Source organism: Prevotella sp. E9-3, assembly GCF_022024015.1.
Lineage (GTDB): Bacteria > Bacteroidota > Bacteroidia > Bacteroidales > Bacteroidaceae > Prevotella.
The window spans coordinates 1903156-1960826 of record NZ_CP091786.1; the positions used below are offsets into that span (position 1 = coordinate 1903156).

47 protein-coding genes and 1 tRNA gene (2 of these 48 only partly in view) are annotated in these 57671 nt (G+C 42.8%); 16 read left to right on the plus strand and 32 right to left on the minus strand.

Annotation, left to right across the window (positions count from 1 at the left end; all coding sequences use genetic code 11):
- The 12 genes from L6475_RS06965 to mazG form a co-directional block, all read right to left on the minus strand.
- Nucleotides 1-443, minus strand: partial view of a right-handed parallel beta-helix repeat-containing protein gene (locus L6475_RS06965; protein ID WP_237818477.1) — the 5' end (the start) only. Its footprint begins 787 nt before the window's first position; the window shows 443 of its 1230 coding nt (coding positions 1-443); it begins with the start codon at nt 441-443; the stop codon falls past the left edge of the window.
- A gap of 198 nt (nt 444-641) precedes the next feature.
- Nucleotides 642-1202 carry an NADH peroxidase gene (locus L6475_RS06970; protein WP_237818479.1) on the minus strand — a complete coding sequence of 187 codons (561 nt, stop codon included), beginning with the start codon at nt 1200-1202 and terminating at the stop codon, nt 642-644.
- Nucleotides 1203-1369: 167 nt separating this feature from the next.
- Nucleotides 1370-3796: an ATP-dependent helicase gene (locus L6475_RS06975; RefSeq protein WP_237818481.1), complete on the minus strand. Its 2427-nt coding sequence runs from the start codon at nt 3794-3796 to the stop codon at nt 1370-1372.
- A gap of 116 nt (nt 3797-3912) precedes the next feature.
- Nucleotides 3913-4596 carry a DUF554 domain-containing protein gene (locus L6475_RS06980; RefSeq protein ID WP_237818483.1) on the minus strand — a complete coding sequence of 228 codons (684 nt, stop codon included), beginning with the start codon at nt 4594-4596 and terminating at the stop codon, nt 3913-3915.
- 61 nt (nt 4597-4657) lie between these two features.
- Complete coding sequence (gene rho, locus L6475_RS06985) at nt 4658-6571, minus strand: transcription termination factor Rho (protein ID WP_237818485.1); 1914 nt, start codon at nt 6569-6571, stop codon at nt 4658-4660.
- A 256-nt stretch (nt 6572-6827) separates the two neighbouring features.
- A complete protein-coding gene (locus tag L6475_RS06990; protein ID WP_237818487.1) occupies nt 6828-7958 on the minus strand; it encodes a hybrid sensor histidine kinase/response regulator in 1131 nt (376 codons plus the stop codon).
- A 173-nt stretch (nt 7959-8131) separates the two neighbouring features.
- Entirely contained in the window at nt 8132-10603 is a 2472-nt protein-coding gene (feoB, locus tag L6475_RS06995; RefSeq protein ID WP_237818489.1) for a ferrous iron transport protein B, read from the minus strand.
- Between the two features lie 16 nt (nt 10604-10619).
- Entirely contained in the window at nt 10620-11597 is a 978-nt protein-coding gene (pfkA, locus tag L6475_RS07000; RefSeq protein ID WP_237818491.1) for a 6-phosphofructokinase, read from the minus strand.
- Between the two features lie 60 nt (nt 11598-11657).
- Complete coding sequence (gene nhaD, locus L6475_RS07005) at nt 11658-13028, minus strand: sodium:proton antiporter NhaD (RefSeq protein ID WP_237818493.1); 1371 nt, start codon at nt 13026-13028, stop codon at nt 11658-11660.
- A 40-nt stretch (nt 13029-13068) separates the two neighbouring features.
- Complete coding sequence (locus tag L6475_RS07010) at nt 13069-13983, minus strand: ribonuclease Z (RefSeq protein ID WP_237818495.1); 915 nt, start codon at nt 13981-13983, stop codon at nt 13069-13071.
- A 33-nt stretch (nt 13984-14016) separates the two neighbouring features.
- Nucleotides 14017-14688, minus strand: a complete 672-nt coding sequence (locus L6475_RS07015) for a lipocalin family protein (RefSeq protein WP_237818497.1) — start codon at nt 14686-14688, stop codon at nt 14017-14019.
- A 59-nt stretch (nt 14689-14747) separates the two neighbouring features.
- Nucleotides 14748-15677, minus strand: a complete 930-nt coding sequence (mazG, locus tag L6475_RS07020) for a nucleoside triphosphate pyrophosphohydrolase (RefSeq protein WP_237818499.1) — start codon at nt 15675-15677, stop codon at nt 14748-14750.
- A gap of 771 nt (nt 15678-16448) precedes the next feature.
- Here mazG and L6475_RS07025 point away from each other — a divergent pair.
- The 5 genes from L6475_RS07025 (at nt 16449) to L6475_RS07045 (ending at nt 23684) form a co-directional block, all read left to right on the plus strand.
- The gene (locus L6475_RS07025) at nt 16449-19154 is read left to right on the plus strand and encodes a valine--tRNA ligase (protein WP_237818501.1); all 2706 of its coding nucleotides are present in this window, start codon (nt 16449-16451) and stop codon (nt 19152-19154) included.
- Between the two features lie 18 nt (nt 19155-19172).
- Complete coding sequence (locus tag L6475_RS07030; protein WP_237818503.1) at nt 19173-20849, plus strand: putative transporter; 1677 nt, start codon at nt 19173-19175, stop codon at nt 20847-20849.
- Between the two features lie 156 nt (nt 20850-21005).
- Nucleotides 21006-22028, plus strand: a complete 1023-nt coding sequence (locus tag L6475_RS07035) for an OadG family transporter subunit (RefSeq protein ID WP_237818505.1) — start codon at nt 21006-21008, stop codon at nt 22026-22028.
- Between the two features lie 3 nt (nt 22029-22031).
- Nucleotides 22032-22499, plus strand: a complete 468-nt coding sequence (locus L6475_RS07040) for a biotin/lipoyl-containing protein (RefSeq protein WP_237818508.1) — start codon at nt 22032-22034, stop codon at nt 22497-22499.
- A 33-nt stretch (nt 22500-22532) separates the two neighbouring features.
- Complete coding sequence (locus L6475_RS07045; protein ID WP_237818510.1) at nt 22533-23684, plus strand: sodium ion-translocating decarboxylase subunit beta; 1152 nt, start codon at nt 22533-22535, stop codon at nt 23682-23684.
- A gap of 109 nt (nt 23685-23793) precedes the next feature.
- Here L6475_RS07045 and L6475_RS07050 read toward each other — a convergent pair whose 3' ends face one another.
- Both L6475_RS07050 and L6475_RS07055 read right to left on the minus strand, forming a co-directional pair.
- Nucleotides 23794-24492 (minus strand): response regulator transcription factor, encoded by a 699-nt coding sequence (locus L6475_RS07050; protein ID WP_237818512.1) that lies wholly within the window; start codon nt 24490-24492, stop codon nt 23794-23796.
- A gap of 118 nt (nt 24493-24610) precedes the next feature.
- On the minus strand, nt 24611-26173 hold the full coding sequence (locus L6475_RS07055) for a sensor histidine kinase KdpD (protein WP_237818514.1): 1563 nt from the start codon (nt 26171-26173) through the stop codon (nt 24611-24613).
- 340 nt (nt 26174-26513) lie between these two features.
- Here L6475_RS07055 and L6475_RS07060 point away from each other — a divergent pair, with 340 nt between their 5' ends.
- Nucleotides 26514-27785 carry a Na+/H+ antiporter NhaC family protein gene (locus L6475_RS07060; RefSeq protein ID WP_237818516.1) on the plus strand — a complete coding sequence of 424 codons (1272 nt, stop codon included), beginning with the start codon at nt 26514-26516 and terminating at the stop codon, nt 27783-27785.
- A 20-nt stretch (nt 27786-27805) separates the two neighbouring features.
- Nucleotides 27806-28915: a nucleotidyltransferase family protein gene (locus L6475_RS07065; protein ID WP_237818518.1), complete on the plus strand. Its 1110-nt coding sequence runs from the start codon at nt 27806-27808 to the stop codon at nt 28913-28915.
- A 98-nt stretch (nt 28916-29013) separates the two neighbouring features.
- Here L6475_RS07065 and glmS read toward each other — a convergent pair whose 3' ends face one another.
- The 6 genes from glmS to L6475_RS07095 form a co-directional block, all read right to left on the minus strand.
- Nucleotides 29014-30858, minus strand: a complete 1845-nt coding sequence (glmS, locus tag L6475_RS07070) for a glutamine--fructose-6-phosphate transaminase (isomerizing) (protein WP_237818520.1) — start codon at nt 30856-30858, stop codon at nt 29014-29016.
- Between the two features lie 83 nt (nt 30859-30941).
- Entirely contained in the window at nt 30942-31739 is a 798-nt protein-coding gene (locus L6475_RS07075) for a polysaccharide biosynthesis/export family protein (RefSeq protein WP_237818522.1), read from the minus strand.
- Nucleotides 31740-31885: 146 nt separating this feature from the next.
- Nucleotides 31886-33295, minus strand: coding sequence for a glucuronate isomerase (gene uxaC, locus L6475_RS07080; RefSeq protein WP_237818524.1), 1410 nt, complete (start codon nt 33293-33295; stop codon nt 31886-31888).
- Between the two features lie 107 nt (nt 33296-33402).
- On the minus strand, nt 33403-34557 hold the full coding sequence (locus L6475_RS07085) for an MFS transporter (RefSeq protein WP_237818526.1): 1155 nt from the start codon (nt 34555-34557) through the stop codon (nt 33403-33405).
- 17 nt (nt 34558-34574) lie between these two features.
- Entirely contained in the window at nt 34575-35396 is an 822-nt protein-coding gene (gene panB, locus L6475_RS07090) for a 3-methyl-2-oxobutanoate hydroxymethyltransferase (protein WP_237818528.1), read from the minus strand.
- The gene (locus tag L6475_RS07095) at nt 35381-36034 is read right to left on the minus strand and encodes an HAD family phosphatase (protein WP_237818530.1); all 654 of its coding nucleotides are present in this window, start codon (nt 36032-36034) and stop codon (nt 35381-35383) included. The genes panB and L6475_RS07095 overlap by 16 nt, the downstream gene beginning before the upstream one ends.
- 114 nt (nt 36035-36148) lie before the next feature.
- On the opposite strand from L6475_RS07095, the gene L6475_RS07100 reads away from it, so the two are divergent.
- Together L6475_RS07100 and nudC are read left to right on the plus strand one after the other, a co-directional pair.
- Nucleotides 36149-37915 (plus strand): bifunctional UDP-sugar hydrolase/5'-nucleotidase, encoded by a 1767-nt coding sequence (locus L6475_RS07100; RefSeq protein WP_237818532.1) that lies wholly within the window; start codon nt 36149-36151, stop codon nt 37913-37915.
- 71 nt (nt 37916-37986) lie between these two features.
- The gene (gene nudC / locus L6475_RS07105) at nt 37987-38754 is read left to right on the plus strand and encodes an NAD(+) diphosphatase (RefSeq protein ID WP_237818534.1); all 768 of its coding nucleotides are present in this window, start codon (nt 37987-37989) and stop codon (nt 38752-38754) included.
- A 109-nt stretch (nt 38755-38863) separates the two neighbouring features.
- Here nudC and L6475_RS07110 read toward each other — a convergent pair whose 3' ends face one another.
- Both L6475_RS07110 and rfbC read right to left on the minus strand, forming a co-directional pair.
- Entirely contained in the window at nt 38864-40180 is a 1317-nt protein-coding gene (locus L6475_RS07110; protein WP_237818536.1) for a UDP-glucose/GDP-mannose dehydrogenase family protein, read from the minus strand.
- A gap of 26 nt (nt 40181-40206) precedes the next feature.
- Complete coding sequence (rfbC, locus tag L6475_RS07115) at nt 40207-40752, minus strand: dTDP-4-dehydrorhamnose 3,5-epimerase (protein ID WP_237818538.1); 546 nt, start codon at nt 40750-40752, stop codon at nt 40207-40209.
- Between the two features lie 136 nt (nt 40753-40888).
- On the opposite strand from rfbC, the gene L6475_RS07120 reads away from it, so the two are divergent.
- The 6 genes from L6475_RS07120 to L6475_RS07145 all read left to right on the plus strand — a co-directional run bounded on the left by L6475_RS07120 (nt 40889) and on the right by L6475_RS07145 (nt 48864).
- Nucleotides 40889-41950 carry an SPOR domain-containing protein gene (locus L6475_RS07120; protein ID WP_237818540.1) on the plus strand — a complete coding sequence of 354 codons (1062 nt, stop codon included), beginning with the start codon at nt 40889-40891 and terminating at the stop codon, nt 41948-41950.
- A gap of 14 nt (nt 41951-41964) precedes the next feature.
- Nucleotides 41965-42510: an FHA domain-containing protein gene (locus L6475_RS07125; protein ID WP_237818542.1), complete on the plus strand. Its 546-nt coding sequence runs from the start codon at nt 41965-41967 to the stop codon at nt 42508-42510.
- An 81-nt stretch (nt 42511-42591) separates the two neighbouring features.
- The gene (locus tag L6475_RS07130; protein WP_237818544.1) at nt 42592-43797 is read left to right on the plus strand and encodes a pyridoxal phosphate-dependent aminotransferase; all 1206 of its coding nucleotides are present in this window, start codon (nt 42592-42594) and stop codon (nt 43795-43797) included.
- A 6-nt stretch (nt 43798-43803) separates the two neighbouring features.
- On the plus strand, nt 43804-45078 hold the full coding sequence (locus tag L6475_RS07135) for an FtsX-like permease family protein (protein ID WP_237818546.1): 1275 nt from the start codon (nt 43804-43806) through the stop codon (nt 45076-45078).
- A gap of 155 nt (nt 45079-45233) precedes the next feature.
- Nucleotides 45234-46955, plus strand: a complete 1722-nt coding sequence (gene recJ / locus L6475_RS07140) for a single-stranded-DNA-specific exonuclease RecJ (RefSeq protein ID WP_237818548.1) — start codon at nt 45234-45236, stop codon at nt 46953-46955.
- Nucleotides 46945-48864, plus strand: a complete 1920-nt coding sequence (locus tag L6475_RS07145; protein WP_237818550.1) for an ATP-dependent DNA helicase RecQ — start codon at nt 46945-46947, stop codon at nt 48862-48864. The genes recJ and L6475_RS07145 overlap by 11 nt, the downstream gene beginning before the upstream one ends.
- Here L6475_RS07145 and L6475_RS07150 read toward each other — a convergent pair.
- The 4 genes from L6475_RS07150 to rpsF all read right to left on the minus strand — a co-directional run bounded on the left by L6475_RS07150 (nt 48830) and on the right by rpsF (nt 50736).
- The gene (locus L6475_RS07150; protein ID WP_237818552.1) at nt 48830-49453 is read right to left on the minus strand and encodes a hypothetical protein; all 624 of its coding nucleotides are present in this window, start codon (nt 49451-49453) and stop codon (nt 48830-48832) included. The genes L6475_RS07145 and L6475_RS07150 overlap by 35 nt on opposite strands.
- A 108-nt stretch (nt 49454-49561) precedes the next feature.
- Nucleotides 49562-50098 (minus strand): 50S ribosomal protein L9, encoded by a 537-nt coding sequence (gene rplI / locus L6475_RS07155; RefSeq protein WP_237818554.1) that lies wholly within the window; start codon nt 50096-50098, stop codon nt 49562-49564.
- Nucleotides 50099-50118: 20 nt separating this feature from the next.
- Nucleotides 50119-50385, minus strand: coding sequence for a 30S ribosomal protein S18 (gene rpsR / locus L6475_RS07160; protein ID WP_237818556.1), 267 nt, complete (start codon nt 50383-50385; stop codon nt 50119-50121).
- A 3-nt stretch (nt 50386-50388) separates the two neighbouring features.
- Nucleotides 50389-50736: a 30S ribosomal protein S6 gene (gene rpsF / locus L6475_RS07165; RefSeq protein ID WP_237818558.1), complete on the minus strand. Its 348-nt coding sequence runs from the start codon at nt 50734-50736 to the stop codon at nt 50389-50391.
- Between the two features lie 187 nt (nt 50737-50923).
- Between rpsF and L6475_RS07170 the strand changes: the two genes are divergently transcribed.
- Nucleotides 50924-51011, plus strand: a tRNA-Ser gene (locus tag L6475_RS07170).
- Between the two features lie 166 nt (nt 51012-51177).
- Here the strand turns inward: L6475_RS07170 and L6475_RS07175 are convergent.
- The 6 genes in view from L6475_RS07175 to L6475_RS07200 are tightly spaced (at most 25 nt apart) and all read right to left on the minus strand, a layout consistent with a single transcriptional unit that may run on beyond the window.
- On the minus strand, nt 51178-52644 hold the full coding sequence (locus L6475_RS07175) for an ATP-binding protein (RefSeq protein WP_237818559.1): 1467 nt from the start codon (nt 52642-52644) through the stop codon (nt 51178-51180).
- Between the two features lie 25 nt (nt 52645-52669).
- The gene (locus L6475_RS07180) at nt 52670-52978 is read right to left on the minus strand and encodes a hypothetical protein (protein WP_237818561.1); all 309 of its coding nucleotides are present in this window, start codon (nt 52976-52978) and stop codon (nt 52670-52672) included.
- An 11-nt stretch (nt 52979-52989) separates the two neighbouring features.
- On the minus strand, nt 52990-53433 hold the full coding sequence (locus L6475_RS07185) for an ASCH domain-containing protein (protein WP_237818563.1): 444 nt from the start codon (nt 53431-53433) through the stop codon (nt 52990-52992).
- On the minus strand, nt 53415-55463 hold the full coding sequence (locus tag L6475_RS07190) for a GNAT family N-acetyltransferase (protein ID WP_237818564.1): 2049 nt from the start codon (nt 55461-55463) through the stop codon (nt 53415-53417). The genes L6475_RS07185 and L6475_RS07190 overlap by 19 nt, the downstream gene beginning before the upstream one ends.
- The gene (locus L6475_RS07195) at nt 55444-56340 is read right to left on the minus strand and encodes an HNH endonuclease (protein ID WP_237818567.1); all 897 of its coding nucleotides are present in this window, start codon (nt 56338-56340) and stop codon (nt 55444-55446) included. The genes L6475_RS07190 and L6475_RS07195 overlap by 20 nt, the downstream gene beginning before the upstream one ends.
- Nucleotides 56337-57671: the 3' portion of an AAA family ATPase gene (locus L6475_RS07200; RefSeq protein WP_237818569.1), read on the minus strand. 597 nt of this gene lie beyond the right edge of the window; 1335 of the gene's 1932 nt are visible here — the last part of the coding sequence; its start codon lies off the right edge, out of view; its stop codon occupies nt 56337-56339. The genes L6475_RS07195 and L6475_RS07200 overlap by 4 nt, the downstream gene beginning before the upstream one ends.

The following is a 57671-nucleotide window of genomic DNA, read 5'->3' on the forward strand; positions in this document are numbered from 1 at the left end:
ATAATGAGCTTAGCGTTTTTTTCGACCTTGATACCACCATAAACGACAATAGGTCTTTTTGATTGGATTATGCTATCATGACTCACTACAATATCTCTCAGCATCACCGCATCCCACGCACAACCGTTGAGTACTACATTCTGCTCTACCCCACTTTCTAATGTAAACACCAGATGGTCAGTAATAATTCTAGCGATATCACTATCTCCTAACGGAGCAGTCTGTTCAATAAATATACGAATGCTATCACCTTTTCTAACTTCAAGGTCATTTGTTACGGAGCCTAAAGAATTATCCAAATAACTACCATCTACATTTACACGAAAACCCGTCTGATTACCATGTTTCAATCGAACAGATGAAATACGCAGACCATCAGATGCATTATTATATGCCCAAAGTGTATATGTTGAAGACCCCACAGTGGAAAACACTGTATCCATTATTACAGTGTCTTCTGAAAATGTTAGTTTTGCGGAAGGATTCGTTGTGAAGGAATCATTGTCCGAACATGCTAACAATAGAGTCGTTATAAGGAAATAGTAAATCCGTTTCATCGTAATGATAAAACGGATTTACTCTCTAATTATTGTGTATTCCAACCATGTTTCTTATTATCATAGTTGGGAAACTCTAGATTCTTACTTGCCAAAATAACGCTTCAGCAATCCTGCGAATCCAGCACCATGACGAGCCTCGTCTTTAGCTGCTTCGTGAACCATGTCGTGAATAGCATCAAAGCCCATAGCCTTAGCTTGTTTGGCCAGTTCAAACTTATCAGCGCAAGCACCTTCTTCAGCAGCAGCACGTTTCTCCAGATTGGTCTTAGTATCGAAAACGACCTCACCAAGCAGTTCAGCAAACTGAGCAGCATGCTTAGCCTCTTCAAGAGCATAACGGTTGAATGCTTCAGCGATTTCAGGATATCCCTCGCGATCGGCCTGACGAGCCATCGCAATATACATACCTACTTCACCGCACTCACCATTATAATTATTACGCAGTTCCTGAATCATTTCTTCAGGTACGCCTTCAATCTTTCCATCGCCTAAACGATGAACAGTTGCGTATGTAACATCACCTGCTTGTTCCTTTAGTTCTGAGAACTTTGAGGCTGGAGCTTTACAAATTGGACACTTTTCAGGAGCTGCATCACCTTCATACACGTAGCCACAAACAGCACAAATAAACTTCTTTTTCATAATTCTCAATTGTATTTTATTTAGTTATAAGGTAATTAGTTTTTGCAAATATAATGAGAAAAATGAATTTGCCCAAATAATTTACCTTATTTATTATTTATTTATATGAAGTCCATATAACTGTTTAAATTCGCTTTTACAATAAAATTCTACCTATCTATTGAAGATTATACAACATTGAATTTTGCAAATTTCAATAATAGCTGCTTGACTCCTGCATTGCGGAATTCCACAGTTGCTTTCTCGTTTTCGCCAGAGCCTTCTACTTTCAAAACTTTTCCTATACCAAAACGCTGATGTTCTATGGTCATTCCTTCGCGAAGAGAAATGGGTGAATTAGACAAGTTATTTGTTTGAGAATAGGCAGATGGTTGAGTCACTGCTTTTGATACAGGTTTGAATCTTCCGCCAGATGCTTGGTTTAGCTTTTGCCTGAATGAGCTACTAAATGGATCAACAGGAGTTTCTTCCTTTCGAGGTGGAACTTCACGTGGTAATGGATCTGCTCTGAATTGTGAAGATACAGGGCGTGGATTCTGCATCCATGCACTATTACTATGTGACGAACGTTGGTTCCATGGAAGCTGACTATCGCCAAAGTCATCATTCCTGTAGGATTTATTATCGCTAACAACATGAAGCAGACGAGCATCTATATCACGAATGAATCTCGATGGTGTATCATACTCCATACGGCCATATCGGAAACGATTCTGCGCACAAGTAAGTATGCAATGCTTCTCAGCACGAGTAATGGCGACATAAAGTAATCTGCGTTCCTCTTCCAATTCACGCAGCGAATTTATACACATCGGCGATGGGAATATATTCTCTTCAAGTCCAACAACAAATACTGTAGGAAATTCAAGTCCCTTAGCGCTATGAATCGTCATGAGCGATACTTTAGGCTGATTTTCAGCATCATCGCTATCCAAATCAGTAAGTAACGCAACCTCTTGGAGGAAATTGCCCAAATAGATTTGTTCCCCCATATCCTCTTCTTTTCTACTCTCTACAAAATCTTGCATTCCACCTAAGAATTCTTCAAGATTCTCCTGACGGGATATGTCTTCAGGATTTCTGCTACTATATATATCCTTTGAAATACCACTTTCCATCACGATAGAGTGCCCCAACTGGTAAGCATCCTCCTTATCGACCCGCATTCGCCAATTTTCAATAAGTTGACGAAAAGCTTCGATTTTTCCGGCTGTAGATTTTGCCATCTCGAGATGAAACAATACTGGCTGAGAGATAACTTGCCATAACGATACCCCATAAGCAGTAGCGGTATTCACTATTTTAGCCAAAGAAGTATCACCTATGCCACGAGTAGGATAGTTGATGATTCGTTTCAAAGCCTCTTCATCGTTAGGATTTGTAACTACACGATAATAGGCAATCACATCTTTAATTTCTTTTCGTTGATAGAATGACATTCCGCCAAAGATGCGATATGGTATATTCATTTTTCGCATCTGTTCCTCAAAAGAACGACTCTGCGAATTAGTTCGGTAAAGAATAGCAAAATCGTTATATTGAGCCTGTTCCATTCGTTTTATCCTAAGAATGTCATTACAAACGATAATTGCTTCCTCCTTATCGCTATAAGCTGGTTTCAGAGTAAGACGATCACCTTCGTCGTTCTTACTAAACACATCTTTTGGAATCTGTCGCTCGTTCTTCTTAATCAAGCTGTTGGCGGCTTCCACAATGAGTTGAGTAGAACGATAATTCTGCTCAAGTTTGAACAGTCGGGTATTGTCATATGCTTTCTGGAAATTCAGAATGTTATCGATATTGGCCCCACGAAAACTATAAATACTCTGTGCATCATCGCCTACTACACATACGCGCTGACGTTCTTTAGTCAATTGGAACAATATTTCCTGTTGTACGTGATTAGTATCCTGATACTCATCAACAAGAATATAATTATACTTCTCAACATACCTTCTTCTCACTTCTTCGTGATGAGCGAACAACAGATAGGTTTGAACCAACAGGTCGTCAAAGTCCATCGCATTAGCCTGACGACAACGTTCTATATAGCGGCTGTACACTTCGACAACTTTTGTTCGTTTGGGATTGAACAACGAGCTGTTTACGAATTGCTGTGGAAGAATCAAGTGGTTCTTTGCCATCGATATCTGATCGGCAACAGAGGATGGCTTATACTCTTTTTCATCCAGGCCTAACTCCTTACATATACTCTTTACTAAAGAACGGGCATCCGTCTGATCATAGATGGTGAAATTTGATGAAAAACCAATCTTCTCTGATTCAACTCTCAATATATGAGCAAAAACAGAGTGAAATGTGCCCATTTGCAGATATCGAGCCGTTTCTTCTCCAACTAACCGACCTATACGTTCTTTCATTTCACGAGCGGCTTTATTGGTAAAAGTCAGGGCAAGAATATTCCAAGGGTTCAACCCCTTTGACTGAAGCAGATAGGCAATTTTATAGGTCAATACACGAGTCTTTCCCGAGCCTGCACCAGCAATAACTAATGAGGCTCCTTCACAGTATTCTACAGCCTCGCGTTGGCTTTCGTTTAGTTGGTTTAATAATTGATGGGCTTGTTCGTTCATACAATGGAAAAAAGAAGAATCTTTTTTAATATCGATATTGTCTAACCTCAGGAAGTTCTTTATTTTAAGGATGAACTTACTCTATCAGAAAAAAAGTTCCTTAAATAGTGAGGATATTATGATATGAAATGAGAGATGATGAACCACACAATCGGAATACAAAGTGCTGGCAACAGATTGAGTGTTTTACAATCTTTGATACGCAACAATGACAGACCACTACCTGTAATCATCAGTCCACCGATAATCAACAACTCTGCCATTAAGGATTCACTCACTGCCTGACTTGAAATATGGGCTACCAGCCAAAACATTCCCTGCCAAAGGAACAATACAGGTGCAGCCAAAATCATACCGATACCATAGGTAGAGGCGAATATTGTACTGGAAACGAAATCGAGCGTTGCGTTTGTAAACAGAAAAGTGTGGTCGCCCTTCAGAGCTGAGATCACAGGTCCCAGCATTGATAGCGGTCCTATACAATAAAGAAGGATGGCCGTTGATAATCCATCGGCCAATCCTTTCTTAGCACTTCGTTGCTCTACGAGTCTGTGAAAATGTCCATCGATGTCTAGTTTTGTTCCCACTAATGTACCAATGGCCAGTGAAACTATAAACAAAACTGGATATTCGCTTTTGCTGAGATTCTGAATTGTTGCATTCAATCCGATTCCTAGCGAAGCCAAACCTAATGCATCATACAGTCCATTCTTATATTTTTCTTTAATACCCTTACTTAATATCGCACCCAGTATGCTACCGGCAATAATGGTACAAGTATTGACAATTGTTCCTATCACAATAATGATATATTAAGCGTTATCCGATATCATAGCATTTAACCGTCAAGGGAAAAACTACTTATCCATTCATTGAAAGCAGGAATTCCTCATTGTTGCGCGACTGTACCAATCTATCGCGAACCGTATTCATAGCTTCAATAGGATTCATCTCGGCAATGAACTTTCTGATGATCCACATACGGTTGAGTGTAGTAGCACTCTGCAGCAGATCGTCACGACGCGTACTCGACTGTACAAGATCAATAGCGGGGAATACTCGTTTATTAGACAGAGAACGTGAGAGCTGGATTTCAGAGTTACCTGTACCCTTGAATTCCTCAAAGATTACCTCATCCATCTTTGAACCAGTATCTACCAAAGCTGTAGCAATGATAGTGAGTGAGCCGCCACCTTCAATCTTTCGTGCAGCACCGAAGAAGCGCTTAGGCTTTTGCAGGGCATTAGCATCAACGCCACCAGTAAGAACCTTTCCGCTAGCAGGAGAAACAGTATTGTAGGCACGGGCCAATCGAGTAATAGAATCAAGAAAAATTACCACATCATGGCCACACTCTACCATTCGTTTTGCTTTTTCCAGCACAATGCCTGCAATCTTCACATGACGATCTGAAGGCTCGTCAAAGGTTGAGGCTATCACTTCTGCATTCACAGTACGACTCATGTCTGTCACCTCCTCAGGACGTTCGTCGATGAGCAGCATCATGATGTATGCTTCTGGATGGTTAGCCGCAATAGCATTGGCAATATCTTTCATCAAGATTGTCTTACCAGTCTTTGGCTGAGCTACAATTAGTGCACGCTGACCTTTACCTATAGGTGAAAAAAGGTCAACAATACGAGTAGAGGGATTGGTGGTTGAAGGATCGCCACACAACACGAATTTCTCTTCCGGAAAGAGAGGAGTAAGGTGTTCGAACGAAACACGATCACGCACTTCAGAAGGATTGCGCCCGTTAATCATGTTAACAGACGACATAGCAAAATATTTCTCACCATCGTGTGGAGGACGAACGGTACAATCTACTACATCACCTGTTTTCAAACCATATTTCTTAATCTGCTGTGGAGCCACATAGATATCATCGGGCGAAGACAGATAATTATAGTCACTGGAGCGAAGGAAGCCATAACCATCCTGCAGAATCTCCAAAACGCCATTTCCAGTGATAAAGTCCTCAAAGTCGTAGGCATTGTTTTGAGCAGCAACAATCGGAGTGTTTACGGGCTGGTATGCCTGTTCAGAATGCTGTATAACGGGGCGGTCGAAAATATCGAGGGTAGGAATAGCAGCCTGATCTTCTATAGGAAGGTCGATAATAGGAATAAAATCAGTACCATCACCTGGATCTCCTGCCCATACGCCGTCAGGATTAGCTTCGAAGTCAATTTCTTCTTCAATTGGTGCTGAAACCTGATATTGAGACATCTTCTCCTGCAATTGTTCCAGCATCTCAGAATTGGCCTGTTCATCTGAAGTCGGAAGTTCGAAATTCTCTTCTGCTTCAGGAATTACAGAATCAAGAGATACTTCTTCTACTGCTGGTTTGCTTTCACTTTCTGCATTCTTCATAGCTTCAGCTTCGGCGATTGCTGCCAGTTCGGCCTTTGATTTTCTACCGCGATGTTTAGGTAACGCAGGCGCGGGTTCAACAGTCTCGTTAGTTTCTACCGCTACTGGATTATCGCTAAAGAGTGATGGCTGTTCTATTTTATCGTTAGAAGTCTTAGAATCAAGATTCTCTCCTGACTTTCCATTAACACTATATACTTTGTCTGTATCTTTCTTAGCTATTCTGGTGCGTTTACGCTTGATGGCTGATGAGCCTGATGCACTGTCAATGGCAGCTTGATCCAGAATTGCATAAACAACTTTTTCAAGTTCGTCATCCTGAGACACTTCAACACCCAATTCGGCTGCAACACTTAGCAGCTGGGCAGGTTCCATCTGTTCTAATTGTTCTTTTGTATACATAGTATAACTTAAAAGCTTAATTACTTTCGGATAAAAAATTATTATTGGTTGTCTGCTCTTAAAATTGCCATTCTAATTGACTGAGCAGCACGTTTCCAAGAACAGGAAACGCTATTGAATATGTATTCGTATGCAAAGTTACAATTTAATTTGAATACAAAAAAATGAAGACGAAAGAAATCAACGCCAATTTACATTAATTAACTCTCGTCTTCTGCCTAATCATTTCAAAGTGAAATGAAACAAATAATCAATGTCAACTGATTAATGGTATAAGGACACTAAAGGTAGATCCTTCACCTAATGTAGATTCTACCATCACGTCGCCTCCTATCTTGCGTGAGAAATCGGCACACAACTGAAGTCCCAGTCCTGAACCTTCCTCACCACCTGTTCCATACGTTGTCTCACCTTTTCTAAATATATCCCCCAAACGCTCAGGCGCAATACCTACTCCGTGGTCTCTAATACTTACTTTTGCAAATTTGCCTTCTTTACTCAGGGATATATCAATAGTTGATTCTTCTGGGCTAAACTTTATAGCGTTCGACATGAAGTTTCTGACAATCGTCTTCAGCATATCATTGTCGGCACGCACCTTCATAGGTGTTCCCTGATACTGAAGTTTTATCTTCTTGGTCATGGCAATCATTTCGAATATATCAACAACACCAGGAATAATATCGTTGAGATCCAAATCCTGCAACACTACGGTGAGCCTTCCTGTCTGACTCTTTGTCCACTTCAGCAAGTTATCCAACAAGTCGTGACATTCTTCCGATTCGCGATTGGCTTTGTCAAGCAGATCAAACAACTCAGGACCTAACTGATCACGCGAAACAGCAGACACCACAAGGTTGAGAACCATTCTGATAGATGCCATTGGAGAGCGCAGATCATGAGCAATAACAGAATACATCTTATCACGGTTGCTAATAGTGGCACGCAACTCTTCGTTCTGTTTTTCAATCATTCGCTTGGCTGCTACCAATGCTATCTGGTGCATGACGCGCACTACAAGTTCTTCCTTATTAAATGGCTTTGTGAGGAAGTCATTTGCACCAACCTGGAATCCATGCACCAAATCGCTGGGATTATTTAGAGCGGTTAGGAAAATAATAGGAATTCCTGCTGTAGCAGGATCCTTTTTCAAGATAACAGCAGTATCAAAACCGCTAATATCTGGCATCATAACATCAAGAAGAATCAAATCTGGCTTTTCAGCTTTAGCCTGCTCTATACACATGTTACCGCAATTAGCAGTGCACACCTGAAACTTCTCGTTGGTAAGTAGAATTTTCAGAAGCAACACGTTACTAACAACGTCGTCAACAATCAATATTTTGTAGTCAGATCGGTTAATCTGAGATTCTAAGTTTTGTTCCATGTTAAGGACTTTACTTCATGGGGTTAGTCGATTATTAGCTGCAAAAATAGTGCAATTATTTGGATTCGCCAAACAAATATTCATTTTTTATTATGAAATTGTAACAATTATTACCTTTTTCAGCCATTATGTATAATAAATGAGTGTTCTACAATACTTTCAACCATCATTCCTTACAAGAAGAGACTTCCTATTTGATAAACCAAAGCAGAGACAACCCAAGCCGTGAGTGTAGTATAGCCTGCAGCGAAAAGTGCCCATCGCCATGAAGCCGTTTCATGCTTGATAGCCACGATAGTAGCTATGCAAGGGAAGTAGAGCAGTACAAACAGTAGATAACAATAGGCAGCAAGCGGTGTGACGCCATCGGCGAGCATCTGTTGGCGCAACACCATATACTTTAAATTGTCTTCGCTGAAACTGTCATCATCAGCAAAAGAGTCATCGCCGCTGTAAAGCACGCCTATGGTTGAAGCCACAATTTCCTTAGCCCCCACGCCGGCTATGAGACTCACATCAAGTTTCCAATTGAATCCCTGTGGTGTAAATACGGGTTCGATAGTTTTACCCATCCGTCCTATGAAGCTCTGCTCTTGCTGTTGCTGCTGAGTGAGCGATTCATCGTGGGGGAAGTATTCGAGTGCCCAAACCAGAACACTTGCCACAAGGATGATACCACCCATTTTTTTCAGGTATTCCTTACATTTCTCCCAGGTATGACGGGCTATAGCCTTAGCTGTGGGCCAACGGTATGGGGGCAGTTCCATTACAAAGGGGGTATCTTCGCCTTTAAACACAAATACCGAGAAGAGTTTGCTCATAATCACTGACACTACGATGCCGATGAAATAGAGCGACAACATCACCCATGAGCGTGCCTGAATGGAGAAGAATGTGCCAACGATCATGATATAAATGGGAAGACGAGCTGAGCACGACATAAAGGGCAATATGAGCATGGTGATGATGCGCGAGCGACGGCTTTCTATTGTTCGTGTAGCCATTACTGCGGGCACGTTACATCCGAATCCCATAATGAGCGGTATGAACGATTTTCCATGCAATCCCATTTTGTGCATCAGCCGGTCCATGATAAAAGCCGCCCTAGCCATATAGCCCGAATCCTCCATCAGCGAGATGAAGAAGTATAGTATCAGTATCTGGGGCATGAACACGATTACTGCACCCACACCAGCTATGGCTCCATCTACTACAAGCGAGCGCAGAGGGCCGTCAGACATAGTCTGCCCCACCCAATTACCCAGCATGTTGACCAGTTCGTCTATCCAGTCCATAGGATACTGTCCTAAGGCAAAGGTGGTTTGGAACATGACAAACAGGATGAGGAAGAAGATTGGGAATCCGAGATACTTATTCGACAGAATGCGATCCAGCAGGTGGGTAGTACGATATGTATCTTCCTTGGTACCTGTAATATATTCGGCTTCTGTAAGGGCTCCGTTGATGAAACCGTATTTAGCATCCATGATGGCCGTCTCAGCATCGTTACCGGTTTCTTCCAGCACTCGCTGGGCAGCTTGATTGCGCGCTATGAGCAGTTTTTTACGATCGTCAACGCGGTGTTCTTCGGCAAAGTGCTGATTAACATACTGTGTGGCGTGATCATCGTTTTCCAGCAGCTTGATAGCCAGATAGCGGGTTGAATAGCGCTGACGGATATGCTCGTCAGCCTTAAGATACTGCTGAATTTTGCTGATGCCGGCTTCTATTTCGTGCCCATAGTTGATGTGCAGATGGCGGGCTTTACTGCTGGCGCCTTCATACACCTGGATAACGGCCTTAAACAGTTCTTTCACTCCATCACCCGTTTTGAACGATGTAGGCACAATAGGCATACCGAAGAGCGTGGAAAGCGTGTCAAGGTTCACATTATCGCCTCTCCGCTGAAACTCGTCGTACATGTTCAGTGCGCCTACCATTCTCAAGTCCATGTCAACAAGCTGGGTGGTAAGATAGAGATTACGTTCCAGATTGCTGGAGTCAATCACATTGATTACCACATCGGGCATTTGTTCAATCAGGTATTTCCTGACATACAGCTCTTCTGGCGAATAACAAGAGAGCGAATAGGTTCCAGGCAAATCTATAAGGTTAAACTCATAGCCAAACATGGAAGCGTGAGCCTCAGATGCATCGACGGTTACGCCAGAATAATTTCCCACATGTCCATGAGCACCCGAAGCAAAGTTGAAAAGTGAGGTTTTTCCGCAGTTTGGATTTCCTATAAGAGCAACATTGATAGTACGGCGGCGTTCAAAGGCCACATGCTGCAAATAATCGTCCTTATGTAGTGAAGAATTCAGGTAATCATGCTTGTGTGATACTACATTAACAGGCTTTTCCGTCTCTGTATTTGAGTGATAGTCATTGCTTGCAGCAGTCATTTTGGCTGTTTGTTCGCTCACGGTCACCACCTCAATCATTTCGGCTTCTTGCCTACGCAGTGACACTTCATAGCCCAATACCTTATACTTCACGGGATCTTGTAAAGGAGCATTGAGCAGAACTTCCACCTGCTTGCCCTTTACAAAGCCCATCTCAATGATGCGTTTGCGGAATCCGCCGTGTCCTTGAACCTTGACAATGATACCGCTCTCGCCTGTTTTCAACTCTGAGAGTTTCATTTACCAATATTGATAGTTAGATGCTCAGTTCGTCGAGCACTTTGATTAGTTTTTTGTCGAATGGCTTATCGGTACGAATACATTCTGAGAACGGCACGTAAACAATCTCGTTGTTGCGTACACCCACCATCACGTTGCGCTGTCCCTGCATAATGGCCTCGATGGCTCCTACACCGGTACGACTCGCCAGAATTCGGTCGTGAGCTGAAGGAGAACCACCACGCTGCAGATGACCGAGGATTGACACACGCACGTCATAATCGGGAAATTCTTTCTTTACGCGATCGGCATAGTAAAGAGCGCCGCACTTAGGACTTTCCGACACGATGACGATGCACGATTTCTTTGACTTTCGGATACCGCGGTTCATAAACTGTGCCAACTGGTCAACATCTGTCATGTCCTCAGGAATAATGGCTGCTTCAGCACCGCTAGCAATTGCTGAGTTTTGGGCTAGGAAACCGGCATCACGGCCCATTACTTCAACAAAGAAGATGCGCTCGTGAGAATTTGCAGTATCGCGAATGCGGTCAACACACTCCATGATAGTGTTCATCGTGGTGTCATAGCCAATTGTTGAATCGGTACCATACAGGTCATTATCGATAGTTCCGGGAAGACCGATACAAGGGAAGTCATATTCCATTCCGAAATTCCGGGCACCAGTGAGCGAGCCGTTTCCACCTATCACCACAAGGGCGTCGATATTCTCGTTCTTACAGGTCTGGTATGCCTTGTCCATTCCCTCTTTGGTCATAAATTCTTTTGAGCGGGCAGTTTTCAGAATAGTGCCGCCACGAGTAATGATGCCTGATACGTTCTCGGTGGTAAGTGTCTCTACTTCGCCTTTTATCAGTCCGTCATAGCCACGATATATACCCTTTATCATAAAACCATTATATATACCTGCGCGCGTAACGGCACGTATGGCTGCATTCATACCAGGAGCGTCACCTCCTGAAGTCAAAATACCTACTGTTTTAATTTTTACCATTTTGTTTTGAATTATATATTATCCTTGAAAATTTTATAGTCAGTTATTTTAATTTCTTACTTACATGAATATCGTTTCAAGATAGAGCACCAACATGCCTGCCGCAAAGCCTAGCAATACTTTGGGAGTGAGATGACGCAGATACCATACGAAATGCATTCGCTCTGTGTTCATCAACGCCACGCCACTTGTAGAGCCTACAGGGAGCAGTGTACCACCTATGGCTGTCGAGAAGGCTATGATAAGCCAGTAAGGACCGTTTATATCGAAATGGCCACTGGCCACTGGGAAGAACGACACGTTGGTCATGGCTACCGTGAAGGTATCGACAACCGATGAGAGTACTCCTGAGCATAATCCAATAGCCCAGACATTGCCGTTGAGGAAATGAATGATCCAGTCGGCTATATCACCCAATACGCCCGATTCTGTGAGCACTCCCATAGCGAGCATGATACCCATGGTGAAGAGTATCTGCTGAATAGCCCCGTATTGCAAAGCACGTGGTATGCGTCGTTGTGCCATCTGGTCGGCTTGCATCAGTTTTCTGTTGAAGGCCTCGTTCACCACCCATAGCACCGATAGCACGCAGAGAGCGCCCAGAAATGGTGAAAGATGGGTAATGGTATGGAAGGTGGGGATAAACCACATGCCGCCTATGCCTACCACCAGCATGAGCAGTCGCTGCCAACGGTTCAGGCGGGTATCGTTGCCACGATAGGGAGCGCCTCCCCACTCTATATCAAGTCGCTCAGGCAACTGACGGTTCACAAGAGCCGTTGTCACCACCCATGCAGTGAGGGCAGGCAAAGCCAGATAGGCCGAGAACGTAGTAGGCGTCACCGCCCCATCTTCCCAGAGTATAAGTCCTATGGGATCGCCTATCACAGTAAACGAACCTCCTGCATTGGCAGCGAGGACAATAGCCGAGCCAATCAGCATACGCTGCTGACGACTGTTGACGATGCCTCGCATGATAACAAGCATAAGTGTGGCTGTAGTAAGGTTGTCAAGATTTGCCGAGATGAGAAATGTTGCCAGAGTGAGTGTCCATAGCAAACGCTTGGAGTTACGGGTGCGAATCCACTCGTTGATGAAATCGAAGCAGCCGTTGTTGTTCAGTATTTCCACTATGCTCATAGTGGCCACGAGAAACATGACAATAGAGGCAGCCTTTCCCACATATTTCAAGAAGATATTATCGTAGATAAAACTCTTCACATTGTCACTCGAATGTGTTGAATCTCCCAGCCAGGCAAGGTATTCCTCAGCATGAAGCTTCATCACAAAGTCGGTGCCCCAACCTATATAAACCACCCATCCCACAGTACCGATAAACATTGCAATGGCAGCCTTGTTTACTCCTGTTAGATGACCTGTGGCTATCAGCAGATAACCGAAGATGAGCAATAGAACAATTATGAGTGTCATACGATAACCTTTCTTTATTTATATAGTTAGCATATTCTGTTTAAACATCTATGCTGTCGTTCTCCTGCGTCAGTCGGGTGTTCTGAAATTCCGTCTGAGCCTCTCTCAGCAGCACCTTCTCGTCGTTATATCGCGAACTGTAGTGGCCTATGAGCAGTTGTTTTACCCCTGCCAGTCGGGCCATAACAGCAGCCTGTCGGGCTGTGGAATGGAAGTATTTTTCTGCCATCTGAAGCTGGTCGTCGCCATAGGTAGCCTCGTGGTATAGGGTTGTCACCCCTTGCAGCATGGGCGCCAGCTGTGGCTGATATTTCGTGTCGCTCATATAAGCATAGGCACGCGGTTCGTCGGCCTTGCTTACCAAGCGGTCATTGGCCACACGAGTGCCGTCATCCATCACGAAATCAGCCCCTTGCTTAATGTTCTGAATCTGCGACACAGGTATTTCATACATATCAATCATGTCGCGGCGTATGTGGGGCAGCGTGGGCTTTTCACGAAAAAGGTATCCGCAACAGGGCAATCTATGACACAAGGGGATGGTTTCGACTGTGAGTGAGCGGTCTTCGTAGATAACGGCATTCTGGGTGGTATCAACAACATGAAACTCTACCTTGTAGCCCAGATCCTGACAAAAAGCGTTCAGTTGGAAGTCGAGCACCTCACCCAGTCTCTGTTCTCCATATACATGGAGGGTGGCCGTGCGCCCCAAAAGTCCGAACGTACTCAGCATGCCTATCAATCCGAAACAATGGTCACCATGCAGATGAGATATAAAGATGTGGCCCAACTTGTTGAATGACAGTCCTGTGCGGCGCATCTGCAACTGTGCTCCCTCACCGCAGTCCACCATAAACAATTTGCCCCGACACTCTACTACCTGTGTGGTGGGAAAGTGTCGAAGCGTGGGGAGAGCGCTGGCGCAACCTAAAATATGTACTCTAAAAGGTTCCATTCAGTTTCCGGGGTGATTTTCAGGACATAGCCGTCAGATAACCATATCTTCAAAATTTTCGTCCTCTTCGTCAATTATCACGCCATCGTAGTTTTCCTCCACTACAGGGCGCACATAGTCGAATACTTCTTCGGTGCCTTGCAGCGACATGGAGTCGGCAGAAAGGTAGAGGAACTTGTAGGTCTCGTCTTCCACAAAGTCGCCGCCGCCTTCGCGCACACTGACCATCTGAAGGTTTCCATTGTTAATACGCCATGTTTTATAGACGATTGAAGTCTGGTTGATGCTTTCGGCTATACCGCCATCCTTGATGGTGAAGCCCATGTAGGAAGTGCCGTCAAGCGGATTAGGCATCACCCAGTCACCCAGCAGCGTATTCAGGTTGATCACAATAAGTGCCTGAGTATGCTTTTCGTTGGCAACAACGGCCATTCGGTCGCCATTGGCAAATTGCCCGAACATGCAGTTGCTTTCTTGAGCGGCCAGGGTGCTGAGAGTCAGCGTATCGCCATTGTCAGTCAGCATCTGAAGGGTGTTCATAGACGAACCATCGGTGCATGTTCCATAGATTGTAGAGTCGCGATACATGTATTCCAGGGCTTCGTCCAGCTCTTCCTGATTTGACTGTACTGCAGCTTTCTTCTCACCGCAAGATACAAAAACTACAACTATAACAGCAGCTAACGAAAACATTAACTTTTTCATAATAACTATTTGGTTTATATCACTTTATCGTTTAAATGATTATTGTAAGAAAACATTAATTACTTCTCCATTTTCTTTGCCTCGTTCCACAGGGCATCCATTTCTTCGAGGCTCATTTCCGTGAGCGGTTTGCCTACCCTGATACTATGTTCCTCGATGTAGGTGAAGCGACGAATAAACTTGGCGTTCGTCATTTCCAGAGCATTGTCGGGGTTCAGTTTGTAGAGCCTTGCCGCATTGATCAGCGAGAACAGATAGTCACCCAGTTCTCCTTCCTGCCTACTGCGAATAGCCATTTTCTCGGCATCGGTAGCATTTTCGGGTATTTCCTTCTTCAGTTCCTCCTCCAGTTCACCCAGTTCTTCGCGAACCTTCTGCCACACATCCTCACGCTTTTGCCAGTCAAAGCCCACATTACGTGCCTTGTCCTGAATGCGATAAGCCTTTATCACGGAAGGCAAAGCGGCTGGCACGCCCGAAAGCACACGTTTGTTGCCGTCTTTCTCCTTCAGTTTTATCTGCTCCCAGTTCTGAAGCACCTGTTCAGCCGTGTTGGCAGTAGAATATTTCGATGTATCTGTAGTCGTCGCACACTCTCCTTTCTCATTGGCTTCCAGTTCGCATTCGTCACACTCGCTGAGCGGTTTGGGACTATCCTTTCCAACCTGACTTGGATGATAGATATGCGGATGACGGAAAATCAGCTTGTCGGCCTGCTGTCTCAGCACATCATACACGTCAAACGTTCCCTTTTCCTCGCCTATCTTCGCATAGAAGCAGAGATGCATCATCACGTCACCCAGTTCCTTCATCACATCGTGCTCATCGCCACGCGCCAGCGCATCGCACAGTTCATAGGTTTCTTCTATCGTATTGGGGCGCAAACTTTCGTTGGTCTGCTTTCTATCCCAGGGGCACTTCTCTCTCAGTTGGTCCAAAACATCGAGCAAACGCCCGAAAGCCTCTATTTTCTCTTCACGTGTGTGCATGTTTACAATTTTTATGCAAAGGTAAACAAAACATTTTGAACTCACAAACTTCGACCCACATTTTACTTAAAATACATCTTTAAAACGATTATTATCAATCCCCGACCCCTCATTATGCTCTCTTTCTCCACCGCTTGGAGCGAAAAGCATGTCTAAAATAGAGTTAATACGCATACTGTTTTTCAACACTGCAAAGGTACTGAATTCTCGTCAAATAGCCTAATTTCAGACACCCGTAACCTGCAAAAATTCGTTAACAGAAAGATATATTTTCCTTAAATAATACAAACATAACGTTAAGCCCATCCAAACGTATTTTTTAGCCTTGCAGAAAGCACTGTTCACGCCCCGGAGAGTGCCCGACGGATACACCTGCTACCCACATTTTGCCACACTGCCACTTTGCCACTTTGCCACATTAAGGATTTTCGAATGCACACGATTGGAGGAAGAAATACTTAAGACTAAACTTTAATATATTATTATATATAATTTATATATAATAATATATTAATTAATATTCAGTTAATATACAGATAATATCGGATTGTATTTTTACTTTCATTCTCTTTACTATTTTCTGTCCAACTTTGCACTGCTGAAAATCCTTAATGTGGCAATGTGGCAAAGTGGCAATGTGGCAAAAATATACTTTTAACACTTTTGTACTACTAATTTAACACCGATTAACCAATTATATAGCCCATATATTTCTCTAAGCCAAAAAATAATAGTACCTTTGCACAACAATAGAGAAACTACGTTAAAAGTATGGAAATTGCAAGTAAATACGACCCGAAAGAGGTAGAAAGCAAATGGTATCAGTACTGGCTTGACAACAAGCTGTTTGCCAGCAAGCCAGATGGTAGAGAACCCTACACTATCGTTATCCCACCACCCAACGTAACTGGCGTGCTACACATGGGCCACATGCTCAACAACACTATTCAGGATATTCTAGTGCGCCGTGCACGAATGGAAGGCAAAAACGCATGCTGGGTGCCCGGTACCGACCACGCATCAATCGCCACAGAAGCAAAGGTGGTAAAGAAACTGGCTGCACAGGGAATTAAGAAACACGACCTGACACGTGAAGAATTCCTGAAGCATGCATGGGAATGGACCGACGAGCATGGCGGCATCATCCTCAAGCAGCTGCGCCGACTTGGAGCTTCGTGCGACTGGGACCGCACAGCCTTTACCATGGACGAGAAGCGTTCAAAGAGCGTTATCAAGGTGTTCGTTGACCTCTATCGCAAGGGCTACATCTACCGCGGACTTCGTATGGTGAACTGGGACCCCAAGGCTCTCACCGCCCTCAGCGACGAAGAGGTTGTATATAAAGAGGAACAGAGCCACCTGTTCAATCTGAAATATTATGTAGAGGGACTTGACTCGCTCGAGAATGAAGAAGAGCTCAAAGCCGAAGGAAACATCATCCACAAGGACAGCAAGGGCTACTATGCCGTAGTGGCCACTACCCGTCCAGAAACAATCATGGGCGATACCGCAATGTGTATCAACCCCAAAGACCCCAAAAACCAGTGGCTGAAGGGCAGAAAGGTGATTGTACCTCTTGTGAACCGCGTGATTCCTGTGATAGAAGACCGATACGTAGAGATAGAATTCGGTACAGGCTGTCTGAAGGTGACCCCCGCCCACGACAAGAACGATAACATGCTGGGCAAGACTCACAATCTGGAAACTATCGATATATTCAATGCCGACGGCACCATCTCAAATCAGTCAACACTCTACGTGGGCATGGACCGCTTTGAATGCCGCAAGCAGATAGCCAAAGATCTGCAAGACGCCGGACTGATGGAGAAAATCGAGGACTACACCAACAAGGTGGGCTACTCTGAGCGCAACCCAGACACAGCCATCGAGCCAAGACTCTCACTGCAGTGGTTCCTCAAAATGCAGCACTTTGCCGACATTGCCCTGCCTCCTGTGCTGAACGGGGAAATGCATTTCTATCCGCAGAAATACGTAAACACCTATAAGAACTGGCTGGAGAATATTCAAGACTGGTGTATCAGCCGACAGTTGTGGTGGGGCCACCGCATTCCTGCCTATTATTACGACACAGAGAAATTTGTAGTGGCAGAAACCGCTGAAGAGGCTCTGGAACTGGCTCGCAAGGAAAGCGGAAACGCTAATTTGCAGATGAGCGACCTGAAGCAGGACGAGGATGCACTCGACACATGGTTCTCATCATGGCTATGGCCAGTATCTCTGTTCGACGGCATCAACAATCCTGGCAACGAGGAAATCAACTATTATTATCCCACAAGCGACCTCGTTACGGGCCCAGATATCATTTTCTTCTGGGTAGCTCGCATGATTATGGCTGGCGAGGAGTATCTCGGCAAGTTCCCCTTCAAGAACGTTTACTTCACTGGTATCGTTCGCGACAAGCTGGGACGCAAGATGTCTAAATCGCTCGGCAACTCGCCAGACCCCATCGACCTCATCGATAAATTCGGTGCCGACGGTGTACGTATGGGCATGATGCTTTCGGCTCCTGCAGGAAACGATATTCTGTTTGATGAAGCTCTCTGCGAACAGGGTCGTAATTTCAACAACAAGATTTGGAATGCCTTCCGACTGGTGAAAGGCTGGCAGGTGGCAGAAGAGCCAGCCACAACAGCCAACAAGCAGGCTGTGAAATGGATGGACGCCATGCTGCGCAAGGCCAATGCCGAAATGGAAGACCACTTCTCAAAATATCGTATCAGCGATGCCTTGATGACCGTCTATAAACTATTCTGGGACGAGTTCTCATCATGGTATCTGGAGATGGTGAAGCCTGCCTATGTGGACGGCAAGCCACAGCCCATCGACAGCGAGACATACAACGCTACGCTTCGTTTCTTCGAAACGCTGCTGAAGATGCTGCACCCCTTCATGCCGTTCATCACGGAAGAACTCTGGCAGGCACTCTACGACCGCAAAGAAGGCGAGAGCATCATGCGCGACTGCCTCAAACTGAGCGGTCTTACTGCTGAAGACGAGCAGCTGATAGCCGACATCGAACAGGTGAAGTTAGTAGTTTCTGGCGTGCGCACCGTGCGTTCTTCAAAGAACATTGCACCAAAGGAGAAACTTCAGCTTCAGGCTATCGGCAGCAACCGTTTCGAGCACTACAACGACATCGTAAAGAAGATGGCCAACCTGAGCGACATCACCGTTGTGGAAACGAAGGATGCCACAGCCTCGGCCTTCATGGTAGGAACCGACGAATTTGCCGTTCCCCTCGGCACAATGATCAATGTAGAGGAAGAGGTGAAGAAGATGGAAGCTCAGATTGAGCATCTGGAAGGCTTCCTGAACTCAGTAAAGAAAAAACTTTCCAACGAGCGTTTCGTGCAGAATGCTCCAGAAGCCGTGGTGGCCTTGGAGCGTAAGAAACAAGCCGACGCAGAGGAAAAGATTCAGACGCTTCGCGAATCAATTGAGGCGCTGAAAAAATAATCATATTATTAATTTTATATGGATTGGTTAATTAATCTGTTTACTAATTCCGAATCGGTAGCCCACATAGCACTTCTCTATGCCATCGTGATAGCAGTGGGTGTGTACCTTGGAAAAATCAAAATTGCAGGTGTATCACTGGGTGTTACCTTTGTGCTCTTTGCAGGTATTGTGGCTGGTCACTTCGGATTTACCGCTCCCACGCCTATTCTTACCTTTATTCAGGACTTCGGACTCATATTGTTTGTGTTCATGATAGGACTGCAGGTAGGACCGGGTTTCTTCGAGAGCTTCGGCACAGCAGGATTGAAGCTGAATGCCCTGGCTACATCAATGATTCTGTTGAACATCGCCGTGATGTTCGGCTGCTACTACATCTTCTTTGACACAAGCAATCCTACCAGTCTGCCTATGATGGTGGGTACGCTTTACGGTGCCGTAACAAACACCCCTGGTCTTGGTGCTGCCAACGAAGCGCTGAGCTCAGTATTTGGAGCTAATGCACCTCAGATAGCATCTGCCTATGCCTGTGCCTACCCTCTTGGTGTACTCGGCATCATCGGAGCCATTATCTTGGTGCGCTACATCTGCAAGGTGAAGTTTGAACAGGAAGAGGCAGCACTCGAGGAACAGAGCGGTGCAAAGGCAACACAAAAGCCTCACCACATGCACCTCGAAGTAACCAACAAATACTTGGAGGGAAAGACCATTCTTCAGGTACACAACTTCCTGAATCGTGACTTTGTGGTATCACGAATTCTGCATGACGGTCATGTATCAATTCCTAATCGTGATACCATCTTCCATCTGGGTGACCAAATGTACATCGTGTGTGCAGAAGCTGACTACGAGGCTATTGTGGCCTTTATCGGTCCTGTTATCGAAGTAAACTGGGATCAGCAAGACCAGCCACTGGTGTCTAAGCGCATTGTGGTTACCAACCCGAAAATCAACGGTAAGTCATTCGGCGACATGCACTTCTCGAGTGTTTATGGAGTAAACGTTACCCGCGTGACCCGTCACGGAATGGATATCTTCGCTTCGCCTTCACTTCCCCTGCAGGTGGGTGACCGCATTATGGTTGTAGGCCCCGAGGATGCTGTTGACAATGTGGCCCACAAAATGGGTAATTCCATCAAACGTCTGGATGCACCAAATATCGCCACAATATTCGTAGGTATCTTCCTCGGCATCATATTCGGCTCTATACCCTTCATTCCGGCCATGCCGCTCATGAAACTGGGTATCGCCGGCGGACCGCTGATCATCGCTATTCTCATAGGCCGTTATGGATATAAAATCAAGCTGGTCACTTATACCACTACTTCAGCCAATATGATGCTCCGCGAAATAGGACTGGTACTCTTCCTGGCATCGGTAGGCATCAAAGCAGGAGCAGGATTCTTCGAAACGGTGATGCAAGGCGACGGAATGCTCTATGTGCTCACAGGCTTCCTCATCACCATCATCCCCATCCTGATTGTAGGACCTATAGCCCGCTGGAAGTTCAAGTTCAACTATTTCACCATAGCAGGCATGATATCAGGCACTTACACCGATCCGCCAGCACTGGCCTATTCAAATAGTATCTGTTCGAAAGAGGCACCTGCCGTAGGCTATTCAACGGTGTATCCTCTCGCCATGTTCCTCCGCATCCTGACCGCACAGCTCATTGTGCTCTTCTTCTGCGGATAAACAAATATGACAACCGGAATGCAGTTCTTTCAAACGAAAGCAATGCATTCCGGTTGTATTCTTTTCAAAAGCAACACTTGCACAAAAGGCTGCTACGTACGATACCTAAGACGATTTACATATACTAAACAATCAATTTATTAACTAAACATATTAATGAACAATATCAAACTACTGCTTTTTACGCTGTTGACAGCAGGAAGTTCGGCGATGTGGGCTCAGGGAGCCAAGAACATCAAGCTGAATGAGGTGCTCACCAACAACACGCAAAGCATCGTTGACGAATGCGGAGAAAGGACAGCTTGGATAGAGTTGGCCAACACCTCATTCTCATCCTACAACGTGCGAGGCATGTATATCACCACCAACAGAAAGGTGCTGAATCCAGCTCTCAGTGCTCCAGAGCGTATCAGGATGATGAGCATCATCCCCAACGGCGACACGCGAACACAGATAGGGCCGCGCCAGCATCTGTTACTCTATGCCAACTCCAATCCCTCAGCAGGCAAACTGCACCTCACTACCCCAATACAGGCTTCAGAGCCAGTGTGGATAGCCCTCTACAACGGTAACGGGGTGGAACTCATCGACTCTGTTACGGTTCCAGTACTCGCCGAAAATCAGTCCTATGCAAGGCAACACAAAGGATGGACCATTAAGGCTTCGGAAAATGTCACGCCAGGCATAGAGAATTTCATAGAAGCTTCAGAATCGAAGATAGAAAAATTCAAGCGTGAAGACCCACACGGAGTTGCAATGGCTATAATGGCAATGAGCATTGTATTCGCTTGTTTGGCGCTACTATGGATATTCTTCAGCATCTTCGGAGCAATTATGAAGCATCTGGAAACGGCTAAGGTCATCATTCACAAACAACCTATCAAGCCTATCACAAAGACAGTAGAAAAGACTATCGAGATAGGTCATAAAACGAGCGTAGCCCTTCAGGAAGGATTCGACCGAAAAGGTATTGACATGGAGGTATATATGGCTGTAATAGGCATGGCAATCAGACAATACGAAGACGATGTACACGATGTGGAGAGCGGCATTATCACCATCAAGCCTAAGGATACAGGATGGGACGATGAATATTCGCAAATGACCCATCTGCACAATCCTTTCCTTCCGCTCGACCATAAAGCCCCCAATATCCCAACAACCCCAGAATTATACTAAACGATGAAAAAGTATCTATATAAGGTAAAAGGCGTTGACTACGAGGTAGAAATCGCCGAAGTTGAAGGCAACATTGCCAAAGTAAACGTAAACGGTATTCCTTTTGAAGTGGAACTTCAGAAGCCTATCAATGCCGCTAAACACCCCACTATGAACCATCCGAAGGTCGAGGCGCAAAAATTGCAGGCTACAGCGCCTACCCAACCTTCATCGGCATCAACGGCTGCACCACAACCATCTGCAGTAAACACTGCTAATGGCATGCCAGTAAAAGCGCCACTGCCAGGAACCATTACCGATGTAAAGGTACAGGTGGGTCAACAGGTGGCTGTAGGCGACAATTTGCTGACGTTGGAAGCCATGAAGATGCAAAACAACATCGAAGCTGAAAACGCCGGAAAAGTGATTGCTATCAACGTGAAGCCCGGTGATACAGTGATGGAAGGAACGGTGCTGATGACTATTGGATAAATCACAGATTAGTAACAATCAACAAATGAGTTTATGTGGCAGTTTATTGCAGAAAACTTCAATGAGTTCCTGACCTACACAGGGTTTGCTAACGCAACGCCAGGAAATCTCATCATGATACTTGTAGGGGCATTGTTTATCTATCTGGCTATCAAGAAAGACTACGAACCGCTCCTGTTGGTGCCCATCGGATTAGGTATCATTCTTGGCAATATCCCCTTCCGTGCCGATGCCGGACTTGAAATAGGTCTGTATGAAGACAATTCGGTGTTGAACATCTTCTATCAGGGCGTAAAACAGGGATGGTATCCACCACTCATCTTCTTAGGTATTGGGGCAATGACAGATTTCACAGCCCTTTTAGCCAATCCAAAACTAATGCTAATCGGTGCAGCAGCTCAATTCGGCATTTTCGGAGCCTATATGTTGGCCTTACTTCTCGGATTTGAGCCAAACCAGGCTGCAGGAATTGCCATCATTGGCGGTGCCGACGGTCCTACGGCTATTTTCCTCTCATCAAAATTATCTCCCAACCTCATGGGAGCAATTGCCGTTTGTGCCTACAGCTATATGGCGCTTGTGCCCATAATCCAGCCACCTTTGATGCGTCTGCTCACCACAAAGAACGAGCGTATTATCAAGATGAAGCCAGGCCGACAGGTTAGTCAGACAGAACGCATTCTCTTCCCAATCATCGGCCTATTGATGACTACTTTTATCGTACCCTCAGGTCTGCCTCTGCTGGGAATGCTCTTCTTCGGCAATCTACTGAAAGAAAGCGGAAAGACCACCCGACTTGCAAAAACAGCAGGCGCTGCGCTGAATGATATTGTAGTTATTCTACTGGGACTCACCGTAGGATGCTCTACACAGGCCTCAGAATTCCTTACATTGAACACTGTATTCATCTTCGCAATTGGTGCATTTGCCTTTATGATTGCGACTGCCAGCGGTGTTTGTTTCGTGAAACTAATGAATCTATTCCTTCCAAATGATAAGAAAATAAATCCGCTTATAGGCAATGCAGGTGTTTCGGCGGTTCCTATGGCAGCCAGAATTTCCAACAATCTCGGATTGGAATACGATCGGCACAATTTTCTGTTGATGCATGCAATGGGCCCCAACGTAGCGGGTGTGATAGGTTCGGCTGTAGCAGCAGGCGTTCTGCTTGGATTCCTTAGTTAAATTACTTGCTACAAAGCAATCACATTTCGAATGTAGAATTGAGATTAAATAAATAAGAGGTAAGAATTTTTGAAACTCTTACCTCTTATATTATTTTTGATTTATCAGTTTATTCCTCTTCAGGAGTAATCAGCTTATAGCCTTTACCGTGGATATTGATGATTTCAATCTGAGCGTCGTCCTTCAGATGCTTACGCAGTTTGGTGATATAAACATCCATTGAACGGGCATTGAAATAGTTGTCGTCAATCCAAATTGTCTTCAAAGCAAAGTCACGCTGAAGAATCTCGTTAGCATGCGAGCAGAGCAGAGCCAGCAATTCATTCTCTTTGGTGGTCAGTTTGGTCTGCTTGTCACCAATAGACAACAGCTGCTTCTGGGTGTCAAAAGTAAACTTACCAATATGATAAACGGTAGATTCCTTAGTCTTCTTACCACGCACACGACGCAGGATAGCCTCTATACGGAACACCAGTTCTTCCATAGAGAAAGGCTTAGTGATGTAGTCGTCGGCACCAAGTTTGAAACCTTCCAGAATATCTTCCTTCAAGGTCTTAGCGGTCAGGAAGATGATGGGGATCTCAGCATTGGCAGCGCGTATTTCCTGAGCCAGTGTGAATCCATCCTTCTTAGGCATCATCACGTCGAGCACACAGATATCAAACTTCGTCTTCAGAAAAGCTTTGAAGCCAGCTTCACCATCAGCGCACAGTTCAGCTTCAAATCCTTTCGCTGCCAAATACTCACGAAGCAGCATTCCAAGGTTCTCATCGTCCTCGCAAAGCAAAATTTTCAACTTGTCTTCCATATTCTTTTTTGTCTCCCCCTACCCCTTTCTTTTGTTTTTAAGGTAGTGTCCGCCGGTTTGTGGGAGATTGATGACGGAGCAGGATTGTTATTATTATTTATATATGTATTCAAACGAACTATTTTTCGCTCATTTTCATCAAAGGCAAATTCACTATAAACTTAGTGCCACGCCCCAATTCGCTCTCACACCTGATTTCTCCCCCATGCAGATTGATAATCTTCTTCACATAGGCCAGACCCAATCCGAATCCTTTTACATTGTGTACATTGCCTGTATGAACACGATAGAACTTGTCAAAGATTTTCTTTATGTTCTCTTTCTTGATTCCCTGACCGTTATCGGCAATAGAGAAGCACAAACGGTTTCCATCGTTCCAGGTGTGAATATGAATATCAATGGGCTGTTCAGGCTTACGATACTTCACTGCATTGTCCATCAGATTGGTAATAGCATTCTGAAAATGAACCTCATCAACATAAATAGCTGAATCGACAGCCTCTATTTCCAAATCAATCTTACCACCAGTGTGGCTTACGCGTAAATTGAACGAACTCGATATTTGTTCGAGGAGCTCATTAAGGTCAAGCTCCTTCTTGTTGAACGAGGCTGTTTTGCGGTCGAACATAGACATCTGCAATACCTTCTCAACCAGGAAACGCAGACGCTTAGCTTCATCGTTGATCACTCCACCAAGGTGCTTCATCATAGCAGGGCTCTTGGTCACGGCACCATCATTCAACATTTGAGCAGCCAACGAGATACTTGAAATAGGAGTCTTCAACTCGTGAGTCATATTGTTAATAAAGTCGTTTTTGATTTCAGAATAACGCTTCTGACGGAATATCACCACAATAGTAAAGATAAATGTGATGAGCAACACGCCAGTAAAGGCTACGGCAGGAATCATAAAACGGATACTTGAGAAAATATACGAATTCATGTCTGGGAAATGAATCCTTACCACACCCATCTTTGATGAAGGGTCATTGCGGAACAAAGTCTGAGTGTAACAGGTTTCCTCACCCTCAGAACTGTAATCAGGACAACGATATACTTCACGTCCATCAGGAGTAGAGACTATAAAATGGTAAGGAAGATTGATACCATTATTCAGCAGTTCGGCGCGTATATCCTGATCCAGCAGCTTGAAGTTGACACGCTCCTTCAAAGGCTTATCGCTGGCAGTATAAAGGATATTATACACAACCTCATCCAACAAGGCTTTCTGATATACATAACGGTTGCGAACTATCTCCTGTAACGTTTTGTTTGCTTCGGCCAACGCATTCTTGTCGGTTCGCATAATCATTGCCTTAGGAACCGTAGCGGGCTTTGTCTGGAAAGTCTTTAACTCGAAAGCGGAATAGACGGTACCATCATCTGCAGAGACAGAAAAATGATGAGCATGACGGATAGAACCGTCAAGACCGTCAATCATAACAGAATCCTCAGTGTAAGCACGACGCTCTACTTCGTTTACGTCTTTCTCCAGATAACGAAGTGTTTCATTCATTTCCAAATTGCGTGAAGCTTGGTAAAGACTGCGATTCACACTCTCATCGAACTGTTCGCGCTTCATCTTTGCCATATCCTCTATATGTGAAATCTGTAATAGTAGTAAACCAAGAAAGGCTACACCCATCACAAACGATATAATCCATATGGTACTTTTCTTCATTGCGTATGAATTTTATTTATTATTGCGGCCGTATTTTTTTGATTGCGTCCGTAATTATTTGCAAATATAGTATTTTCTACCATTTTAATACATATTTTTAGTTAATCGATTTGGTTAATTTTAACAATATTAACCATAAGACCAATTTATAAATCCATATATAAAACTATTTACCAATTTTACAAATTAAAGTTTTCTTATAATACTATAAATTATGTTCATACCAAGAATGCGGTAATTAAAGGGGTGAATCATTAAAAGAAGGTTATAGATTTTTTCCTTTCAGAGAATTTGAGTAATTTTGCATGTAAATACAACAGGAACACAGGAACGAATAGAAATGACAAAGGGAATACTAGCACTTTCACCGCTGATGGTGTTTATTATCCTATATTTAGTCACGAGCGTTATTGCTCATGACTTTTATATTGTGCCGCTAACTGTAGCCTTCATGGTGAGCAGTATTTTTGCTATTGCTACTATGAAAGGGAAACTACGCCGTAGGGTAAATATATTCAGTCGTGGAGCCGGCACCCCCGAAATGATGCTGATGATCTGGATATTCATACTGGCAGGAGCATTTGCCAATTCGGCAAAAGTGATGGGAAGTATTGATGCCACCGTATCGCTAACCTTATCCATACTCCCGTCTCAGATGCTACTTGCAGGACTCTTCCTTGCTGCATGCTTTATTTCACTAAGCATAGGTACAAGTGTAGGTACGGTAGTTGCTCTGACTCCGATTGCCGCTGGCGTAGCCGCTCAAACAGGACTCTCCACAGCTATGGTAACAGCTGTAGTAGTGGGAGGTTCATTCTTTGGTGACAATCTGTCATTTATCAGCGACACTACAATCATTGCTACGCAAACTCAAGGATGTCAGCCAAGTGATAAATTCAAGGTAAACTCATTCATCGTTGCCCCCGCTGCATTGTTTATTTTTATCGTCTATATCTTTATGGGACAAGGTATTTCGACTCCCACAAACATACCAGAGGTTGATTTCTGGAAAGTAGTACCCTATCTTGTGGTATTAATCACCGCTATCTTTGGTCTCAATGTGATGGCTGTGCTTACTTTGGGTGTCATACTCACAGGAATCATCGGCATCTTGAATGGCGCCTATGATATCTACGGATGGATGCAAGCTATGGGGCAAGGAATTCTTGGAATGGGTGAACTCATTATCATTACTTTGATGGCAGGAGGAATACTTGAGGTAATCAAACATAACGGAGGTATTGACTACATTATTGAGCGCCTCACCCAGCATATTCATGGAAAGCGAGGAGCCGAACTGTCAATTGCTGCTTTAGTGAGTGTAGTTAATGTATGCACAGCCAATAATACAGTAGCTATCATAACAGTAGGCGGCATTGCCCGTAAGATTGGCGAAAAATATCATCTCGACCCTCGCAAATGTGCATCTTTGCTCGATACATTCTCTTGTTTCACTCAGGGACTGATTCCCTACGGAGCACAGTTGCTAATGGCTGCAGGATTGGCATCGTTGAATCCAATAGCTATTCTTCCACACCTATACTATCCAGTAAGCATCGGGTGTGCAGCTTTCATTGCTATCATGCTGAGGTACCCTAAGCGCTATTCATAATTATAAAAAAACATGATGATATGGATATCACAACTCGTAATTTCTTCAATTTGCTACGTGCTGGAGCTTTCAATGAGAAAGTTGAGATAGAGCCTATGTCAGCATGGAAGTGGAGACAGGTGTACCACTACTCTCTCATGCATGGTGTATCTGCTATTGTATATGATGGTATTATGCAATGCCAACACCAGTTCTTCCTGCAGATTCCTACCGACATACTTGACATGTGGAGAACAACGACAAACGAGATTGAGCATGAAAACGAGAACGAATCAATAACATTACTTCAAATATACTCTATATTCAGCAAGCAATTACTCCGTCCTATCTTAGTTAAGGGGTACCAATTGGCTGCTTTATACAATCAGCCTCTACATAGATTATCACATAGCATTGATATCTATTTCCCTTATTCAACGCAAGGTGAGAAAGCCGACAAATGGGCATTACAAAACGGAGATAGTCTGGATAATTCAAAACCTAATAGACTTAGCTATAAATGGAACAATTCACCCATTGAGCATTATTACTGTCTGAATCGGATGACAAACAAGCTTCTGAACAGATCGCTACAGAACATTATTGAAACGGAAATACGAGAAAGTACTGCTTCTTATATTATTATAAAAGGTACGCGCGTAGAGGTAGTTTCTAATACTTTAGCTCTACTTCAGATTTTGCTAGACATAGCTCAGCATATATTAAACAACGGAATTTCACTGAAGCACCTCGTCGATCTCGGCTCTTTACTTCGCAGTTCCGGTGACAAGGTTGACTATGTAAAACTTCAGAATTGGATAGAAAGACTCAGTATGAAGTCAATTGCCCAATTGGCTGGTGCGCTACTTGTTGAACTGTTCAATTTTACTGAGGACGAAATACCATTTATGCAACCAAATAAAAAGTCTGATACGAAACGTGTAAAAGACGAATTGTTTCAATTACAGAACAGTAATCAGGAGGATTGGCATTTCAAACAGGGAAAAGATATTTTTATTCACGCTTCCAACTCGTCTGCTATGATGGGACAAGTACGACGTTCGGTTAGATATTTCAAATTCTATCCTTCAGAAAGCATCACAAACTTTTTCTCTTCATTCACCCATTCACTCTCTCATATTGAAGAATAATAACAGCCTGTTACCGAATAACAGGCTGTTATTATCATTTTATAAACAGCTATACGTAATAGCAATGTATTCTATAAACGTATGTTGAATAGTAGTATTTATTCAACCGTAACACTTTTAGCAAGGTTGCGAGGTTGGTCAACATTCTTACCCTTGCAAACAGCCACATGATATGCAAGCAACTGCAAAGGAATAGTGGCTACTAATGGCTCGAGACACTCTAAAACATCGGGCAATTCAATAACTTCATCAGCAATTTTTGAAATCTTATCGTCACCCTTAGAAACAAGGGCAATCACCCTACCCTGTCGAGCTTTAATCTCTTGGATATTAGAAAGGACTTTCTCGTACATCGCATTATGAGTAGCAATAACAACTACAGGCATATCACTATCAATCAATGCGATAGGACCGTGTTTCATCTCCGCAGCAGGGTATCCCTCTGCATGAATATAAGATATTTCCTTTAGCTTCAAAGCTCCTTCCAATGCTACTGGATATGAGAAGCCTCTACCCAAATACAGGAAATTATGAGCATAAGTAAATGTACGCGCCAAATCTTTCACCTTATCGTTTGTATTCAACACTTCGCGAATTTTCTCAGGTATCTCGCTAAGCCCTTTCACGATACGCAAATACTCATCACGTTCGACGGTACCCTTCGCTTCACCCATAGCAAGAGCTATCATAGTCAATACAGTTACTTGACCAGTGAATGCTTTTGTTGAAGCGACACCAATCTCTGGTCCTACATGAATATATGTACCAGTATTTGTAGCACGTGGAATACTAGAACCAATAGCATTACATACGCCGTAAATAAATGCGCCTTTTTCCTTTGCTAATTGAACAGCAGCCAGCGTATCGGCGGTTTCTCCACTCTGACTAATAGCTATGACTACATCTCCTTTTCCTATCACAGGATTACGATAACGAAATTCGCTGGCATACTCAACCTCAACAGGAATACGACACAACGTCTCGATTATCTGCTTACCAATTAAGCCTGCATGCCATGAAGTTCCACAAGCCACGATTACAACTCGTTTTGCTTCAAGTAACTCCCTACGATAATCGATAAGTGCAGAAAGGGTAACATGAGTAGCTTCTACATTTATACGACCACGCATACAGTTGGTCAAGCATTCTGGCTGCTCAAAAATCTCTTTGAGCATAAAATGAGGGAAGCCTCCTTTTTCTATCTGTCCAAGATCAATATCTACTTTCTTGACATTCAACTTCTGTTCCTCACCAAGAATACTCAACACATGCAATCCTTCACCACGACGAATCACAGCAATATTCTCATCTTCCAGATATACAACTTTGTCGGTATATTCGACAATAGGACTAGCATCTGAACCCAGGAAGAACTCATCCTCACCTATACCCACAACCAATGGGCTCTGCTTGCGAGCAGCAATAATCTGATCAGGATCTTCCTTATCTAAAACTGCAATAGCATATGCACCAATCACCTGATACAATGCCACTTGAACAGCTTCAAGAAGAGAAAGCTCTTTGCGGTTCATGATATATTCAATCAATTGAACAACCACCTCAGTATCAGTATCACTCTGAAAGTGAATGCCCTTCTCCATCAACTTTGTCTTAATATCAGAATAATTTTCAATAATTCCATTATGGATAATGGCAAGACGCTTTGATTCAGAATAATGAGGATGGGCATTACGCGAAGAAGGCTCTCCATGTGTTGCCCATCGGGTATGAGCAATACCTACAGTTCCTGTTACATCTTTGTCAGAACAATATTCACACAGATTATCAACTTTTCCTTTAGTTTTATATACATTCAAGGAAGCTTCCGGATTAAGCAGTGCAACACCTGCTGAGTCATAACCTCGATATTCCAAACGGCGCAAGCCCTTAATCAAAATAGGATAAGCTTCACGATGACCTATATATCCAACAATTCCACACATAATAATGATTGCTTTTGTATTTGTGTTTAGTAATTAGGAAAAGAGATCGAGTTTTTTCAACCCAATCTCTTTTCTGTATTATTCTATCGTAAAATATTATACAACAGAGAAGTCAGTGATATCAAAATTGATGTAGCTGAGAACCAAAGTGTTGTCATACTACCTACACTTGAGTTTTGAGCTTTCACCTTGTTTGGTGTTACGTATATCACGTCATTTTGCTGCAAATAGAAATAAGGCGAATTAATAATATTTGCATCCGTCAGGTCGAATGTATAGATTGACTTACGACCTGTAGAGTCTTCACGTATTAACTGAACGTTCTTTCTCTGACCATAGATAGTCAAATCACCTGCCTGTGCCAATGCCTCAAGAATACTGATTTTTTCACGCGATACATTAAAAGTACCAGGACGAGCAACTTCACCGATAACAGAAATTTGATAGCCAGTCATTCTCACGGTCACAATAGGGTTGACAGCTTCACTCATATAGGGCTTGATTCTGTCAAGAATCATTTCTTCTGCCTGCGACTTTGTCAAACCTCCTACGTGCAGTTGTCCAACAATTGGAAATATGATATTTCCGTCATTATCCACCAAATAGGTCTGCAACATAGCCTGAGAATATGTACTACGCTGATTTGTTGTATACGGTGTAGGCACAGTCATGTTAAAAGGCACTACAGCCTGATCATCAGCTGCACTGACCGTAATGGTCAACTGGTCTTTCGGCATGATACGTGCATCATACAAATATTGCGACTTTGATAAATCTACTTCCTTAGAGTTCTGAAAGTAAGGAACATCTTTCTGGGAAGCACAACTTGCAAAAAGAAGTAGAGGCAATGCCAATAGTAGAATTTTCTTTAAAGCGTTCATGATTTCAATCTTTTGATAAAACTAGTGCAAAGATACACTTTATTTAGCACTTTATAACATCAGGGTGGTTAAAAGGAGTTAAAGAAGTTCTTTTACTACTCTAACTCCTGTATTTTTTTATTAATCAACAGCCAAAGATAGTTGAATTAATAGAATTTGAAGTATCTACGTGCATTATTATAGCTAATATCTTCAACCATTCGAGCCAATGTTTCACGATCGTCAGGCAGCAAGCCTTTCTCAACATCATTTCCCAAGAGATTGCAAAGGATTCTGCGGAAATATTCATGACGAGGATAGCTCAAGAACGAACGGCTATCGGTAAGCATACCAACGAATCTACTCAACAGACCAAGCACCGATAGAGCATTCATCTGACGAATCATGCCATCCATCTGATCATTAAACCACCATCCTGAACCGAATTGAATTTTTCCAGGTTCTCCTCCTTGGAAGTTTCCAAGCATTGTAGCAATAACTTCATTTGCGCATGGGTTAAGTGTGTACAAGATTGTACGTGTTAACTTTCCCTCCATATTCAGCTTGTTAAGGAACTTCGACATAGCTTTTGCCGTATTGAACTCACCAATTGAATCAAAACCGGTGTCTGGTCCCAACTTATTAAACATAGCTGTATTGTTGTCACGAATAGCACCATAGTGGAATTGCTGAGTCCATCCTGCATCTGCATCCATTTCTGCCATCACAGTGAGGAAGCAATGCTTATACTGACGTATTTCATATTGGCTAAGCTGCTGTCCACGCAAAGCCTTCTCGAAAATGGTTTCTATCTGAGAATCGGTATATTCCTCGTCGTAAAACTCCTCAATTCCATGATCACTCAGTTTTGAGCCCTGTTGGGCAAAGAAATCATGTCGTTTCTGAAGTGCATCCACCATATCAGCAAACTTTGAAATGCTAACATTGCTGACATTAGACAACTCATTCACATAAGAAGCGAAACTTGGAGCTTCAATATTCATTGCCTTATCAGGACGCCAGGCTGGAATCATCAATGGTTCTTTCTCTGTACGAATTTTAGCGTATTCAATATGATGATGAAGATCATCTACTGGATCATCAGTAGTACATACACATTCCACATTATAATGACGCATCAATCCGCGAGCAGTGAAATTTGGATCGTTCTGAAGCTTATCATTACATTCATCATAAATTTCACGAGCTGTCTTGGGAGACAACAACTTTTCAATCCCAAAAGCTGTTTTCAATTCCAAATGAGTCCAGTGATAAAGAGGATTACGAAATGTATAGGGAACTGTCTCTGCCCATTTTTCGAATTTCTCCCAATCACTAGTATCTTTACCTGTACAGTAGCGTTCGTCAACACCATTTGTACGCATAGCACGCCATTTATAATGATCGCCACCCAACCACAATTCGGTAATACTTCTGAACTTATGGTCTTTTGCTACCATTTCAGGAATAAGATGACAATGATAATCTATAATTGGCATCTTTGCCGCATGGTTATGGTACAAATCTTGAGCGATCTCTGTTTCAAGCACGAAATTTTTGTCGTTGAACTTTTTCATTCTTTTGATAGATTATAGTTTTAGTTGTTTTTCTTCATTGCAAAGTTAATAAAAGCCAAATGAAAAATATCTATGGCATGGTGTTTTTTTTGAATTTTTATCTTTCGTCACCTATTCTTATTAGTAATAAACCACTTGTGTATAAAGAGTACATACAGCACGAGTGATACAACAAGCAAGCCCAAAGAACATTCAAGTGAGGAATACTTATCTCCTTCAAAATAAAGATATCCGGCCCCAACACCTAAGGAAAGACCTAATTCCCAACCTAACAGGAAAGTACTCTGAGCAGTTCCTCGCTGGCAATGTTTACTCAGTTTAATGAAAAACAATAAAAAGCGGGCTCCAACAATACCCAATCCGAGCGCCATAAGCGGTGCACACAAAGGTGACGATGGAGAGAAAAGCATGGTGAGAATGGCACTGATAAGTAAGACCAACCCTGAGATGATCTCGCTTTTCAGGTCAGCATCAGCAAACACATAGCGTTGAGCCAAGAGTGCCAGCAAAAAGCCTACCATCATCAATGCATAAAAATAAATTGTATGAGGTAGTGAAAATACGATTCCCACAGCAATCATCACCGGAAGCATGTTTACGAGTAAAGGCCATCCTTTTACCAAAAGAAAGCGATCTAAACTAAACTTATTTAGATGATCACTTGGCACACGGAATGGGAAATGAACTGCCAGAATCAGACAAGATGCTACTATACAACATCCCGAAGCGACAAAAAGCACCATTTCCATGTTAACAACCTCATATATAAGTAATCCCACCAGAGGTCCCAGAGAGAGTGCAAAGCGGCCGAACCAAGACGTTGAGTGGTTTGCCTCGGTACGCTGTGAAGAATCACAAGTATCAATAATCAATGTCGAGGCAAGCACCATCTGAGCTAATCCGAAGGCAACACCTTGAGCCATTCGAATAGAATAGAAAAACACAGGTGATGTTTGCCCGACATACAAGGGGAAAAGAATCGTAGAAGCCAAAAGTAAAATGGCCCATACACAAACCAAATTACGACGATAATGCTGAACAAGATATGAGCAGACAAATCCTGGCAAGAAGACTCCTATTCCAAAGATTCCCATCGCAATGCCCGTTTCAGCGATTGTGAGTCCCTCTTTGTAAAGCATCCAAAGTGGCAATGTAGGAATAAGCATCGTAACCGACATGCATAGCAGCAGGTTAGCAATGACTATCACCCAGAAATTACGATGCCAGAGTCTTAGGTGTACCGTCGTATTTTGTGTATTCACGAATACTATTTTATTAATTAATAAGATTCCGACTCATTGGGGAAATCACCACTCTTTACATCGGTGATATAGTTACCAATAGCGTCTGTCATCACTGAGTTCAGATCAGCATAACGTCGGAGAAAACGAGGAGAGAATCCTTGATTCATACCCAACATATCGGCAACAACCAGAATCTGACCATCACACTGTCCACCGGCACCTATACCAATAGTAGGCACACTCACTTCAGAAGTAACCTGTGCAGCCAGTTTAGCAGGAACTTTCTCTAAGGTTATAGCAAAGCATCCAGCTTCAGCCAAGGCTTGTGCATCGCTCAAAAGTTTCTCAGCTTCACGCTCTTCCTTGGCTCGAACGGCATAAGTTCCAAACTTATTAATACTCTGAGGAGTGAGTCCCAAATGGGCCATAACAGGAATACCTGCATCAAGTATAGCCTTCACCGTATCCAGTATTTCCACTCCACCTTCTAGTTTCAGGGCATCACATCCACTTTCCTTCATAATGCGGATAGCATTAACCACACCATCGTGAGAGCCTGTCTGATACGAGCCAAAAGGCATATCACAAACAACCAAAGCACGTTTCACTGCATTCACTACCGAACGGGCATGATAAATCATCTGATCCACCGTCATGGGTAGCGTGGTAGAGTTTCCCACCATAACATTTGAGGCGGAATCGCCTATCAAAATTCCATCGATACCTGCGCGGTCAACGATGCCTGCTGTTGTAAAATCATAGGAAGTGAGCATTGAAATTTTCTCACCTTTTTGCTTCATTTCAATGAAGCGATGCGTGGTCACCTTACGTGTATCACTAATCAAATAGCCTGCCATAATGCATTTAAGTTTTGATATTTGAATTGTGTGTAATCATTTATCTGACAATCAGATAACATTTCAATATTCGACTTTTTATTTGTCGTTGTAAGACCTATCACAACCATATTAGCCGAGCGACCAGAACAAAGTCCGTTGATACTATCCTCAAACACTACGCATTCATTAGGTTCTGCCCCCAAGCGAGCCGCACCACGTAGATAGCAATCCGGCGAAGGCTTGCTTTCAGCAAAGTCCTCACTGGTGAGAATAACATCAAAAAGTTCTTTGAATTCTGGATGTTTTTGATAAACATTTTCCATCTTTGGTTTGTTCGAACTAGTAACAACGGCTGTTTTTATTCCTTCCTTACGCAATTCTCTGACAAACTCCAAGAATCCAGCTACATAGGGATAATCCATCTGGGCTTCAAAATCGTTCAGACGTTTTGTTATCACTTCCCTAACAGACTCCAACTCTCCTGAAAACCATTTGTCATATATCTGTGTAAGAGTCTGGCCTTTAATTTCAATTTCAAGTCCAGGATGTTCTGGATGGAACTCTCTGCACTGCCTGCCCCAAAAAATAGTGTATTGTGATTCGGTATCAAACACTACTCCATCAAGGTCAAAGAGTGCAGCTTTCAGTTGATTCATCTTCTTTTTATTTTTCAAAAACGTGTGCAAAGTTACAAAGAACTAAGCAAATGAGCAAATATCTCAACTTTTTTTAGTACCTTTGCCGACAAAGAAAATGAAGAGAGATTTAAAATGAAACATTTGCTTACAGTTACATTTTTTATATTTAGCTTAGTTCCTGCAATGGCTATTTCAAAGGAAAAGACTGTCACTCTTAAAGTTATCGAGACAAGTGATGTACATGGTCATTTCTTCCCATACGACTTTATTGGCAACAAACCACTGAAGGGTACATTATCACGCGTAAATACCTATGTAGCCAAACAACGCAAAGAGTATGGCAAGAACCTACTACTCATAGACAATGGCGACATTCTCCAGGGACAGCCCACCTGTTATTGGTCCAACTACGTTCTGCCCATGCAGGAAAGCATTAAAAGTATTACCATTTCAGAAAACATAGCAGCTTCTGTTATTAATTACATGCAATACGATGCTGAGACAGTTGGTAATCATGATATTGAAACAGGACATGGCGTTTACGACAAATGGATTCGCGAAGTTCGATGCCCTATGCTTGGCGCAAATATTGTAAATAAAGACAACCAGCAGCCTTATATACATCCCTATGCCCTTTTCGAGCGCGAAGGTATTAAGATTGCGATTATCGGCATGGTTACTCCTGCAATTCCCTGTTGGTTAAACGAAAGTCTATATCAAGGTTTAGAATTTCAGGAAATGGTATCTTGCGCCCGTAAATGGGTGAAGCATCTGAAGGAAGTTGAGCATGCAGATTTGATATTTGGTCTATTCCATAGTGGTTTAGACGGCGGTATCACGATGGAGAACGGAATTGAGGAAGATGCCACTAAGCGTGTAGCTCAGGAAGTTGACGGTTTTGATGCGATATTCTTTGGCCACGACCACCAAGTTCACAACATCCGCCTACAAAACACAAAAGGCGAGGATGTTGTATGTGTAGACCCATCCTGCTATGCTCAAAATGTTGCCGAGGTTGACATTGAGATAAAATTAAAAAAAGGTAAAATCATATCCAAGAACCTCGTAGGTAAGATCGTTGATGTACGTAATGAAGAAATCGACCAGCAAATGGTTTCACATTTCCAGCAGCAGATTGATGCCATCAAGCAATACGTTAATCGTCGAATCGGCACATTTGCCAATTCTATGACTACACGCGACTCTTATTTCGGGAACAGCGCCTTTACCGACTTTATTCACGAGATGCAATTACGAATCTCTCATGCAGACATTTCGTTTAACGCTCCCCTATCCTTTGACAGTCGTATAGAGAAAGGCGAAGTAACTGTTGCCGATATGTTCAAACTCTACCGGTTTGAGAACAATCTGTATATTCTTAAAATGACAGGCAAAGAGATACTCGGTCATCTTGAGATGAGCTACGATTTATGGGCAAACACGATGACTAGCCCGGACGACCATCTTCTATTACTCAACAAAAGAACTCAAGGCGACCAACAACGAATGGGCTTTCGCAATTTTACATTCAATTTCGACTCTGCCGCTGGTATCGACTATGAAGTTGACGTCAGGAAACCCAATGGTCAGAAGGTTAAGATTCTACGTATGTCAAACGGGGAACCCTTTGACATAAACAAGACATATAATGTAGTTATGAATAGCTATCGCGGAAATGGAGGTGGCGATTTATTGATTCATGGAGCAGGTATTCCAAAAGACTCGCTGAACAGCCGCATCATATATCAATCCCCCCTCGACCTTCGTCATTATCTGATGGAAGAGATTGAACGTCAGGGTAATGTGATTCCAAAAGCAGCTAGCAACTGGAAGTTTATACCTGAGGAATGGACTATTCCTGCTGGTAAAAGAGACCGAAAGTTTATATTCAATGAATAAGCGGTAATAAATCGAAATTCAATTACTTAGCAGAAAAATTCCCACCCACACTAGTCCAACATTATAAAACAATGAAACGTTATTATTTTATATTCTGCAAAGACGATATAATGCTCGAAAAATGCGAAGACGGAACTTATACGATTCCCCTTGCTGAAGAGCCCCCTATTCCTATAAAACCGTGGACGGTGATTCTAAACATCACCCCTCTAAATGATATAGAGGTAAAAGCATACGCAATAGATCATCCCGTTACCGACCAGGAACGCTATGAGATGTGTCCGCTTCGACAGAGCTATTACAAACTACCATTCGAACTCTACCTGAAAGCAGGGAAATGTGCTGAGCTCATATATTGGGATAAGAACACTCGTTTCTGTGGCATCTGTGGAGGGCCAATGAAATTCCATACCGACATTTCAAAACGTTGTGAGCATTGTGGAAAAGAAGTTTGGCCTCAGTTAGCCACAGCAGTCATCGTATTGATTCATCGAGGCGATGAAGTGTTGTTGGCAAGAGGACGTAATTTTCGTAGCGACTTCTATGGGTTGATTGCGGGATTTGTGGAAACTGGCGAAACACTTGAAGAAGCCGTGGTTCGTGAAGTTAAGGAAGAAACGGGCATCAATATTAAAAATATCCGATATTTTGGTTCACAACCGTGGCCATACCCAAGTGGATTGATGGTAGGCTTTAATGCCGACTACGAGAGTGGCGAGATTCATGTCCAACGAGAAGAATTGAAAAAAGCAGGATGGTTCCATAAGGACCACCTACCTAAGATTCCCGAGAAGCTATCAATAGCTCGCAAACTAATAGACAATTGGTTGGGTGAATAGAAGATAAGGACAAAACAAAAAGAAAAAGAACAAATGAGGAATATAAAGAAATCGTCAGCAAGTTGTTTGCTGACGATTTCTTTATGTCTTATTGTTTTATGAATAGCACTTATTTTCCAATGCAATGATACTCAAAGCCGTTTTCTTGCAGTTCTTCACTATCAAAGATGTTTCGGCCATCAATCACCAGCGGATTGTGCATCGCCTTCTTGATGACACCCCAAGTAGGCAGACGGAATTCTTTCCACTCAGTAAGCAAAAGCAAAGCATCGGCATCAAGCACAGCATCATACATGTCCCGACAGTAAGTAATGGTATCACCTATGCGACGCTTACACTCGTCCATTGCAATAGGATCGTAAGCACGAACTACGCAACCAGCCTCAAGCAGTTTCTGAATCATCACCAAAGCAGTTGACTCACGCATGTCGTCGGTCTCAGGCTTAAACGAAAGTCCCCACATAGCAACCACCTTGCCTTTCAAAGACTGGCCTTCAAAAGCTTTCGACAGTTTTTCAAAAAGAACACTCTTCTGTTTCTCATTCACACGCTCAACAGCTTTCAGCACTTCCATAGAGTAACCTTCCTGGTCGGCTGTCTTTATAAGCGCCTTCACATCCTTGGGGAAACAACTGCCACCATAGCCGCAACCAGCATAGAGGAATTTGCGGCCAATACGGGTATCAGCGCCAATACCTGCGCGAACCATATTCACATCGGCGCCCACTCTCTCACAAAGGTTTGCAATATCGTTCATGAACGAAATACGTGTGGCCAGCATAGAGTTAGCCGCATATTTTGTCATCTCGGCTGAAGGAATGTCCATAAAAATAACGCGGAAATTATTCAGCAGGAACGGCTTGTACAACTTGGAAAGAACTTTCTTGGCTTTTTCACTTTCTACACCGACAACTACGCGGTCAGGCGACATAAAGTCTTTAATAGCACTACCTTCCTTCAGGAACTCTGGGTTTGAGGCCACATCGAAAGGAATATCCTCGCCTCGTTTCTTCAGTTCTTCCTCAATAGCAGCGCGTACTTTCTTTGCAGTTCCAACGGGAACCGTAGATTTTGTCACCACTACAACATATTTATTAATATTAGCGCCGATAGTCTTAGCTACCTGAAGCACGTATTTCAAGTCAGCCGAACCGTCTTCGTCTGGAGGAGTACCTACAGCAGAGAATACAACATCCTGTTCGTTGAGAACAGAAGCCAAATCGGTTGTAAACGACAGGCGGCCAGCCTTAACATTCTTAAGAACCATCTGGTCTAACCCAGGCTCGTAGATGGGAATTTCTCCCTTTTGAAGTCTCTCAATTTTGTTTGCATCCACATCGACGCAAGTCACGTTTACGCCAGTTTCGGCGAAACATGTTCCTGTTACCAGTCCTACATAGCCGGTACCAACAACTGCAATGTTCATTACTTATTATTTAATTAGGTTAATAATCAAAAACATTCTGCCTCTTTAAACAAAGGTGCCTTCAAGTCCTTCTCGCTGGTCACCACATCTTTGGGATCAATGGGCCACTCTATGGCGAGGTCAGGATCATTCCAACGAACTCCTGCTTCAGCCTGAGGAGCATATACATTATCTACTTTATAGGTAAAGATAGCTTCTTGGCTCAACACCAGGAAACCATGCGCGAAACCTCTTGGAATAAAGAACTGACGCTTATTATCTTCACTCAGTTCTACCATGACATGTTTGCCGAAGGTTGGAGAGTTTCTACGAAGGTCAACTGCCACATCAAGCACCTTTCCTTTAATCACTCTCACCAATTTGGCCTGAGAATAATCACCTTTTTGATAATGAAGGCCACGCAACACACCGTACGAAGATTTTGACTCATTGTCTTGAACAAAATCAACTTTTCCGATCTTCTCTTCAAACTCTTCCTTCTTCCATGCTTCAAAGAAATAGCCACGAGCATCATTGAAAATCTTTGGTTCAATAAGGTAAACTCCTTCAATAGCTGTAGATATATATTCCATTTATAAAGTATTATTATTTTAACAGTTTGCAAAAGTACAAATATTATTTTGTATGAGGAAAACTTTTTTTGTATTTGTTTTATTATTATCCTGCTTTTTATTTGTTCATATCAAGAAAAAAACGTAATTTTGCAACGTGATTGAACTGAATAGACATATTGAAATACTCCTGTTGAACAATGATTGTGTGATTGTTCCGGGATTTGGAGGCTTCATGGCCCACCATTCTGATGCGCGTTATGACGAGAGCGACAAGATGTTTTTACCTCCTCTCCGTACGCTTGGGTTCAATCCTCAACTCAAAATCAACGACCATCTTCTCGTTCAAAGTTATATTGAAGCCTATGATATCAGTTATCCAGAGGCTTTACGTCGCATCGAGAATGAGGTTGAAGAACTGAAACAACACTTGGAAAGTGAAGGCGAATACGAACTGACCGACCTTGGAACTATCACTCTGAACGATGAAGGACGCTATGAGTTTCAACCTTGCGAGGCAGGAATCCTTAGTCCTATGCTCTATGGTCTCAGCTCGTTCTCCATGCAAACCATTTCAAGTCTGCTTCAGAGCGCCGAGGTAAAAGAAGAAAAGAAAGAGGCCCTTATTAAACCCATCCAACTTGAAGAAATCACTAAGGATGATAATCATGAGAAGATTGACGACAGTACAGTCAATGACGATACGATTGTTATCCGTATGTCTTGGATTCGCAACATGGTTGCTATGGCAGCATCCATCCTTTTGTTCTTCTTTATCAGCACGCCTGTAGGCAATAGCGAATTGAGTGAGACTGTTCAACAGAGCAGCGTACTGCCAGTTATCACAGCAGCAAGTGTCCAGGAAAAGCAAGAGCAAATAGCTGAAACACCGGAAGAGAATCAGCCAAACGCTGAGAGTGTTTCAATGGAACGCTCTGAGGAAATGATAAATAGTGAAGCTCCCGTCAAGGAAACTTCATCAGTTTATACGATCGTTCTTGCCAGTCAGACCCCCCTTATCCATGCAGAAGAATTTATTGCTCGTCTTTCAAAGAGCGGCATTGAAGGTGCCCAAACGATGAGTATGCAGAATACTGCAAAGGTAAGAGTAGTGATTGGTTCATTCAATTCTGAAGAAGAAGCACAATCACAGTTGAGAAAATACCGTGCTGATAACAACAACTTCAAAGAAGCATGGGTGCTTCATGTCAAAGATTAATTCTTTTTTGAGCAATGAAGCGAGTACGTTGTCCCAAATGTGATCAATACATAACTTTCGACGAAACACGCTATGAACCGGGTCAGAAGCTCGTGTTCCAATGTCCTGATTGCGGTAAGCAGTTTGGCATCCGTATTGGTACATCCAAACTGAAACAAACTCAGAAGGAAGAAACACAATCCTTGAACCAGCAAACCGAGATGCCCGACGATAGCGATTTTGGCAGTATAGTCGTCATCGAGAACGTGTTTCACTACAAGCAGATACTCCCTTTAAAGATGGGTGAGAACCAAATAGGTCGCTATCAGAAAGGGAATCCCATCAACACCCCTATCGAGACTGTCGATCCCAGCGTTGATTTACTTCATTGCACTATAACTGTATCTCGCGACAAGCGCGGACGTTTAAAATACGAACTCAAAGACGGTCCCAGTTATACAGGTACCTTTGTCGACAATGTAATACTTGGTGATCGCGAACGACGAATCATCAACGACGGACAGTTGTTCACTATCGGTGCCACAAGCATCATTCTAAGAACTCCTCAAGAGGAGGAATGACAACCGCTAATAACCAAAGCCAAGGTCATGAATGATGAATAGAGTATAGAAATTTAGAACTAATAAAAACAAAGATAGAAGATGCCAGAAATATCTGTTCGAGGCCTTGAGATGCCCGAAAGCCCTATTCGCAAACTGGCTCCTTTGGCAGCAGCTGCCAAGAAAAGAGGTACCAAAGTTTATCATCTGAACATCGGCCAGCCGGACCTTCCCACTCCCGATGTGGCTCTTGACGCTTTGAAGCATATTGACCGCAAGATTCTGGAATACTCTCCTTCACAGGGGTATCTCAGCTATCGTGAGAAGCTCGTTGGCTATTATGCAAAATACAACATCAATGTTACTGCCGACGATATCATTATCACATCAGGCGGCTCAGAAGCTGTTCTCTTTGCTTTTATGTCGTGTCTGAATCCTGGCGACGAGATTATTGTGCCAGAACCGGCCTATGCCAACTATATGGCTTTTGCTATATCTGCTGGTGCAAAAATCCGCACCATAGCCACTACAATCGATGAAGGTTTCTCTCTGCCCAAGGTTGAGAAATTTGAGGAGCTTATCAACGAGCGTACACGTGCTATCATGATATGCAATCCCAACAACCCAACTGGTTATCTATACACTCGTCGTGAAATGAATCAGATTCGCGACTTGGTGAAAAAATACGACCTTTATCTGTTCTCCGACGAAGTTTATCGTGAATACATCTATACCGGTTCTCCCTATATTTCCGCCTGCCATTTGGACGGTATTGAACAGAATGTTATTCTTATTGACTCAGTTTCAAAGCGTTATTCTGAATGCGGTATTCGAATCGGTGCCCTTATCACAAAGAACAAAGAGGTGCGTGCAGCCGTAATGAAATTCTGTCAGGCTCGTCTTTCTCCACCTCTTATCGGTCAGATTGTGGCCGAGGCATCTCTTGATGCTCCTGAAGAGTACTATCGTGACGTTTACGATGAATATGTTGAACGCCGTAAATGTCTGATAGACGGTCTGAACCGTATTCCTGGCGTTTACTCGCCTATTCCTATGGGTGCTTTCTACACAGTAGCCAAGCTTCCGGTTGACGATGCTGAGATATTCTGCCGCTGGTGTCTTTCCGATTTCGAGTATGAAGGAGCTACCGTCATGATGGCTCCCGCAGCAGGATTCTATACCACTCCAGGAGCCGGGCGCGACCAAGTTCGCATCGCTTATGTGCTGAAGAAAGAAGATCTTAATCAGGCTCTCGTAGTACTTCGTAAAGCGCTTGAGGCTTACCCTGGGAGAACCGTTAACGAGTAATCCTATATGAATCTGCCCCTTTTTCTCTCACGCCGTATCTACGGAGGAAAAGTTGAAACGGATGCCGATGACAAACCGATACGCCAAAAGTCAGTCAGTCGGCCCGCCATTCGTATAGCTACCATTGGTGTAGCTATAGGATTGGCTGTGATGATTGTGACCGTCAGCGTGGTTATCGGATTCAAGCACACCATTCGTGACAAGGTAGCAGGTTTTGGAAGTCATATCCAGGTAGAGAACATCATGTCGTTCAATACAGCTTCCGACTTCCCCATTTGTATCAACGACAGCATGCTGCAGTTATTGGAAACAATTCCTGGCATCAAGCATGCTGAACGTTATGCCATCACACAAGGAATTCTTAAAACCGATGAAGACTTTCTGGGCGTAGCCCTCAAAGGCATCGGTCAGGAATATGACCTAAGTTTTATTCAAGAGAATCTTGTTGAAGGCGAACTTCCCCAGTTTTGCGATTCCTCAACAAAGTATCCCCTTGTTATTTCAAAGACCATTGCGCAAAAACTGCGACTGAAAATAGACGATCGTATCTTTGCCTATTTCATCAGCGACGAAGGGGTTAAAGCCCGTCGGTTTACAGTAAAGGCTATCTATCAGACAAACATGAAGCGATTCGATGATTCTTTCTGTCTGACAGACATTTATGCAACGAACAAACTGAATGGATGGTTTACCGACCAATGCTCAGGAGCCGAACTTATCGTTGATGATTTCGACCATCTTGAAACCGCCAGTCACAACGTTGTAAAAAAGGTGAATCGCACACTCGATGCCTACAACAACACTTTTTCTTCACGCACCATTACCGATGCCTATCCTCAGATATTCTCATGGCTTGAACTGCTTGATATCAACGTATGGATTATCCTTGGTTTGATGATTGTTTTGGCTGGCTTTACAATGACCAGCGGCTTGCTCATCATCATCCTTGAACGCACGCAGATGATAGGCATTCTGAAAGCACTTGGTGCCCGCGATTCCATGATACGCAAAACATTTCTTTGGTTCTCCGTATTCATTATCAGTCGAGGTCTTCTTTGGGGTAACATCATCGGTATCGGTCTCGTTATTCTACAACAGACAACCGGTATTGTAACCCTCGATCCCCAGACCTACTACGTAAGCGAGGCCCCGATGGAACTAAACCTGTTCTATGTTTTACTATTGAACATTGCGACCCTCTTCATCAGTATCTTTGTTCTAATTGCACCGAGCTACCTTGTAGCCAAAATTCATCCGGCTCGCTCAATGCGATACGAGTAAAGATGTAACATTCTGTTAAAATTCTGACAGAATGCAATGTTATTTCGATTATTATCATTATCTTTGTATGCCCTCTTATCCGGACGGCTATCCAATTGCTGTTCTTTCTACGTTTATGGGCACCATAAAACAGACAAGAATAAATAAAATATATAATGCATTTCAAATGGAATTACGAACAGCCTACACCCGAACAACAGCAAGCAGCTAAGGAACTGGCCGAGAAAATCGGCATGAGTCCCGTTATTGGCCAACTGCTCTTCCGTCGCGGTATTAAGACCGAGTCAGCGGCCAAGCGGTTCTTCCGACCAATGCTCAACGAACTTATCGACCCGTTCCTGATGAACGATATGGACGTGGCCGTAGATCGTTTGAACGATGCAATGGGACGCAAAGAGCGCATTATGGTTTACGGCGACTACGATGTTGACGGATGTACCGCCGTTGCACTTGTCTATAAGTTCTTACAGCAATTCTACTCAAATATTGAGTATTATATCCCTAACCGATATGAAGAAGGCTATGGAATCAGCAAGAAAGGACTTGACTATGCTGCCCAACAAGGTGTAAAGTTGATTATTGTACTCGATTGCGGCATTAAGGCAATCGAAGAAATAGCGTATGCAAAGAGTTTAGGTATTGACTTCATCATCTGCGATCATCACGTTCCCGATGATGTACTGCCCTGTGCTGTAGCCATTCTTAACCCCAAGCGTGTTGATTCTACCTACCCCTTTAAACATCTCTGCGGCTGTGGCGTAGGTTTTAAGTTCATGCAGGCTTTTGCCAAAAACAACGGTATTCCTTTCTCACAGCTCATTCCCCTACTCGATTTCTGCGCTGTCAGCATAGCTGCCGACATTGTTCCGGTGATGGGTGAAAACAGAATCCTTGCCCTCCATGGACTCAAACAACTGAACCAGAATCCGAGTGTTGGCTTGAAAGCTATCATTGAGATATGTGGACTCACGGGTCGCGAAATCACAATGAGCGATATCATCTTTAAGATAGGTCCTCGCATCAATGCCTCTGGTCGTGTTCAAAACGGAACAGAGACCGTTGACTTGTTGGTTGAAAAGGATATTCAGAAAGCGCTGACCGAAGCCACCCATATCAATGAATACAACGAACAGCGCAAGGATATTGACAAACAAATGACTGAAGAGGCCAACCAGATTGTAGAACGTTTGGAGAGCCAGGAACACCAGTCAGCCATTGTTCTTTATGATGAAGGTTGGAAAAAAGGTGTGGTAGGTATCGTTGCCTCACGTCTCACCGAAATCTACTTCCGCCCCACGGTAGTCTTATCTTGCCAGGATGGCATTGCCAGTGGTTCGGCCCGTAGTGTGGCTGGCTACGACATCTATGATGCTATTAAGAGCTGTCGCGACCTACTTGAGAATTTTGGTGGTCACACCTATGCTGTAGGTTTGTCATTGCGTGTAGAGAACATTCCCGAATTCCGTCGTCGTTTTCAGGAATATGTCAGCACACACATCCACCCGGAACAGACAGAGGCATTGTTAGAGATTGAATCCACTCTTGACTTCAAGGATATTTCCAAACGACTCCAGAACGACTTAAAGAAACTGGCCCCTCATGGTCCAGACAATCCCAAGCCCTTGTTCTGCACTCGCAATGTTTACGACTACGGCACGTCTAAAGTTGTAGGCCGCCAGCAGGAACACATTAAGTTGGAACTGGTTGATTCACAGTCGAGCAATGTGATGAACGGCATTGCATTCGGTCAAAGTGCAGCAGCACGCTACATCAAGTCAAAATGTTCGTTCGACATTGTTTACTCTATCGAGGAGAATATCTATAAGCGTGGTGAAGTGCAACTGCAGATAGAAGACATCAAGCCCAGTGACCAGTAACGACGACAATACTTCTTTAGCTCGCTACAAAGCCATTCTGAAACGTTATTGGGGATACGATGATTTTCGTGGTATCCAGCAAGACATCATTACTTCAATTGGCGAAGGACGCGACACATTAGGCCTTATGCCTACAGGTGGTGGAAAGTCCATCACCTTTCAGGTACCGGCGTTGGCTAAAGAAGGCGTATGTATCGTGATAACTCCCCTGATAGCCCTGATGAACGATCAGGTAGTTCACCTGCGTAATAACGGTATTCCTGCTGCTGCTATCAACTCCGACCTTCCCCAGAGCGAGATAGTACGTATTTTAGACAACACAGTGTTCGGTGCAGTCAAACTGCTTTATGTATCCCCCGAACGCCTCTCTACCGATTTTTTCCGTACAAAGCTGCGTCACATGAAGGTTAGCTTCATCTGTGTAGATGAAGCCCATTGCATTTCCCAATGGGGCTATGACTTCCGCCCCAGCTACCTTGAAATAGCCAGCATCCGTCAGGATTTGCCTGATGTACCCATCCTTGCCCTTACAGCAACAGCCACCCCCGAGGTGATTGATGACATACAGAACAATCTTCAGTTCCACGAGAAGAATGTGTTCAGAATGAGTTTCGAGCGACGCAATCTTGCCTATATTGTACGCAATGTGCCAGACAAGATGGAACAGCTCATCCACATTCTTTCCAACATGAAGGGTTCAGCCATTGTCTATGTCAATAGCCGCCGCCGTACAAAGGAGTGTGCAGAGCAGCTTCAAAAGGCAGGCATCAGCGCTACTTTCTATCATGCAGGTCTTGATAACGATGTAAAGCTCAGCCGACAGGAAGAATGGCAGAAAGACCATGTGCGTGTTATCGTTTCCACCAACGCCTTCGGCATGGGCATAGACAAACCCGATGTCCGACTGGTAGCTCACATTGATTGTCCAAGCAGTATTGAGGCCTATTTCCAGGAAGCTGGACGTGCAGGCCGCGATGGAAAGAAAGCCTATGCGGTACTCATTGTCAACAATGCCGATACAGCAAAGCTTCAGAAGAAGATTATTGACACTTTTCCACCGAAGGAATATATCCGGAAAGTCTATGATTCACTCGCCTATTTCTATCAAATAGCCGTAGGCGCTGGCTACAACACTTCCCACGAATTTCCCATCGACAGGTTCTGCCATGTCTATAAGATGTTCCCCACACAGGTTGATGCCGCCTTGAAAATACTCGACCGAGCAGGCTATATAGAATACTCGGAAGATAAAGACAACCAGGCGCGCGTCATGTTTATCCTTGAACGCGATGAACTTTACCGACTGAGGGGAAATACTCCCAACGAAGATGCTGTGATAGTAACTCTATTAAGAATGTATAGCGGACTGTTCAATGACTATGCATTCATTGACGAAGAGTTCATTGCCCAGAACTCAGGACTCCAAAGGTTTACTGTACGCGAATGTCTTAAATCCTTATCACAGAAGCACATAATAAGTTTCATTCCACAAAAGCGTACACCATACATACGCTACAGGCAGCGTCGTGAAGACTCTCAATTCCTCCTGTTTCCGCCCGAGGTTTATGAAGAACTTCGCCTGCGATTTGCTGCACGAATAGCCGCTATGGTGAAGTACATCACCACAACCAACCAATGCCACTCCCAGCAGTTACTTCGTTACTTCGGAGAAACCAACACACTACCCTGTGGCCATTGCGACGTATGCCTTTCAGTAAAAAAGGAACACAGGGAAGATATCAATAAAGTCAAAACAGAAATCACCAAGTTGATGGGTGACGGCAACAAACACCTTGTTCACGAACTCTACAAGCTTCCATACCCCACCGAGATACTGGAAACAGCATTGCGAGAATTAGTCGATGAACAAGAAATCACCTCTTATCTACAAACTTCCAGCCCTCTTTGAACTTCTCATGCGGAAAAACAAAGAGATTGTCTGAAATGCCTCCCGACTTGAAGTCAGAAATTTGAACGGTTGTCCAGATAAACGCCACCTTAATCCTTAATCTCTTCGGCGCATAAGACCCCTGTTCCACGAGTGCTTTCACCTCTTTAATAGTACCTTTGGCCTTTTTCTTTTGCTTCAACGTGAGCATCAGTCCTTCCGGATCCTTAGCCACACTATAGTCAAAGTCATCAAGCGAGAACTTGAACCGTCCGCTATACTTATCTTTCTTATCAGAATTAGCCTTATGAATCTCAACAGTTCTCTTTTTCCTATAGGCCATATAGGCAGTCACGCCATCATTCCACGTATCTACGCGCTCGTCAGTAAAACGTTGCTTTTTCTCTTTGAACGAAATAGTTCCCTCAGTCTTATAAATACCTATTATATTTACTTTATAATGAAGACTTGCTCCTTGCGGACCAAACACACGTTCATAAGCTGTATTGAAAATTCTGCGTGCTTGTCGAGCATTAGGAGTTTCCTCCTGAGCGTTTGCTACTGCCAGGAATGAGAGAAAAAAGAAAAGAAAAAAAGACAACCTTTTCATTACTACATTATATTCGGGATGATGAATACTCAAAATCTACAAGAATCCCAGCCAACACCTTGTTAGCTGGGATCCTTTATTGAAAACAGATATGTTTTACAGTGTTACTTATTCAGCTGCGGGAGCTTCTTCCTGCTCTACAACAGGAGCTTCAGCAACAGTCTCTTCTACAACGGGAGCAGCAGGAGCCTCCTCTACAGGAGCATTCTCAGCTACAACCTTTACAGGAATCTCAACGATAACTTCTTTGTGGAAGTGTACCAAAGCGGCATAGTCACCAACCTTCTTGATGTCGCGCATGGTGATGATCTTACGATCAACCTCATGACCCAACTTCTTCAGTTCTTCAGCAACGGTAGCAGTATTCACTGAACCATAGAGCTGACCGGTTGCGCTCACCTTGGCAGCTACACAGATAGCTACACCCTCGAGAGCCTTTGCGCGATCCTCTGCAGCGGCCTTCAGGGCAGCCAGCTTGTGAGCCTGCTGCTTCAGGTTCTCAGCGAGGATTTTCTTAGCTGAAGGCGAAGCAATCACGCCTTTTCCCTGAGGAATCAGGTAGTTGCGGCCATAGCCAGACTTAACATTCACGATATCGTTCTTGAATCCCAAGCCGATAATATCTTCTTTCAGTATAATTTCCATTCTTGCGTCCTCCTTTAAGATTATTTCATCAAATCGGTTACGTAAGGCAGCAGTGCAATCTGACGTGCACGCTTCACGGCCTGAGCCACACGACGCTGATACTTCAGTGAAGTACCGGTGATGCGACGAGGCAGAATCTTACCCTGCTCGTTCAGGAACTTCTTCAGGAACTCGGGATCCTTGTAGTCGATGTACTTGATACCGCTCTTCTTGAAACGGCAATACTTCTTCTTCTTGGTGTCGATAGAAGGAGCGGTGAGATAACGGATTTCTGATACTTCTGCCATGATTTAAGCCTCCTCTGATTTAGTTGCATACTTCTTGCGACGCTTCTCAGCATACTCAATAGCATACTTCTCCAGCTTCACAGTCTGGAAGCGAAGCACTTTCTCGTCACGACGGAAAGCGGTCTCCAGCGTCTTAATAACTGCAGGCTCAGCCTTGAACTCAACCAGGAAGTAGAATCCTGAAGTTTTCTTGTCAATCTGATAAGCCAGCTTCTTCAGTCCCCAGGCCTCTTCATTCAGAATCTCAGCACCTTTATCGGCGAGCACCTTCTTGAATTTAGCGACCGTTTCCTTTGTCTGATCGTCAGACAAAACGGGAGTCAAAATGAAAACGGTTTCGTACTGATTCATACGTTTTGTTGTAAATTAAATAATGTTATTTTGCAAAATGCGGGTGCAAAGGTACTACTTTTCTTTGAACCGTGCAAGACCTTAGTGCCAAAAAATTAATATTCGCTCGAAAAAAGCAATTAAAAATTTTGCCAACCTCGAAAAAAATCTTACCTTTGCACTGCAAAAACGGAAACGTTTGGATTTTGGAGAGTTGGCAGAGTGATCGATCGCGCTGGACTCGAAATCCGGTATACCCTTTCTGGGTATCGGGGGTTTGAATCCCTCACTCTCCGCACAGTCAATAGGAAGGTAAAAGCCTTCCTATTTTTTTGCTGCATCCCCCCTATATATAATATATAATAGGTGTAACGACGTGTCAACCATACCATATTTGACACGAATATTGGGTCACATGTATTTAGGTATTATATAATATTGTAGAAATGGGCTATGGTGAGGTTATGCCTTGATATATTTCTGCAATGGCGAATTAGGCTTGTCAGGGATGGTACGTTTCAATAAGCCTGCATCTACTAGTTCATTGATGAACTTCTGAATATTTTTGTTTTGATATGTGACATTAATATGATTTAATATTTCTCTGCTACTTCGTTCCACCATGCAATATAATAAGACCTCATTTTGCTTAGCAGAAAGTATCAGAGTATCAGAGTTGGTATCAGAGTTGGTATCAGAGTTAGTATCAGAGTTACTACCAGAACTTGTGTCTAAGTTAGTGCCTAAGCTTGTGTCTATACTTGGACGCTTGAAGGTTATCCAGACGAATAGGCCATCTGTACCATATTCTGGTTCTGGCAATCCTGCTTCCTTACAAGCATCCATCATTCTCTGTACACCTGTTCCCCAGCTTTCCAAGAAGCCTGTTTTGAACAGTGCTTCTGCTATGATGGGGTTTTGAGGAAAAGAACGATGCGACTGTTTGATGGTTTCAACAGTCAACTCGTTAGGGAAATGACCTGTGTTTTCAATTTCTACTCGGTCATCAAATACAGAAATGCCGACACTACCACTTGGCGAATCCAGCAGTCGATGACAAAGTGCATTCGTCAATGCTTCACGCAATGCCTCTACAGGAATCTCCAATCGGTCTTCTCTACGCAGCCCCTTGATTACTCCACTTTGATTCAGATGCTTAAACAGGAAAGCCATACCTGCATCCAACAACTGATAGAAATTGCCCTTTTCCCTCATGTTGTCAATGAAGACTTTTTTCTCAGTACCTTGGAACCGAGCCATACGTAGCAAGAACTGAGGATAGGCTGTAGGACGCTTGATGAACAATGCTGCTGCTGCATTCTTGATCTTACCATTTTCTGTCATGGCAAATTTGTCAAGCAGTCCCCATGTACTTTCAGTCATTGCAGATGCCGGCATACGACCTCTATCAACACCGTATGCAACAGCCCCTTTGATACGATCCTCGTCCAAATCTTCCATATGGAGATTGTCAGGTGTCTGACTCTCCCAAGCGAAACGGCTAGGATTGCTACGTCTCAGTCGTTCCTCAAACATGGAACGAGGCATTAGAACCGTTGTACTCTCAACCTTATAATATGGTCTGCCGTCGTAGGTATAAGGCGCATCACCAAACTTAGCACCATCACAATGCACTCCAATAACGCTGAATCCTGGTCGTTCGGGAATGTCGAAGAGTTGTATGGGCAGACTGATGGCTGGCTCCAACTTTGTCATCTCATGTGCTATTTCCCTTTGGGTGCTGTCAGTTACGTTCTGGCCCAATATCTTTAGGTCAGGCGTAATGCCAAAGAACAACCATCCACCATCAGTATTCAGGAATGCACATAGCGACTGCATTCCCTTAATGAGTTCCCCCGTAGTCTTTTTCAGTTCAAGCACTCGGTTCTCGTCTTTTGCTATTATCTCTTTTATTCCGTCTATATCCATATCTTATTAACGTATCTTTTGTCATTTATGGTATTAATAACCCCTTATATTCTAAATCATGTTTCATAATTTCCTCCGTCTGACGGATGTCGAGGTCTATCTGATTTAGTCGCTTTTTCTTGTCTTCATCGGTATGCTGATTGTCTTGAAGCACACTCAGTTTCATTTTTGCCTTAACACATTCCAACCCATTATGAATGGCAGACACACTCACAGGAGCATTAGAGTTGAATAGATGCGCCCAACTTTGTCCTGCAAGCAGGTTTCCCCACTTCTCGTATTTTTGAATGTCATTTAGACATTGATCTATTCTGCTGTCATTTATCTGTTCCATATTTTACCTCTTTATTTAATCCTTTTTGACAATACATTAACAATATCTTCGTTTGTTACATATCTATATATTTGCGGAGGTTGGAAATTGGGATCAACTCTCCTCAATTCTTCCAATCCAATCGGCATTACAGATTTAATCATATCAAATTCTATGCCAATAGCTTTGTGATAGCCATCATAATAAGAGAAATAGCTCTGTTCATTAATACCCAAACGATTTGAGTAGTTTTCCCATAAACACTTAGGGGTACATTCTATTATTGTCTTTACCTTTCCAAAACCAAGTACCGCCTTAACTGGGGCAGATGCATATATGATGACATAATCCCCAGACTGGACATTAGGCTTCATCTTTCTCAGTTCAATGTCCTTTTTACCAGAAATAAGTTTCTTTGCGTATTCTGGCTTAACTGCAATAAACAGGTATTTGCGTTTTATTTTTGTTCTTTCCATCTCCCTAATTGATAAAGTTGAAAATATATAGTGTCGTTTATCTCAACTGGAGAAGCAAAAGTATTTCTTTTGCGTCCGTTAGCGATAAAGATTTCTTGAAGTTTAGCAAATGAAATAGGATATTCAAAGACCTCTGTATGGCAGAACTTTAATGCCCTAATATCTGTATTTATATCACTACCACATAATTTGTAAATGTCTTTCCATTCATAAATGCCATATCGCCTGTTTACATGAAAAAGATCTTTGGGCTTTCCTGTCATCACTTCTGTAAGATATGAAGAAGCTACAATCGATTTTGCGTGAGAATAACGTACGTCTTTTCCACTTACATACCATAATATCCGAGCTGGATATTTTTCTGTAATAGGCTTCGTGTGGCGATAATAGACATTCTCAAAACTCCACAGTTTTTCTGGATTAGCGCCAAATAAATCTTCGCCAGCAATAGCCAAATCAAACAACTGTCCAGCCCAATACGGCTTTATTGGTACAATGTATGTAGGAATATTCAATCCTTTTATCTTTAATGGGAATAACTTCCTTTCAACTGCCAAAAGTAATCTGTCGTTATTTTCAACAGTTATTGACGGATATGACTGATGGATTATATTTGATACTTCTTCTTTGGCAACGATAATGTTATATACATACTTAACATATAGATTATTCTGCAGTACAAATCCAAATTTGTCCAAGATATCCTTCTGCTTTTCTGTTATATATTTCTCTCTGAAAACGATTCTTTTCTTCTCACCTTTAAGAATCCTTTTCATAATCTCAGAAATAATTTGGAAGAACAGAGCGTTGCAAATATCTTTGTCACAGATACGCAATAATTCTATATCTGTCGAATCATCCTTTTCAGTTATCCCATAAAATGCAATCGCATCACTATGTCGTTTTAGAACATATAGTTTTCCTTCGCTTTTATTTATTAGTTCTGATACTAATGCATTAAAAGTTTGTTTGTCTTCACCATCTTTTTGCATCCAAAATCTATTAACACAATTAGATAGCTCCTGTGGACTTAGTTTAGAGAGAGAATCAGAAGCAATACCTATCAACTGATTGGGGAGATACTCTTCTCCATGCAGGAGTTGGTCTATCTGCATAATGAACTCTTGAGGATTGTATATTTGTAGTGAGTATTTCTTTTCTATGATCTCCCTTTTATTAACCAATCCTTCATCATAAGTTATAAAATAAGGTGTTTGAGAAACAATACATGATGCAATCTGTTTTCTGTCAGATATATCGTTATCTGATTTCCCAATGATTATCTGCTCCAACTCTTTTACGAATTCCTTTTGTTTCTCCACATCAACATGAATCTGAGTAAAAGAAGATACAAGGGCCCGTGTCTTTGCTGCACGTTGCAGATTCTCGTCTCTGTCTATTTCATTATATGCTTCTGGAGCAATGCACAATTCAGCTTCGTCTATCAACCAGTCTGCCAATAGGCCACGTGGATCTTCTTGTGGACTCACATAATCCGCATTTTCTGCTTCTCGCAGTTTAACGATAATATTCATATCCAGCAAAGCCTTCACCTTAGAAGTCAAAGCTACTGAGAATAAGTCTGGCTGATTAAAGTCGTACCACCATCTATTCAGATAATTCACTTCATAACTTCTACTTCTGACTTTTTCGCGAGGAACGAATCCGAAATTTCTCCATACAGAAGACGCATAATCAAAATCAGTCCTGCAACTAAGCGAAATACCTCTATAATCTTTTTCGTATTTACTTTTGAGAGCATTCAACAATGCAGTAGAAACACCTTTGCCTCTGTATTCTTCGCTAACGCACAAATGAACGATGCTAATTCGGGAAAAGCGAGAGACTATACGAAACATCAAATAGCCAGCCAATGTCTTGCTATCATGCGCGATAATAATACATTTATTCCTTGCATGATCCTCAAAGCCACCTTCGGGCATATACCCTAATGTGGCTGAGTTTTTTCTTCCCAATGCTTTCACATCTTCGAAGAAGCTATTTCTGTTGTCAATGAATTCTATCGTCATCTTTCTTTATTAGCATAGGATTTACATCAGATAAACTAAATGACAACGTTTCTGCGTCATCTTCCAATGGAGAAAGTCCTTTATGTCCTTCAATCCATTTCTGATATTCAGAAATATCAGGGTCAGACAAACAAATAGCGTATTCTATACCAGCTATAGCCATCACAAAGTATATTTCTGCTTCTACATTTCCATTTTGAAAATGTTTATGTTCTTTTACGAACAGCTTCATCTCATGAAGTATCTCATAACAAATGTTCTCGTTTTGATTAAAGTAACAGTCTCCTTCTGAATATAATCGCCGTTGATGATATTGCCAGGTTTTGCCCTTGCCATATCGAGCATACTCTCGTAGGTTATTTAATATATCTTTCTCACTACCCAAGAGTTCTTGGACACACAAATCGTATTTGTCCTCTCCCATATTATATAGGAAATATTCATAAGCACATTTTGCAAGGAAACGAGACATAATAGGGTTTGGGTATTCTGGTTCAGGAATATATGGTCCAATTATTGTTTTTGCTTTTCCTGCTTCAATTAAATCATATAGTTCTTCGTCAACAACCGCTTCTATATGTCCATCTTCTGTTGTATACATTACAACTTCTCCACTTTTCATTATTTCAGGGAAAAACATCTTCTCTTTAACAAAACGTCCTTTCTTTGTTAAGATCTCATTTCTAAATCGCATCGAGACAAAATAGGGCAGAGCCAACAATTCCTTTTCAATTTTAACAGAGAAATAGTTGTTACAGGTATCACAGACATATCCTTTGGGAAGAATATGTTCCTTATTCCCAAGTGACTCAGGAATAATATGCTCAACACTTTTAGAGGTTGAAGAATCCTTATGACAAAATATGCAAATACTCATATCTTATCTCTCAATTTAACGCTATGATCATATATAATGTCCAATAAATTGTCGGTATTAGGAAGTCCATACTCTACACAATATTTGTTATAAGCATCATAAATGGATTCATATATTTCTTCTGAAGGAAGTGTATGACGAACACCGTTTATTATCAGTTCTTTTACATAACATTTAATAAAATAAGAAATCCGATAATGCCCTGCAACATTTAGAAGAAGCATTTTCCCCTTCTTGATATCTATGCAAATTGTAACAGGAGTTCCATCAGGTTTTACCAGTTCTATACCCATTGCATGATTAACTTTGATCTCTACCCTGTCTTCAAGAATTTTTTTTAATTCATTTAAGACTTTTACAATATTTAGTATTTCTTCCTTATATATCGGAGATCCTATATCATAATGAGAAACAGTGTTTAAAACGTTATCTTTATATATTTTCAGATTCTTAAAGTGAGAAAAATCGATAGATTCTTTGGCACAATAGGATTCTAAGCTAATTATTCTATCATTTAATGAGGTCTCTATTGTATTACCTGACGTTAAATCCACACGTTTCTTCAATGTATCTGGATATAACTTTTCTAATATCTCTTCACACCACTTCCTAAGTTTTTGACCACATGCAGGATAATCATGCTTCGCATAATAATCCATCATCTCTAATGGCATATCTTTATCTTCAATAAATTTAGGGTAAGGTAGGCAAGGCTTATAATCATTGTCCTCATCAACATCATGCATGTATAATCCCCCCATTAGCCATTCCCTTTGCATTTTCTCTATCGCAATCTTTTTTTTTAGTGTTGCATAAAACAATTTGTCATGAGTAAACAGATATACTTTGTATTTTTTTACCACAACATTCAACAAATAATCTACAACTTTCATACGATTACTCATGTCAAGGCTTATCAGCATGTCATCCAGGGCTAAGAAACGTCCGTTCGCCGCAGTAACAGTATCTAATAAAGCAAATCTTATGGACAATGCAATCGCAGTTAATTTTGCTTCGTTAAAATAGGTTTGGGGCTTTTCTATAGCGCGATAAGAGACACCATCATTTTGTAATTCCTCTATTTTAAGAGTAATTGATGGTTGCAATAATTCCATACTGGTGCTTACACTCTTTGGCTCCATGACTCCTGCTTTCTCTACATTCTGATACCGAAGTCCACATCTTAACCAGTATGATTTATTAGGCTGTGGGACTTTATCCCTATTGTTATCGTATCCAAGGGTTATTTTTATTTGGCAGTCCTCAGAATTCCGAAAATGGTTATTGTATATTATAGTCGCCGTTTCTACTGCATTAGAGTTGATTTGTTC

Excerpts from the sequence above, each read along its gene's own strand:
- rho (WP_237818485.1), bottom strand. The coding sequence starts at position 6,571 with ATGTATACAAAAGAACAATTAGAACAGATGGAACCTGCCCAGCTGCTA.
- L6475_RS07015 (WP_237818497.1), bottom strand. The coding sequence starts at position 14,688 with ATGAAAAAGTTAATGTTTTCGTTAGCTGCTGTTATAGTTGTAGTTTTT.
- L6475_RS06970 (WP_237818479.1), bottom strand. The coding sequence starts at position 1,202 with ATGAAAAAGAAGTTTATTTGTGCTGTTTGTGGCTACGTGTATGAAGGT.
- L6475_RS06990 (WP_237818487.1), bottom strand. The coding sequence starts at position 7,958 with ATGGAACAAAACTTAGAATCTCAGATTAACCGATCTGACTACAAAATA.
- L6475_RS07055 (WP_237818514.1), bottom strand. The coding sequence starts at position 26,173 with ATGAAGAAAAGTACCATATGGATTATATCGTTTGTGATGGGTGTAGCC.
- L6475_RS07040 (WP_237818508.1), top strand. The coding sequence starts at position 22,032 with ATGAAAAAGTATCTATATAAGGTAAAAGGCGTTGACTACGAGGTAGAA.
- L6475_RS07180 (WP_237818561.1), bottom strand. The coding sequence starts at position 52,978 with ATGGAACAGATAAATGACAGCAGAATAGATCAATGTCTAAATGACATT.
- L6475_RS07110 (WP_237818536.1), bottom strand. The coding sequence starts at position 40,180 with ATGAACATTGCAGTTGTTGGTACCGGCTATGTAGGACTGGTAACAGGA.
- feoB (WP_237818489.1), bottom strand. The coding sequence starts at position 10,603 with ATGAAACTCTCAGAGTTGAAAACAGGCGAGAGCGGTATCATTGTCAAG.
- L6475_RS07130 (WP_237818544.1), top strand. The coding sequence starts at position 42,592 with ATGCCAGAAATATCTGTTCGAGGCCTTGAGATGCCCGAAAGCCCTATT.
- L6475_RS07045 (WP_237818510.1), top strand. The coding sequence starts at position 22,533 with ATGTGGCAGTTTATTGCAGAAAACTTCAATGAGTTCCTGACCTACACA.
- L6475_RS07065 (WP_237818518.1), top strand. The coding sequence starts at position 27,806 with ATGGATATCACAACTCGTAATTTCTTCAATTTGCTACGTGCTGGAGCT.
- glmS (WP_237818520.1), bottom strand. The coding sequence starts at position 30,858 with ATGTGTGGAATTGTTGGATATATAGGTCATCGTGAAGCTTATCCTATT.
- L6475_RS07060 (WP_237818516.1), top strand. The coding sequence starts at position 26,514 with ATGACAAAGGGAATACTAGCACTTTCACCGCTGATGGTGTTTATTATC.
- L6475_RS07025 (WP_237818501.1), top strand. The coding sequence starts at position 16,449 with ATGGAAATTGCAAGTAAATACGACCCGAAAGAGGTAGAAAGCAAATGG.
- L6475_RS06975 (WP_237818481.1), bottom strand. The coding sequence starts at position 3,796 with ATGAACGAACAAGCCCATCAATTATTAAACCAACTAAACGAAAGCCAA.
- nudC (WP_237818534.1), top strand. The coding sequence starts at position 37,987 with ATGAAACGTTATTATTTTATATTCTGCAAAGACGATATAATGCTCGAA.
- L6475_RS07150 (WP_237818552.1), bottom strand. The coding sequence starts at position 49,453 with ATGAAAAGGTTGTCTTTTTTTCTTTTCTTTTTTCTCTCATTCCTGGCA.
- L6475_RS07035 (WP_237818505.1), top strand. The coding sequence starts at position 21,006 with ATGAACAATATCAAACTACTGCTTTTTACGCTGTTGACAGCAGGAAGT.
- nhaD (WP_237818493.1), bottom strand. The coding sequence starts at position 13,028 with ATGACACTCATAATTGTTCTATTGCTCATCTTCGGTTATCTGCTGATA.
- L6475_RS07050 (WP_237818512.1), bottom strand. The coding sequence starts at position 24,492 with ATGGAAGACAAGTTGAAAATTTTGCTTTGCGAGGACGATGAGAACCTT.
- L6475_RS07175 (WP_237818559.1), bottom strand. The coding sequence starts at position 52,644 with ATGGATATAGACGGAATAAAAGAGATAATAGCAAAAGACGAGAACCGA.
- L6475_RS07030 (WP_237818503.1), top strand. The coding sequence starts at position 19,173 with ATGGATTGGTTAATTAATCTGTTTACTAATTCCGAATCGGTAGCCCAC.
- L6475_RS07125 (WP_237818542.1), top strand. The coding sequence starts at position 41,965 with ATGAAGCGAGTACGTTGTCCCAAATGTGATCAATACATAACTTTCGAC.
- rpsF (WP_237818558.1), bottom strand. The coding sequence starts at position 50,736 with ATGAATCAGTACGAAACCGTTTTCATTTTGACTCCCGTTTTGTCTGAC.
- recJ (WP_237818548.1), top strand. The coding sequence starts at position 45,234 with ATGCATTTCAAATGGAATTACGAACAGCCTACACCCGAACAACAGCAA.
- L6475_RS07010 (WP_237818495.1), bottom strand. The coding sequence starts at position 13,983 with ATGGAACCTTTTAGAGTACATATTTTAGGTTGCGCCAGCGCTCTCCCC.
- mazG (WP_237818499.1), bottom strand. The coding sequence starts at position 15,677 with ATGCACACACGTGAAGAGAAAATAGAGGCTTTCGGGCGTTTGCTCGAT.
- L6475_RS07075 (WP_237818522.1), bottom strand. The coding sequence starts at position 31,739 with ATGAACGCTTTAAAGAAAATTCTACTATTGGCATTGCCTCTACTTCTT.
- panB (WP_237818528.1), bottom strand. The coding sequence starts at position 35,396 with ATGGCAGGCTATTTGATTAGTGATACACGTAAGGTGACCACGCATCGC.
- rfbC (WP_237818538.1), bottom strand. The coding sequence starts at position 40,752 with ATGGAATATATATCTACAGCTATTGAAGGAGTTTACCTTATTGAACCA.
- uxaC (WP_237818524.1), bottom strand. The coding sequence starts at position 33,295 with ATGAAAAAGTTCAACGACAAAAATTTCGTGCTTGAAACAGAGATCGCT.
- L6475_RS07185 (WP_237818563.1), bottom strand. The coding sequence starts at position 53,433 with ATGGAAAGAACAAAAATAAAACGCAAATACCTGTTTATTGCAGTTAAG.
- L6475_RS07095 (WP_237818530.1), bottom strand. The coding sequence starts at position 36,034 with ATGAATCAACTGAAAGCTGCACTCTTTGACCTTGATGGAGTAGTGTTT.
- rplI (WP_237818554.1), bottom strand. The coding sequence starts at position 50,098 with ATGGAAATTATACTGAAAGAAGATATTATCGGCTTGGGATTCAAGAAC.
- rpsR (WP_237818556.1), bottom strand. The coding sequence starts at position 50,385 with ATGGCAGAAGTATCAGAAATCCGTTATCTCACCGCTCCTTCTATCGAC.
- pfkA (WP_237818491.1), bottom strand. The coding sequence starts at position 11,597 with ATGGTAAAAATTAAAACAGTAGGTATTTTGACTTCAGGAGGTGACGCT.
- L6475_RS07100 (WP_237818532.1), top strand. The coding sequence starts at position 36,149 with ATGAAACATTTGCTTACAGTTACATTTTTTATATTTAGCTTAGTTCCT.
- L6475_RS07195 (WP_237818567.1), bottom strand. The coding sequence starts at position 56,340 with ATGAGTATTTGCATATTTTGTCATAAGGATTCTTCAACCTCTAAAAGT.
- L6475_RS07135 (WP_237818546.1), top strand. The coding sequence starts at position 43,804 with ATGAATCTGCCCCTTTTTCTCTCACGCCGTATCTACGGAGGAAAAGTT.
- L6475_RS07190 (WP_237818564.1), bottom strand. The coding sequence starts at position 55,463 with ATGACGATAGAATTCATTGACAACAGAAATAGCTTCTTCGAAGATGTG.